The following is a 57,671-nucleotide window of genomic DNA, read 5'->3' as shown; positions in this document are numbered from 1 at the left end:
AAGAACCTGGCGCTCGGATCGATTCAATGTTGTGGCTCAGTACCGTGCCTTCTGTTGGCGCTGTGTAACGCTGAATCTCATCACCAAAGCTGTCGTATTGAATTGCAACCAATTGACCTTGTTCTACCTTATCCATCATCTTCACTTGTGGTAGTACAAAACCACCTAATTCAGCGCGAATGCTGATGATGTCTTTGCCTTCTAGGCAAGGCGTGATCTCTGCAACTTCACCGGTCACTACGTCATGACGAGCAAGGATATTGAAGATGCCAGTCACGGTACGGTCGATCAGCTCTTGTTCTGTGTAACGACCCATGCCCACCTCGATGGTGATGCTTGGAATGCCGCTGTTGTTCCAGACGGTTTCAAGTACTCCAGCGTCACCCGGATCGTTAAGAATCGCATCTGGGTTAATGAGGCGAGCCATTTCCAGAGATTGCTCAATACGGAAATCGGCAAACACGTACAGCGGGTAAGCAGCACCAGTGGTTTGAGTGTGCAAATCAATCGCCAGTTCTGCGTTCGGTTTAAGAAGGTTATTCCACAAAGCAAATAGGAAGCGGTTTGCTTCGTTGCCGTTTGCATCACCAGGGAAGAAACGGTTTAAGTTTGCAGGAGATGCATCTGGATCCGCAGAGAAGAAGTCACGGCTGTGGTTCAGCATACCAGTTAGGTTGATGGTCGGAACAACAGTTACAGTACCTGCGATGTCTTTACCAATCAGTTCACGAGCGGTCTTTTGAGCCGCTAAAACACCGTTGTATTCGTCACCATGAACACCTGCTGTGATCATGATTTTCTTACCCGGTTTTTCGCCTTTGAAAACCAACACAGGTAAATGTTGCCACTGAGATAGGGCGTTGGTTGCGATACGGAACCAAAACTTATGCTCGCCTGCAGGCAAGTCTGTTACGTCAAGAGATTGAATGACTTGATGACCTTGAATTACGTCATCCAGAAATTGTGTTGCCATTAAAGTTGTCACTCCAAAACATCTTACTTCGATGCTTGTTTGCCATACGGCTTGAATTAAAAAAGGCGAGAACTTGTCTCGCCTTATTCTTTATACCCAAACTCCGCTTTCGCGTTTAAGTTGCTTGGGGATATTGGTAATCAGTTTACGCAAAACCCATCACGTGAGCTGCGACGACGACAATGCTCGATAGGGTAAAGAGTAATAGCATAAAGCGCCAGCAGAATTTCGCCCAGTCACCCCAGTCGATACGACATACACCCAGTGTTGCCATTAGAGACGCTGAAGTTGGAACGATAACGTTAGTGAAACCGTCACCAAGTTGGAATGCTAGAACCGCAACCTGACGAGTAACACCAGCGATGTCTGCAAGAGGAGACAATAGAGGCATTGTCAGCGCTGCTTGGCCAGAACCTGAAGTCACGAAGAAGTTGAAGATAGATTGGAAAACATACATCAACCAAGCCGCAGCAACGTCAGGAAGACCGCTGATTACGCCACCAGCGCTGTTCAGGATCGAGTTCAGTACGCTCGCTTCATCAGTAGTACCGCCACCTAGGATAAGCAATACACCTTTCGCACAACCAACCAATAGAGCAGGGGCAAGCATGATTGCTGCACCTTCTTTAAATGCGTCAGCCGCACAGTTTAGCGTCATGCCGTTCAGACGGAAGATCGTACCGATAATCGCAACGACAAAGCCCATAGTGAAGAATTGTGACGCGATTTCTGGAATGTACCATGCGTTAGCTACTACGCCCCAAACAACCCATACTGTCGTTGCGATAACCGTAAGGATAACTAGGGTGTCACCTAGGTTCCAACGAGAATCGTGGTCACCTAGCTCTTGCTGACGGAAGTATTTGTCAGTACGACGGCTGTAAGAAAGCTCAGGGTTTGCTTTGATACGCGCTGCGTAAATCATAGTGAAAGCAATACCGATAAGTGTAAAGCCAGCCCACAGACCCATACGTACAGTCATACCAGACAGAACCGGAATACCAGCAATACCTTGCGCGATCGCTACCGAGAATGGGTTCATCCAAGACGTTGCAAAACCAATCTGAGTCGCAACGTAGGTCACCATTACTGTAGTGATGCCATCGTAGCCAAGACGAACCATTAGTGGTGCGATAATAATCGCAAATGCAACGGCTTCTTCACCCATACCAAATACTGCGCCGCCCAAAGAGAACAGCAAAAACAGAACTGGAATGAATAGTGCTTCGTTACCTTTGGTCTTATCGATAAGGCGAAGGATACCGTTGTCGATTGTGCCTGTGCGCATTACCACACCAAATGCACCACCGATAACAAGCATGAACATAATAACGCCAATTGCGCTGCCCCATTTAGAGCCTGAAACCAGACCTTCGAATGGGAAGTTCATTAGACCAATACCACCGCCTGACGCGAACAGTCCAACCTTGTTGTAAACCAATTCACCGTTTTCGTCGGTTGCATAAGAGAAAGAAGATGGATCGATAACTGTGCGAGTTTTTTCTGCACCGTCGACCATGTAGGTCACCTGTTGGCTATCGAAATGACCAGCAGGAATTAAGTAGGTAAGAATCGCAGCAAGAATACCAACAATGAAGATCAAAATGAGGGTATCAGGCATCTGCCATGATTTAGGGGTTGCCGCCGATTCCGATGGCTGAGCGTGTGTGTGAGACATAACCTATTTCACGTCGAATTATAGAAAGCATGAAATATCGATAAAATAGAATAAAAAGTCAATATTAACTGAGTTGATGAACTATAAATTCATCAATAATTTGATCTGAAGAGGGTTGAGTTGCTTATCAATGATTTAATGGTTAATTGTTTTGGTTAGATGTTGTGCGAATGAAAACGGAGTTAGGACTTGTGGTGATTCACAAGTCCCATAATTATTCACTTTTCTGCATGAGGTGTTTGTTCTGAATAAAACGCGGCAACATCGCGCAAATCTTCATCATTCAGCATGCGTAACTGGGCTGCCATCATTTCTGCCAAAGGACCTAAGCGAAGCCCATCTTGATAGGCTTTCATAGAATCATACAGGTACTGAGCATTCTGACCGGCTAGGTTAGGGTAAGCGTCGTTTGTCGTCATGCCGTTCGAACCATGACAGTAAACACAGCTAGGCGATTTAAGTTTGCCTTTATCAACGTCACCAAAAGGTTTCGCCACAACAGAGGAAGAGAGAAGAAGAGGCGTTAGAAGCACGTATCTAAGCATGAAATGCACTCATTGTAGTTCTTGAAAGCGCATAGAATAAAGCTTCCCCTTAGGGGAAGCTCAATGATCAAAATCAAGTTAAAGCAGAGATTTAAGGCTAGATAGGAAGGTATCGATGTCTTGTGCCGAAATATCTTTGTGCGTCACGAAGCGGATTGGGTTTCCTGGCGTAATCGTGATGCCTTGCTCCTTCATCTTTTCTGCGATACCAGCGATATCCACTTGTGGATCAAGCTTGGCAAAGACGATGTTGGTTTGAACAAATTCTGGATTAACAGAGAAACCAGGCAATTGCGCTAAACCTTCCGCTAAGGTTTTTGCATTGATGTGGTCTTGTTTTAGCTGTTCTACTTGCTCGGTAAGGGCTAGTTTACCGGCTGCAGCAAGAATACCCGCTTGGCGCATGCCACCACCGACCATTTTTCTTAGACGGCGTGCTTTTGCGATGTACTCTTTGCTACCAAGCAGTAGCGAACCAACAGGGGCAGCCAAACCTTTAGATAAACAGATAGTCATTGAATCAAAGTACTGACCAATCTCTTTCACTGGAACATCAAGCGCAACAGCTGCGTTGAATACGCGAGCGCCATCTAGGTGCATCTGTAAGTTATGTTTGTTCACAAACTCACGAGCCTCTGCAAGGTAGGAAAGAGGAATCACTTTACCGTTGATGGTGTTCTCTAAACTAAGTAGGCGAGTACGTGCAAAGTGCGCGTCATCTGGCTTGATAGCAGCTTCTAGCTTATCGAATGGCAAAGTACCGTCTGGGTTGTTTTCAATCGGTTGAGGTTGAATAGACCCCAGTACCGCAGCGCCACCAGCTTCGTACTTGTAGTTATGCGCTTGCTGACCACATAGGTATTCGTCACCGCGCTCACAGTGTGCCATTAAGCCAAGTAAGTTTGCTTGTGTACCAGAGGTCGTGAACATTGCCGCTTCAAAGCCCGCAAGCTCAGCAGCAAATTGCTCTAACTCGTTAACGGTTGGGTCATCACCGTACACATCATCGCCGACAGGAGCGGTAAACATTGCTTCACGCATTGCTTGGGTAGGTTGCGTAACGGTATCTGATCGAAAGTCCATAATTCTCTCCTCGGTCGAAAAGACCTAAATATAACCGCAAAGACGAGCTTTGCTTAGGCAAGCGATAGTTTTGGCATCCGTAATAATGCCTTGAATAATTTGTTGTTCGAGTTCTTCTCGTGACAATGTCACTACTTCAATCACTTCGTCATCGTCACACTCGTATCGATTGGTTTTGTTCAGTTGTTCGGCAACAAACAAGTACTGGATTTCATCACAGAAACCAGCAAGAGGGGTAACTTGACCAAGCGATGTAAACTTTTCGGCGCTGTATCCTGTTTCTTCTTCCAACTCTCTTTGAGCACAATGCAATGGATCTTCATCGCCTTCACGTGTGCCAGCAGGCAATTCAAGCAGCCATTTGTTAAGAGAGGGACGGAATTGATTAACAAGAACGATGTTGCCATCTGAAGTAATAGGTAAGATAACGGCAGCACCGGGGTGTTGGATAGTGGTATGTGTGATCATCCGACCAGTTGGTAGTTTAACTTCCTCTTCGACCAGAGAAATCTGCTTCCATTTATGAATTGTAGTGCTCATGCAGTTGTGGATCCTAGCTGTAACCGCGCATTGACGTGTTTTGCACATTAACCACAAACCACCGGAAACAAAAGAAGAAAATGGTTTCATACTCTTGCGAAACCAGCACATTCAGTGAGTTATGTCTCATAAATGAAAACTATGGTTTCTCGCGCACGCGCGCGAAGAGCATCTGGTATAAACGAGGTTCACTAAAAAATACACTTGTAACAAAGTGATAACAAATGTATAAAATTATATATACAGCCTCAGTTCAACAGCCGGAGCTTCTATGATTCAACCATCTTTCGCATCTAATGCAGAAAAGGCGCTTCTTTCAGAGCGTATCAACAAGCTAGCGAAAGCGTTAACTGATGGCGTTTACGAACGCGAACACACCATCAAACTTTGCCTTCTTGCCGCTCTTGCCGGCGAAAGCGTCTTCCTTCTTGGTCCTCCAGGGATCGCAAAAAGCTTAATCGCAAAACGACTTATCCAAGCTTTTGATAATAGCAGTTATTTTGAATACCTCATGACGCGCTTCTCAACACCTGAAGAAGTGTTTGGTCCATTGAGCATTCAAGAGCTAAAAGACAACGGTCGTTATGTCCGTCTTACTCAAGGGTACTTACCAACGGCGCAAGTGGTTTTCCTTGATGAGATTTGGAAGGCGGGTCCTGCGATTCTGAACACGCTATTGACCGTTGTGAACGAAAAGACATTTAAAAACGGCAGCGAAATCGAACGTGTACCGATGCGCCTTTTGGTTTCTGCATCAAATGAACTGCCAGATGAAGACAGCGGCTTAGACGCACTTTACGACCGTATGTTGGTACGCGTGTTTGTAAACCGCATTCAGGACAAACAAAACTTCAAATCCATGCTGACAGTGGGTACGTCTCAAGAAGCGCAAGTTCCAGAGGGCTTGGCGATCACAGACGAAGAATACCACCGCTGGCAGCAGCAGCTCGACAAACTCACTCTGACCGACAACGCATTCGAAAAGCTTTTCCAACTAAAAACGATGTTGGAAACCAAAGTCGAGTCTGAGTTTGGCGACGCATCATTAACAGACATGTACGTGTCTGACCGCCGTTGGAAGAAAGCGGTCAAGCTGCTTAAAGCAAGTGCGTTCTTTAATGGGCGTGACGAGATCAATCCACTTGATCTTCTGCTACTTCAAGATTGTTTATGGAACAGCCCTGAGTCACGCGATGTCGTTCGCGGTGTGATTCAAGAGTTCGCTCTTAAGCATGCCTTCGACCAGCAAGAAGCAGAACAAGAGATCGAATACTGTCGTGAATCTTTGGTTGATGTACAGCATGAGCTTGAAGACAAATATCGCATGACGCTAAACGCAGAAGCGGCAACGGGTCTGCTTCGCAAAGAAACCATGAGCTTCGATACATCCAAAGCGAAAACTTACAAAGTAGGCGCGGCGGTGAATCTGGTTAAGCTGGTTATTCTGCAAAGTAACATGTCGGTTTCTGAATCAGAGAAGGGTGACAGCCGCTGGGTATACGTTCCAAAAGACGAACTTGACCGAGTGATCAAAGAAGGTCATGGCGATGTGTATGGCTACGTGAACCAAAACACCAATATGTGTCGTCTGCGTTTTGATGTCGATGCCGCCAACAACCTAGTGATCCGTGACATTGCTAACCGAGGCGTGTTGGTGAGCTTGGTCACCCAACAAGGTTTAGACGTTGAGCTTTACCAAAAATGGTTGGCAGAAAGCGAAAAAGCAGTCAGCCAAATGAGTGAAGCTGAACATCATATGCGCAAGGTTAAAGCCAACTTCCATGGCGCATTACCACACAGTTTCGTGGATCCAGAGTTACCACGTCTAATGGAGTCGAGTCTGCAACAGGTGAGCCAGAGACTTGAGTCTATCCAAGGTGAAAGCGAGAAGATCATTCAACGCTTTAAAAACTTACATCAGTTTTTCTCTTAAGGAGACGACATGTTAGGTGCAGACGGACTCAACTTAGCGCTCATGGTGGCGGACTCTGGCATCATTGATAGTGCGGTTAACGATTTAATGGCACGTTCACAAGTCATGATGATGGCAGAGAATCGAGGTATGAAATCTTCTGTTAAAAGTCATCTACTAAAGTGGCGTGGCAATGTAAAAAAGCGCATGACGAAAGTCTGTGAGACAGAACGTTTCCAACAAGAACTCGCGCTCTACCAAGAAGTTATTTATTGGGATGAAGAAGAGTTCTTTGAACGCATTGATGACGTAATCAAGAAGCTTGAATGGCATTCGGCGTTTTACATGCAAGCACGTCGCATGATGGAGAAGAACAAGGGCGTGAATAACCCAATGTTCCCTCATTACTTCTGTGACCAGTGGTATCAAAGCCTTGTTGAGGCCATTAAGCAAGCGCAAGTCTCTGAGCTTGAAGAGAACAAAGAAAAAGTCCTTAACGATCTTTACCAGCGTATGGAAACCATGCGTAGCATGGATAAAGTGACGGAGTCTGGTGACGAAGAAAGCGTAGGGCGCTTGTGGGATATGGCGTCAGCCAAGTTGAGTAAAACTGACTTAACCGTGATGAAGCGTCACGCAGAGTTCCTTAAAAAGCACAAAGGCTTACAAGAAATCGCTGAACAACTTGGTCGCATGGCGGGGCAAGTGAATGATCCAGACCTCAACCGTGCTCCAGCAGAAGAGCTGCAAATGGTCGAGGAAAAGAGTGACGAAGCGACCGACGACATCGTCGGTATTCACGAAAGTGACGATCTCAACAAATTGCTACCGAATGAAACCATGTTCTTGGCGTATCCAGAACTGGAAGTGGTGTTCTACAAGCATTTGGTTGATAAACGTTTAATGAACTACCGCACGCAAGGTAAGTCTCGCACATTGCGTAAAGTCAAAGCGCACAAACCAGATCACAAAGCGGTGGACGTTGAAAAAGGGCCGTTTATCGTTTGTGTTGATGCGTCCGGCTCGATGAGTGGCTTCCCTGAGCAATGTGCTAAAGCCATGGCTTACGCACTCATGCAAATCGCTTTGGCGGAGCAACGTGATTGCTACGTGATCATCTTCTCCACAGAGCACATAACCTACGAGCTAACTCGTCAGGATGGCTTACGTGAAGCTGCCGACTTTTTAACTTACAGCTTCCATGGTGGTACGGATTTGGAGCCAACGTTGATTAAATCCATCGATTTGATGAACAGCGACAAATACAAAAACGCCGACATGGTCGTTATCTCAGACTTCATTGCGCCAAAGCAGCAAGATGAATTGCTTGCGAAAGTGGATGCGTTAAAAGCGAAGAAGAATCGCTTCCATGCCATTAGCTTATCGAAGTATGGCAACCCAGCGTTGATGTCGATGTTTGACCACACTTGGTCTTACCATCCAAACGTAGTAGGACGCTTGTTCAAACGCGTTGCTAACGGTTAATCGCGAGAATACATATAGAAAAGCGGCATCAATTGCCGCTTTTCTTTTACCTGTTCGTTTCGGTTTGTTCTAACCAAAATGAGGAAATTTGGACAGTTTAGCTCGAATTAACATCGGATTGGTTTAAAACAAAGCAAACAGACAGGAAAGTACAGTTTTTTGTTTGACTATATTTTCTGAATCCGTAAAGTAGCAACCAACGCAACGGGGCAAGGCTCTGAAGCGTTGAAAATAAAGGCGCCTTGGCAGAGTGGCTATGCAGCGGATTGCAAATCCGTGGACCTCGGTTCGATTCCGGGAGGCGCCTCCATTTTGCGACACTAGCTCAGTTGGTAGAGCGCAACCTTGCCAAGGTTGAGGTCACGAGTTCGAACCTCGTGTGTCGCTCCAAATTATGGATATGGCAATGGCGGTATCCAGATGCGAAGAGCATCAACATCAAACCAGCGAAAGCTGGTTTTTTTGTATCTGTTGTGTGGTTCCTCCTCTATTTCTGTCAGTCCATGATCGGATGTAATCACACAAGTGTGACTTTCCGATCTGCATTTGGCTTCAAAGCGACTTACAATATGTTCTTCAACAAGGAAGCAATGAAGACACATGAGAAATACCGACGATTACATCATTTTCTATCATTTAGTGGAACAGGGTTCGTTCAGCGCAGCTGCAAGACAAATGGAGCTTACTAAGTCGGTCGTCAGTAAGCGTATTGCCAAGTTGGAGCAGGAGATTGGCGTTCAGCTTCTGTATCGCACAACGCGCACGCTCAAGCTCACAGAAGCAGGGCAATCCTTCTTCGAACATGCACGTAGTGTCTATCAAGCCGTCGTTACCGCAGAAGAGTCGATTGTTGGCTTAGGTAAGAGTTTATCTGGCAATATCAAGATTACGGTGCCTACCATCTCTGGTGAGCTTATCCTTCCTACGGTTATTTCTGAGTTCAACCAAGCGTACCCAGATATCAATATTGATATGGAGCTGGACAACCGGTTTGCAGATATCGTCAATGAGGGTTTTGACCTTGCAATTCGTACAGGGGTTTTGCCTGATTCAAGCCTTATAGCGCGTAAGCTTGTTGATGCAAACTGGATTGTCTGTGCATCGCCCAAGTACGTCGCCAAACATGGCAAACCCAAAACGCCGAACGAGCTCACCAAGCACAACTGTTTGGTTTACGCCTATCAAGAGACGGGGGCGCGTGAGTGGGCTTTCAAACGTAATAATGAAGCTTATCAGGTTAAGGTGGATGGAAATCTATGTACCAACAACTCGTCTGCGTTACGTAATGTCGCTTTGCTAGGGCAAGGCATTATTTATGTACCTCGTGTGCTGGTTTATGAAGACTTGCAGCAAGGTAAGCTCATTCAGTTGTTTAAAGACGAAACTGCCAAGTGCTTAGGCATCTATGCGGTGTATCCATACACACGTCAGCAGCCAGAAAAGATCAAGATCTTTATAGAGCATCTTTATCAGTGCTTTCAAAATCGTAGCCATCAATTTTAGCTGGCCGCTTTACTCAAAAGGCATGAACCACCCTTTGGATAGGGCTCATCGCTGAATCCAAAACTCTACCATTCGCCTATTTTCTTTATTGATCTACAATGTCACAGCTATATAACGCTGCCATAACGTATCGGCACTCACATGTTGTGCTTTTGGTTTGACTCAGCATTCTGTCAAGGTGAGGAATATAAAGCCTTGCCAGCCTTTTTGATTTTCTTGTTCTTCGATATTGTGCACATTTGTTAACAATGTACTTTGCTATTGTTTCTTTTTGGAAACGATAAGTTTCTTTGTTGAATTTGTGGTTTTGGAAAGTGTAACTAACTGAATTTATGAGTGATTATTGTGGTTTGCTTTACTTGGGCGTAGTTATCTGACTTTAGTGGAATGGACGTTCAGATTCGGACTACTTATATTGGTTGGGCATAATAACTAGAGATACGGATATGAAACAGAAGCAGCTCATCGACGCATTTGTCACCATTGTCGGGGAAGAAAACGTCCTTACCGATGAAATCAAAACCAAGTATTACCGCAGCGGTTTTCGCTCTGGAAGCGGTACGGCATTGGCGGTGGTTTTCCCTAATACTCTGCTAGAGCAGTGGAAGGTGATTCAACAATGTGTGGAGAACAATTGCATCATCATTATGCAGGCGGCTAAGACCGGCCTTACTGAAGGCTCTGCGCCAAGTGGTAGTGATTATGACCGCGATGTCGTAGTGATCAATATTACCAAGATGAAGCAAATCTATCTGTTAGACGGTGGCAAGCAAGCGGTTTGCCTTCCGGGAGCAAGTTTACATTCGCTAGAAAAAGAGCTGCGAGCAGTAAATCGAGCACCACATTCTGTGATTGGTTCTTCTTCTCTTGGCGCTACTGTGGTGGGCGGCATTGCAAACAACTCTGGCGGGGCTCTGGTTAAACGTGGTCCTGCATACACTGAGTTAGCCATATTCGCTCAGGTCGATAAAGACGGTAAGCTCAATCTTGTTAATCACCTTGGTATTGAAGGATTAGGCTCGACACCTGAAGAGATCTTGCAGAACATCCAAGATGGAAACTTCGACCCAGATAAAGTGATTCATGATGAGCGCATGGCATCGGATAAAGAGTATGACGAACGTGTCCGCGACGTTAGCTCTGATATCCCATCGCGCTTCAATGCCGACGAACGTCGTCTGTACGAGGCGAGTGGTTGTGCGGGTAAACTGGGCGTGTTCGCTGTTCGAGTCGACAGCTATCCGATCCCAGAGAAAGAGCAGGTGTTCTATTTAGGTACTAATGATCCAGATAAGCTCACCAAGCTCAGAAAAGATATCCTTACGCAGTTTGAAAACTTGCCAGAAATGGGCGAGTACCTTCACCGTGACATCTTCAACATGGCCGAGAAATACGGTAAAGATGTCTTCCTATCTATCGATTTATTAGGTACGGATAATCTACCTAAGATGTTCTCGCTCAAAGCTAAGGTTGAAAACTTCTTAGAGCGTGTACCTTTAGTCAGTAAATACCTGCCAGATACTATTCTCTACTACGCAAGCAAGTTATTCCCACAGCACCTTCCTAAGCGCATGTTGGAATACCGTGATAAGTACGAACACCATCTTGTACTCAAAATGAGCGATGGCGGCATTGCAGAAGCGCAGAAATACCTCAAAGAAGTTTGGGCGGCTGAGCACGATAGTGATTTCTTCGAATGTACGCCAGAAGAGGGCAAGAAAGCGTATCTACATCGCTTTGCAGCAGCAGGTGCAGCAATTCGTTACGAAACCATTCACCGTGACGAAGTTGAAGATATTGTTGCTCTAGATATCGCGTTGCGACGCAACGATGAGGATTGGTTAGAGACGCTACCAGAAGAGGTAACTAAGAATCTGGTTAAGTCTCTCTATTATGGCCACTTTATGTGCTATGTCTTCCATCAAGACTATATCTTTAAGAAAGGCACTGACACTAAGTTGATGAAGAAGCTGATGTTGGAGCACTTAAACAGTCGTGGTGCGAAATACCCAGCCGAGCACAACGTAGGGCATCTATATGAAGCAGAAAACTCGTTGCAAAAGTTCTACCACCAACTTGATCCGACCAATACCTTTAACCCGGGTATAGGTAAAATGGACCGCTACAAGCGCAACTGTAACTGCTGTGCTTAGAAGGTAAGAGTTTTGATTCCAAGAGCCGCAGACATACGCGGCTCTTTTTATTTGTTCCTTTACAACCCAACAGAGGACGTCTGTTTAGAGGTAGATCACATGAAATCCAGTCTATCGAATTAATAAGACAGTATTGTGTTGCTTTCTATCATTATGATTTAAAAATGCATTTTAAAAACTATCAGGTTGAGTTATGAATTGTTTGGTTTTTAATCGTTCTGTTTGGTAATATTTCCTTCGCTAGATATTTAAAGGAAGTAATAATTATGAAATTGAATTAATAAATATAAGGATTTTATATCCGCATCGTTGCATTAGTTACTTACAGCGTCCTCCAACATTAAAGTTCAGTTTAAATATAACTCGGCTCAACCTTGGGTCACTTGCGCTTTAAATTAAATACCAAATACAGCTCTATTTCTTTGCATGTGCTTAGATACGCCATGAGAACTTATAGTAGCGTACGTCACTCTAGCTAGATTTACATTCTGTAAAAATAGGTGAGGGTTTTATTTCTCATTGGTTTTAGCAATGTCGTACTTGGTTGGACTGCTTTCTGTAGTGGAGATGCAGCAAATCAGTAACCCGTTTTGACTTGAATCATAAGTCATAAGACGTTGTTGTTATTCTATCCATAATAAGATATAAATCTAAAATATAATTATGTTTAATTTTAATAATTACTTACCAGTTAATGGTGTTAATTTAAATAAAAGATTCGTTCTAAAACTTGCTGTTGTATCCCTTGCTATATTTTCGTCAAACACCTGGGCGGAATATATAAATGATGTAAAGAACCAAAATACTCATCAACACCACCATACACATTCTGATGTACATGAATCAAAAGAGAAATTTTCTGCTGATAAGAAAAATCTAAAACGAAAAATACAGCAGAATAAATCAGACCTATTGGTAGCGATAGATAATTACCAAAATAGCGATGGCGAAGCCAAATTACGTTATTTTTCAGAAGCATTAATGTTGCTCAAGTCGAGACAGGTAACTATTACCCAATTGGCTGATATCGACCCGGTCCTTGCAACAAAAGTCGCTTTTAACAACAAGCAGCGCAAGCTTATTCCATCAGAGCTTCAAGGCTTTGTTGAGCAAGAGCAGCAGTTAGAAGGCGCTTTGGAAGTGTTTTATGAAGATGATGATAAAACGCACTCTAGTCGTCTTCGTTACATCTTGAATTCTGGAAACTCGCGAATCGAAGTCAAATTTCCTAGTCACGCTGTCGCTAAGGGGGTGCGTGATGGCGACAAAGTACGTGTTGGCGGGATCAACATCAAGCAAACCGGAAAGAAATTAGATGTGTTGGCATTGAATCAGGACCCATCTAATTTATTGGTTTTGGCCGATGGTAGTAACACGATTTCTACGGACGGGATTGACTCGACACAAGTGACCGCGAGCTCTTTTGGTGAGCAGCGTACTTTGGTGATGCTATTGAACTTTCTGGATAACACGCAGACACCATGGTCAGTCGAAGAAGTGCGAGAGTTAGTATTTGGGCAGGTTAATGACTTTTATAAAGAAAACTCTGATAACCAAGTATGGCTAACGGGAGACGTGGTTGGTTACTATACCTTGCCCATGAATGCTACGTGCGACACTTGGGCAATTCACACTACCGCTGAAGATGTGGCTTTAGACAATGGCGTGAGTTTTGGTGATTATGCGCGAATTTTATATGTGTTCCCTGAAAACTCATCATGCGGATGGACTGGAAAAGGAACGGTTGGCGGCAATCCATCAAAAGCTTATGTGAATGGCTCTTTAACTCTGCGCACTGTTGGGCATGAACTTGGACACAACTTTGGCTTACATCATGCCAAAGATCTCGATTGTGGCTCTGACATTATTGGTGATCGATGTGCATCGGCAGAATATGGTGATGCGCTTGATATCATGGGTATGTCAGGCATTACTGGCCATTTTAATGCCTTTAGCAAGGAGCTCTTAGGCTGGATTAGTACAAACTCAGGAAACGTCGTTTCTGTTGAGACTGACGGCAGCTATTTACTTGAACCTGTTGAAACACCGCATAGTGGTGGTGCAAAAGGCTTGAAAATTAGACGTGGCACAGATGAAGTAACAGGTAAACCATCGTGGTATTACCTTGAGTATCGCCAAGCGATTGGGTTTGATAGCTTTGTTGAAGGCAAATCGGGCATTACGGATGGGGTAATTTTTCACCTAGCGACAGAAGATGATCCACAAAGTAACTTGATGCTAGATATGATTCCAAATAGTGGTCTGAGAGATCTTGATGAATCTGCTCTGCTTGTCGGCCAAACGTATACTGATGTTCAAGCAGGCATTACCATTACAGCAGAGTGGGCAAATGCCAATGCAGCTAGCGTACATGTGACCTTTGATAATGAACAGTGTGTGCAAGCAAGCCCTTCAATTGATCTTGCATCCAGTCAAGTTGTGAGTGGCGTTGCTGGTTCTTCTGCCTCTTATAAGTTGAACGTGACGAACAACGATACGAATGCCTGCTCGTTAATGTCATTTAATGTGAGTGCGAATGTGCCATCTGGTTGGTCATCGACGCGTGAATCTTTGACACTGGCTTCGGGTGAGACTAAAGCGATAGAAATTCACGTAACGTCGAGTGATTCTGCGCAAGAAGGCAGTTATGACATGGTGCTGAAGGCGGAAAACAGCACTGATTTAGCATTGGCAACCAGTATTCCAGCGGTTTATCAAATTGAACCAAGTGTTCAGACGTGTGAGATGGCCAATCCAACGTTAACGCTAGTTGCAAACTCCGCGGCGGAGTTCGAGCCGGGAGAGACTGTTCACTACACTGCAACCATTACCAACAATGATAACCAAGCGTGTGAGTCAGCGAATTTTCAAATCAGTGCGAATGTGCCTGAAGGGTGGGTTACGACTAGTAGCGTTGCTTCACTTACGTCGGGTGAAACGACATCTATTAGCTTAAGTGTTACTTCTGACGTTTCGGCTGAAGCAGGAAGCTACGGTATTGATGCGATAGCAACCAACATGCTAGACGCTAGTTATAATGCACGAGCGAGCAGTGTTTATAAAGTAGCTGACTTGGCGCCTGTATGTGAGCTAAACCCTGCATTGATGACGTTTTCTTCTTCGATTCAAGAGGGTAACGCCAGTGACACCTTGGTGTATTCCGCGACGTTGACGAGCCAAAATGGCTCTGAATGCGACCCTGTGTCGTACACTGTATCTGCAGATGTACCAAGCGGATGGAATAGTTCGACTCACCAACTTTCACTTGAATCTGGACAGAAGGCGAGTGTTGAGTTGATGGTTACTTCTGCAGAGAATGCAACCGAGGGTGAGTATTCGATTCAAGTTCATGCGCTATCAACGGAAAGCGGTGAAGGCGCGGCTAATGGCGTTGTCGAATATCGCATCCTAGCGATCTCAAACTTATCTCCCATCGCTAACGATGACTCAGTCGTGTTGACGGCAAAAGAGGTGACCGAGATTGATGTGCTTGCGAATGATAGCGATCCAGAAGGAGACATACTGCAAGTCGTTGGCTTTACGCAAGGCTCGAAGGGATCTGTCAGTTTAAACAGTTCTGGGCGCTTAGTTTATTCACCGGCGAAGAAGTTTAAAGGGAGTGATAGCTTTAGCTACACCATATCTGATGGTCAAAATACAGCGACAGCAGTGGTTTCTATCCAGTTAAGCAGCACGAGTGAGGGCGGCGGTAATAAGGGAAAAGGAAACAGTAAATAGAATCTGTAGATCTGCGCGATAGAGGAGGCAATAGCGAAAGTTATTGCCTCTTTTGGTTTATATTAGTGCTAATTGAAACGGCTATTTAGGCTCTTTAAGAAGATCTTCAAACAGCGCGGAGAACACTCGATAATCTTGTGCACCAACAACCAGTTGTGCGCCGACTAATTGACCATCTTCTATACGCCCGACAACAAAACTTGGCGTACCCCGAATACCAAGAGTTGATGCAAGGGCAATGTCGTTTTCTACATCTTTTGCCATTTGAGGATCTTCAAGGCACGCAGAGAACTTTTCGATATCCAGCTTTAAGTCGCTTGCGGTTTTTTGGTACAAAGTGGTGTTTAAGTTGCGCATATTTGAAAACAAAGCGTGTCGCATTGGCCAATACTGACCTTGCTTAAAGCTACAATTGGCAGCAATTGCGGCACCTTTAGCTTGTGGATGAAACCCAAGTGGAAAGTCTCTTGTTAAGTACTTAACCTTTCCTGAGTCGACATAGTTTTCTTTGATCATTGTGAATGTGTTGTCGGTGAAGCGTTTGCAGTAAGGGCATTGGAAGTCAGAAAACTCGATGATCGCGATTGTCGCGTTGTTATCGCCCATTGACGGAATGGTTCCATTGCCATCAAAGTCTTTTTGATCGGGTAAAGTTCTGAATTTTGGTTTAGCCGCTTTGGCTGCATTTTCTTTAGCTAACTCAATGTCTGATTGAATACTTTCAACCTGCGCTTTCAAGTCTTTTACTTCTTGCCTCAATGCGGCTAACTCAGATTCAACACTTTCATCATTTGTTGGTTGGCATCCGACGACCAGAGGAATAGAAAGCAATAAAGTGTAAATTTGGTTTCCATACTTCGACATAGTGCTCCCCCTTGTATGGATTGAAAAAAGGGGCAACGGCATTGCCCCTTTTAGATTTAAATGGAGAGTGGAATCTATTCAACTGTATTTACTTCGATAGAAATAAAGTTGGTTAGATCATCACCTTCATCATCGGTTACGGTTGCTACGATTCCGTCTAGAGCACCTTGAGCTAGGAACGTTACAGGGTCGGTATTTTCTAGGCCTGGTCTTAGTTCAACGGTAAATGCACAGTTGTAAACGTTGTTACCAGAACCGCTGTACTCGAGTACTTGGCCAATGTTACAAGCAGGGTAGAACACACCGTCATAGGTGCCACCAAGTGTATTGAGAATGGTGAAGCCGCCTGAGCTTGCACCGTCAACAACATCGACGCCCAATAGAGTGAGTGAGGTTAATGTTACATTGTCGACTTCGGACGCATTGGTTAGCTCAACCACAACTAGGCCACTAACTGCAAACGCGAGGTCAGTATCAGGCGCGAGTGGGTCGAAGGTAACGGTTGCATCATCCATAGCCATGACTGCGAGGCCGTCCTCATCAGTACCGCTAATAGTCGCGACGTTAACGTGACTGTCACCAGCATTACCTTGAACTTGTAGTGTGATCGTACAGCTCGCAGATTCGCCTGGTTCCAGTGAGAATCCAAGCAATGGGGTAGGAGCGATGTCACCGCCATTTTTCGTATCGACCATACAGTCATTCGTGAGGACGCCAAATGGGTTATCAGTCAGGCTGGAGAAGACCACGGTGTCGGATGTTGAAACGCCATCAATGGTGTCTTTCACAGTGAATAAGAATGTGTAGTCAACATCTCGGAACAAGGTTGGGTTGTCACCCGTTTCAAACACTGATGTTGGATTGGCTGTTTTTTCTAGCGTGATCATAGAAGGTACATCCAATACCAAAATAGTGTGAGAATCCATGCCTGTCGCAGTGTCATTCTCGTTATCTCTCGCAGTTGCTGTAACTGTATTTGTGAAACTATCACCTGCATCGCCAGCAACATAGACACTTAGGGTACAGCTGTATGTTGCACCAAATGCTATCGTTACAGGGGTATCAAGACAGTCACTTTCAGCCCCAATTGCGCTTAGATCACCATAGATGGTGTCGACTAAGCTCACGAGTTCGATAGGAGAATCAAATGTGCCAGAGTCGTTAGTCACGTCGAACGTAAATGTGACATCTTCTCCAGGCTCAAGGACTTCAGTTTTGTCAGCTGATTTCACGACGGTAATCGCAGGTGGGACGTTGGTAATCTGAGTTTGTCGTTCAGCGCTACAACGATCGCCAAGGGAGCTGTCACCAACGCCTGAAGGACAAGTTTCACCATTAACAACTGGGTCGCCATTCTTATCTAGTAGTGTCACCTTGATCAGATCTTTATAAAGCTCAGGAGTCGGTACATTAGGTAAGTCACTATCAACCACGTGAACACTAAATTGGCAGCTGTAAGTCGCGTTTGGCGCTACTTCATACAATGGGTCGCCGACTGAACAGTTAGTTGAAGTTAGATAAACACCGTCTTCCACCCCAGGTACTGAGGTTGCACCCCAAAGATTGAGTGTTGCGTCATAGCTACCGTCACCATTGATATCAATTTCATCGGTTAATGCACTAATGAATAACGATGTTTGGGCGTTAGGGTTAGTGAAGCTTAGATTAAAGGTAAACTCGCCGCCTGCTTCTGGGTGAGAGTTAGGCGCCCCTTCAGATTTTACGATATCTGGTGGTGTTGGTTTGATGAACACATCAATGTTAAACGTGTCACAGTTACACTTGGACTTGGTGTTAGGGATCTGGCCCGCATATGGATTTTCATCAATTGTACAGTTATCACGCTCCTGATTGTCCCACGCCGCACAGTAGGTAAAGTCGGCACGGTTGTCGCCATCGTCATCGGTACAAAGCATCGTGATGGTTTCATCAACCAGTGTATATTCATCTGGTCCCAACGCTTTAGTGATATCACCACAAGCGTCCCCATCGAGTTGAGCATCAGCAGTTTCACCGCTACCTCCTGGTACAGGGAGGAGCATACTACAGTTTCTAAATTCACCTTGAACAACCTGAGGACTGGCTTCAGTTAAAGGAAGATAAAAAGTGGTGTCATATCGTTCATTCGCGTTCGTACGCACGGTGACATCGGCTTGAAATGAGAATGTTTCTCCGAGGCTACATTCTGCATTTGGATCCGTTGGAATGACTCTAGTAATTTCAACATCATTAGCGGTACAGTTCAAAGCATCTCGTGGTAACGAGTTTCCCGGCTCTTGCAAATATGCATCCGCCATACAGAGTTTTTCCGTTGGCGAGAGGTTATATGCCTCTGCTTGAGCTGGTGAATGAGTCGTTACACCATACAATGCTGCCGAGCCAACAAGGATGATACTCATCACCCTGTTGAGTCTGCTATGTATTAATCGTTCCATCATTGACCTTCTTTTTCTTCGAAAGTTTGAACAAGAGGGCTACATCAACGCGGATTACACCATTGTGTTTTGCTATAACTTGCGGCTTATCAGCGGCTTAATAACAGAGCCCTCATTCCTTGACCAAACAACCCGCGAGGTGACGCTAGTAAAGCTCACCTGAGAGGCTGCATATTGGTTGCACTTTTAAGGGCAAGAAATGAACCAAACCTTAAGTGATTGAAATTTAGAACCAAATTAATAGCTTGTATCCAAAAAACTGTTAAGAGGTGTACACATTGTTCACCGATATGATGTGATTATAAAAGAGAAGGAAAAAACTGATATTTATCTGTTACATAGCAGCGTTAAACACAGTGGTCTTGTGGAGGAGAGGTTAACACGTAGGTTTACACAGTAAAGTACTGCGATTGAGTGATCTTAACGGTTGATATTTATGCGTTTAGAGCGTAAGTTGCCCGATAAGAGTGATTAATGTTCATTTGATTGATAAATATAAGATTTATTGTTGACCTAAAAATTTATTCCGTTAAAGTACGCCTCGTTCTCACGGCGAAGGTCGTTAGAGCAGGTGGTGTTGCCATCGCATTGATTGCGTTGCCCTGGTGGTGGAATTGGTAGACACAAGGGATTTAAAATCCCTCGACGTTCGCGTTGTGCCGGTTCAAGTCCGGCCCGGGGCACCATCCAAAAATTGAGTGGGTGAATTTAATATCCCGCCGTCGAGTTGACCGGCCGAGTGTCGGACCATCAATTCCGGCCCGGGGCACCATCTCTCATTATTTTGAGAACAATAAAATTCGGTAAGGCGCCTTGGCAGAGTGGCTATGCAGCGGATTGCAAATCCGTGGACCTCGGTTCGATTCCGGGAGGCGCCTCCATTATTTCGAAAGCTCGTCACTATGACGGGCTTTCTTCGTTTTAGCGCAATGGAATTGACGCGCTTTAACACCTCTTTCTGCTGTTTACTTATTGTCTCCTCCCTTATTATTTGATCGGGATTCAACATTTGCACTCAATTAGTTATTGATTTTGTAAATGTTACACGTCTCAATAATTGTAGAGGGTGATTGGTGATAATTTCTCCACGAATGTAGTCCGAACTTTTTGTTGTACAACAGACGGTTAGTAGGATTTCTACTACCTGTCTTGCTGCTCTTTAAGTCCGGGCTTCGTCCTAAAACGTGAGAGAAAAATAATGAAAAAATTCAACCTTAATCCCACACTTTTACCTTTAACTTTGCTGCTCAGTTCGCCGGTAATGGCGGCTCAAAATGGAACTATGATGCAGTATTTCCATTGGTATGTACCCAATGACGGAGCTCTGTGGACGCAAGTAGAAAACAATGCGCCAGCACTAGCTGACAACGGCTTTACCGCGTTATGGCTACCACCTGCGTATAAAGGTGCTGGTGGCAGCAACGATGTAGGGTATGGTGTTTACGACATGTATGACTTAGGGGAGTTTGATCAACAAAGATCGGTTCGAACCAAGTACGGTACTAAAGATCAATATCTAGATGCCATCAAAGCTGCACATAAAAACAATATCCAAATTTATGGTGACGTGGTGTTTAACCACCGTGGTGGTGCAGATGGCAAGTCCTGGGTAGATACAAAACGTGTAGACTGGAACAGCCGTAATATCGAACTGGGTGATAAATGGATCGAAGCTTGGGTCGAGTTTACTTTTCCTGGTCGTAACGACAAATATTCAGACTTCCATTGGACTTGGTACCACTTTGATGGTGTCGATTGGGATGATGCAGGCCAAGAAAAGGCGATCTTCAAATTTAAAGGGGATGGTAAAGCATGGGATTGGGAAGTCAGCTCTGAAAAGGGCAACTATGACTACCTAATGTACGCAGATTTAGATATGGATCACCCAGAGGTTAAGCAAGAGCTTAAAGATTGGGGTGAATGGTACCTAAACATGACTGGTGTTGATGGCTTCCGAATGGACGCAGTCAAACACATCAAATACCAATACCTGCAAGAGTGGATCGAGTACTTACGTTGGAAAACGGGTAAAGAGCTATTTACGGTCGGTGAATACTGGAACTACGACGTCAACAATCTACACAATTTTATTACCAAGACTTCTGGTAGCATGTCACTGTTTGATGCTCCGTTACATATGAACTTCTATAACGCTTCACGCTCTGGTGGCAACTTCGATATGCGCCGAATCATGGATGGTACCTTAATGAAGGACAATCCGGTGAAAGCGGTAACATTGGTTGAGAACCACGATACACAACCTCTACAAGCATTAGAGTCTCCAGTCGATTGGTGGTTCAAACCGCTCGCTTATGCGTTCATCTTATTACGTGAAGAAGGTTACCCATCCGTTTTCTACGCCGATTACTATGGCGCGCAATACAGTGACAAAGGGCACGACATCAATATGGCTAAGGTGCCTTACATTGAAGAGCTAGTTAAAGCTCGTAAAGATTACGCCTATGGTAAACAACACTCTTACCTAGATCATTGGGATGTGATTGGTTGGACGCGCGAAGGAGACGCAGAACATCCGAACTCAATGGCTGTCATTATGAGTGATGGCCCTGGTGGAACGAAATGGATGTACACGGGCTCACCAAGTACTCGCTATGTTGATAAGCTTGGAATTCGTACGGAAGAAGTTTGGACTGACGCAAATGGTTGGGCTGAGTTCCCGGTAAACGGTGGCTCGGTTTCTGTGTGGGTGAGCGTTAAATAACGCTTGAGACTGAATTACAGTTGTGACCAATTTCGAAAATAGTTCGCATTTAATCAATGTCTTGTTTGATATTCATAAAACAAATGCGTAACTTTATACCTGAGCATTATCGATAGGCAGATTAAGGAAAGGAATCTATGGCTGACGTTTTGATTGTTGCGATTGTATTTGGTGCAATATTTGGTGGTGGTATCGTTAAGCTGATTCTCAATCATCGTAAAGAAGTAAGAGCGCTTGAGATTTCCGAGCGCAACCAGATGAGTCAAGAAGAGCGAGATGGTTTGAACAAGCAAGTTGCTGAGCTCAAACAGCGTGTTGAAGTATTAGAGCGCATCGTTACCGACAACAAGTACCAACTTGATAAAGAAATTGCTTCCTTGTAATTCTTACTAAGACAAAAAGAGCCAGCTCAATGCTGGCTCTTTTCGTTTCTGCTCCTCGTGCCAATGAAGTGTCATACTGGACTACCGCTCATCAAAAAAGTCTTTGTTACGAATATACTTGCTCATTAGGTGATAGGAGAAAGGGCGAATCAACCAACTCACCAACGAGCGCCCTAAACGTATTAATGTTGGTGTGTTCTCGTAAATTCTCCCGTTATAGAGCCAAAGCAATTTACCCACATGCCAATAGAGGAACGGTATTGGTGGCATAAAAGTAACAATATCGATGTCGCAGCAGATCCGATAGGTTTTGTGCCCCAAACGATAGTGATTTTTGAACATCCAATCGCCAATAGCGGGCTGTCCAAATGTCACCACTCGTTTAATGCTTTTTGGATACTTACGTTCGATGTAATCGGCAAACACACTTCCAATCGCCCCTCCTGAAGAGTGCCCAGTAATGGTTATTCGCTTGCCTTGAAGTATTAGTGGAACAACAGTGGCTTCTAGTCGTTCAATGACGCTTAAACCGAGACGGTCTTCATTTCGTGATGGTTGGCTTTCTTGAAATAACAAATGGTAAAAACCTGCATGAATGCGATAGGGAAGTCCCAAGCGTTTGCAACTACGAGTCCACATGGCAAAGTTCAATAACCAATCAGTAATGCTGTGCGACCCTTTTATTACTACAACTACTTCTGTGTTCTTTTTACTCCACAATACTCGGATCATGGTTTTGCCAAACTGGTTTTTAATGATTCGCTGTCCATTAGGATCAAACCCATAGCGAGTCTGCTTAAACACTCTAGGGTAAGCGAGATTGCACAGTACAGCGTAGCGTTCGTATTGGTATCGTTTTAAAGGTTTCACTTAAGACTTCTTTGTTTGTGTCAATGACAAACTCTAAGACTGAAATATTAAAAAGACATGACTGTGAGTGAATTTTAACCACTTTAAGGTGTTGGCTAATACATGATTAAACAGGCTGGTATGTTCATAAGCGATTGTAATTGAATGCAAATCACAAACCAGTGAACTATATGTAATTGATTGAATTGATATGGGGTTTATATCGCTGAAAACCAGTTGCATAGATGAGAGGATTATCTTTTGTCAGTGGTTTTATAAGAGGTTCTATTTATGCAATTAAGTCTAAAGAGAAAAATGGTTTTCTCTGTGGTTTTGGCAATTGCAATCACATCTGCGATTCTTCTTTTCATTGGTTATAAGACTTTTCAAGGTAATAGTTGGCAAGCGATAGAAAGTGAGAGTCGCAATATCTTGCAAGCGAATGCGAAAGGTATTGGCGATTGGTTCTATGACAAAAAGCAGGCTGTCCATGGTTTGAAGCAACAGATCCAACTTGATCCATCATTGGACATTGTTCCTCATTTACGTCAGACCCTAGTCTCTGGCGGATTTGGCCTTAGTTATTACGGAAACAAGCAAGGGGAGATGTTTCGCCATGACCCATCATTAAATAAAGCGGGATACGATCCAAGAGCTCGTGGTTGGTACAAACAAACATTGGCGGAGAACAAAGCAATTACAACGAAGCCATATGTTAGTGTCACCATGCAAACCTTGGTCGTAACGCTTACTGACCCTGTTATGGAAGGTGGTCAAATCATTGGTGTTGCAGCGTCCAATTTAGCGTTGGATAAGCTTATTCAGGACGTATTGGCGATTGAAGTCCCAGGTGATGGTCACGCTATTCTGATAGATCGTCAAGGTACGGTCGTAGCCCACAAAAACAAAGACTTTATTTTGAAACAAGTCTCTGAGATTGCACCTGAGCTAAATATTGATAGCCTAAATCAAGCGTCACAAAATCTTGGTACAATCTTCACTACCGTTGATGGTAAAGACAAAGTTGTGATGGCAGAGCCAATCAAAAATACGGATTGGTTACTCGTGATTGAAATGGACAAAAGCGTGTTAGAGCAACCTTTGTTTGACATGCTGAGTAGCCAAATTACAACAGGGCTGATTGTACTAATCGTCATGGCGATTGCGACATCTTGGTTCGTTGCGCGTCAGTTAGTAGAGCTTGGTCGTGTAAGTGAGGCTCTGGCTGATATTGCTGAAGGCGAGGGAGATTTAACTCGTCGATTGGAGGTCACTAGCCAAGATGAAGTTGGTCAATTAGCTGAGAAGTTTAACGTATTTGTGGATCGCTTACGTCAAATGATGAAAAACGTAAGCGAGGTTTCGACGGCGATGACACAAGGCGCCGATCGTGCCAACGTAAGTGCAACGAAGCGTAATGAAAGCGTAAGTAGGCAGCAAGATGAGATCACAATGGTCGCCACGGCGGTGACAGAAATGGCGACGGCCACGGCTGAAATTGCATCCAATGCGGATAATACGGCGAAGAGTGCAAGCCATTCAGTAGAGTTGAGTGATCAGGGCTTCAAACAAATGGAGAAAAGCCAAGCATCAATCAACGAACTGGCGAATGAACTGACTAGTGCGGTCTCAATTATTAGCGAGCTTGAAGAGCACGGTAATCAGATTGCAACCATTCTGGCGACAATCCGAGAAATTGCTGAGCAAACCAATTTACTGGCATTAAATGCTGCTATCGAAGCCGCTCGCGCGGGTGAGCAGGGACGAGGCTTTGCTGTGGTGGCAGATGAAGTTCGTGTGTTGTCTCAACGTACACATGCTTCAACAGAAGAGATTGAAGATAAGATCAAACGTTTGCAACAAGCGACAGACGGTGCTGTGAAGGTGATGACACAAAGTCATGATATGGCGAAAACCAGTGTTCACGATGTTGATTTAGCTGGTGAGAGTTTGTCACAAATCCGTGATGCTATTCAGATGATCAGCGATATGGCGACGCAGATAGCGTCTGCGGCAGAAGAACAATCGTTGGTGACTGCGGAAATTAACGCCAATACGGAGTCAGTTCGTGAAGTAAGCGAGGTGATGGCAAGTGATGCGACAGAGGCCGTTGGACAAGCGCAACAGCTAAACAACTTAGCTAATAACTTAAAGTCAGAGCTATCGCGTTTTAAGTTGTAATTTCAGTTGTTCACGATAAGCCGAGATCGGTTGATCTCGGCTTATTTGTTTTTATAAATGGACAAGAAGTCGACTGATTCCACCCGTTTTCTAAACTGTTTTAGTACATCCAAAGCGCTCGCTCTTTGTTTAGAACGAAGCACTTTCTTTTGTTTTATCAGGGAACGTATTGTTTGTGTGCCTTCTTTGCCGAGATCATATTTGGATTTGAGGCTAGATAGAAACGCAATTTGGGTTACGCTGTCGTTAAAGTCGCCCAAGCGATTCTGCATAAGCTTCAATTGATGAATGTTCTGGTTGTGTGCTTTCTTTGGATACAGATTGGTGAAAAAGTCTAGTAAGTAACGCAGCTTTTTACATTCGATGCGTAGTTTATGAATGTCGTCGTCAGAGCTCTGTGCTCCTAGTTTACGGCTTAGCTTATAGACTTTGTCCGCATGTAGTGAAATCTTCTGATTGGCATATTCTAAAGTCCCCATTTCTGTCTCAAGACTTTCATGAGAGCTTGCTCTTTGCAGGCTATTTTCAATGATTACACAGGTTTTTTTGTAGCAATCTGTCTCGAGCCAATCTGAGACTTGTTTTTGCTCTATCTCCCGAGAGTGCTGTATATGATCGAATATAGATGTTAGTGCGCCTTGATACTCGAGTTGTTTGTCTAAGTAAGACGATTTTTCGGCAACAAAGACATCTAAATCACGTAAGTAATTGGTTTGCTTCATCAGTTTTCTGAGGTTGTGGGCTAATAAGCGACGTTCAAAAGAAGGCAGTACATCTTTTAAGAGTTGGCTAAGAGAGCGGATTCGACGCAATGTTACCCTGTATTGATGATTAAACTCTACATTTTCACCAGCTTTAACCCCTTGCTCGAGCTGCCGGGCGTAACTGAATTCATGAGCGAAAAAGCGGGTAAGGGTAAAAGTTAAATCCGATTCTGTGTGCAAAATCAATTCAAAAGCTGGCTTTTGACTAACGCTCATGTTCAGTTCTCCCTGTGTATACTCGGGCATCTCGAGGTTACTTGGGTATAGATGTAATTAATTTTAGAATATTGCTCTCACTATCCCCATTGCTGCTGATAAAAATATAAATTTTAAACGCTAACATAATGTTTTTATGGGCTTATATTTAGGTGATATTAAATCTGTGCCATAATAATCTTGTTTATATTATTACAATTTCATAACGAGTTAAGTAAAGTAAATTTATTTTTAGGCATAGGCATGATTTGCAAAGCGTTATTTAAAAACTATCAAAATTGATAACTAGGTTGGTTGAAATTTAATCTATTAGTTTGCTAGTATCGCATTCACAACGAATTACAGTCATTCTAATAAATGGATATAAAGTGGTGGAATAAGTCAGTTTTTCTAGGCGATTCGAACTAGAAACCTACCTTTGTGATTACAGGCGTATTCCCAAGTCGAGCGGGGCTTGGTGTGTATCAGTGCATCCCGTAGTATCGGAATGTCCGGTCTTTTTGCGTGTTGAATACCTTAAATCACCCAAGCACAGTCTATTTTGGGGCTAATGAAACCTCGCGTCTGTTACGCGATGAATTCTGTACTCGTATATTTATTTGACGACTTAAATTTATCGTGGGTGGGCGAAATCTAATAGATGTAATTATATAAACTCTACAACAATCATTATTCTAATTAGAATGGTGTTCTAAATTATATTGACGTTAAAAATCAAAGCGTCATTTTTAATTGTGATTATTGATCTTCATTACTTTCTTTTCTTGAAAGGAGATGAATGCTGTCGGTAATTTAAAGTTGCATTCTGTCTTTATATATTTAAAAGGCTAAATTTGAGGTTAATAAATTGAATTTATTCAACTTTACCAATGTCTTAAGTTTTGTTTCAGGCTTAGCGCTGAGAGCAAAAGGAAAAGTTGCAGTTTCTGTTGCTGCACTAATTAGTATCTCTACATTTTCGGCGTTCGCAGGTGATATGCTGCCTACGAAAGGTGAACAAAAAACATTGGTTCTACTGGTTAACTTCCAAGAAAACCCAAACGAGCAACCTATTAGCATCGCTCAAGCCGAGAGTCTTGTATTCGGTGAAATAAACAATTTCTACCGTGAAGCATCTTTTGAACAAACTTGGTTATCTGGTGAGGTGGCAGGTTGGTTCACTTTACCGCTTTCAAATCAGGTTTGTGACTTTACAGCTGTGCAAAATGCTGCTGATGATAAAGCGGTGGCGGCTGGCGTTCCTTTGGCGAACTACGACCGCATTATTTACCTCATGACAAAAACAGCATGTGGTGTCGCTGGCTCTGCAACCCTACAAGGTATACCTTCAAGAGCTCACATTAACGGAGATTTTTCCGCAACCAACATTACGCATGAGCTTGGACACAACTTTGGCTTGCATCACTCTCGCGCTTTAGATTGTGGTGATGAAACCTTGGGTAGCCAATGTGAAATTCGTGAATATGGTGACACCTATGATGTCATGGGTGGCCCTGATATCGGGTACTTCAACACATTCCAACGAGAGCAGTTAGGATGGTTAGATGGTGAGCATTCAAGCAAGACAGTTGAAGTAACACAAGACGGTAACTATTCAATCGCAAATTATGAGGTGCAAAGTGATCAGCCGATTACACTAAAAGTGCCTCGTGGTTTAGATTCAACGACAGGAATGATGCGTTGGTTCTACATTGAATATCGCCAGTCTGTAGGTTTTGATGATTTTCTTGATGATCGCTCGTACTCTTTCTACCGTGGTGATGTGACGGATGGCATCATTATCCGCAGTGCGACTGATGGTGATGCACGTAGCAGCAACCTTCTTCATTTTAAAACAGATTCTGAGTACAAGGCTGTATTTGGTCGAAATGATTGGTTTGATCCAGCAATGCCTGTAGGTGGAACATACACTGACCCGGATTCAGGTGTCACCATGACTTTGAATAGTGCTGCAAATGGCATGGCTGAAGTGAACATTCATTTCGGAAATCCAGGCAATGGTGGTGATGACAAGGTTTGTACTACCCATATGCCAATACTCAAAGCAACAGCAACAACAGACAGTTCTGTTTATGCTGGAGAAAGTGTGCAGTATCAAGTCGCTGTCACTAACCAAGATAGTGCAGATTGTGCGAATACGACGTTTTCCGTGAACGCGACTGTACCAAGTGGGTGGCAAGCTACAAATGGACAATTAACCTTAGCTCCGGGGGAGTCTGGCCAATTGCAATTGACTGTGACTTCAGCGAGTAACGCAGCTACAAAAGACTATTCGATCGGCATGACCGCTTTGCATAGCCAAGACTCTAGTGCTAGTGCGACAGGAACAGTGACTTACACTGTGATTGAAGAGGTTGGAACAATTCCCGAGTTAAGCGCCGTTAACGATAGCGTTGTGCTAACACAAAAGCAGCCAGTAACCATTGATGTACTTGGCAACGATGTGATTGATGAGGAAACGAAGGCTTCTATTGTTTCATACACTAGCCCAAGTAAGGGTCGAGTTGAATTATTGTCTGATGGAACCTTCCGTTACACGCCAGAAAAGCGATTTAAAAATACGGACAGCTTCAGCTACACCATAAGCGACGGTCAAAGTAGCTCCACCGCATGGGTTAGTATCACTTTGCAAGAGTCATCAGATGGTGGTGGCAACGGATCTAAGCCAGGTAAAGGCAACAATAAGTAACTCAGTTAAAATGCCCGGCATATGATATGTCGGGCATTTATTCTTTTGGCTTACCAGCCTCAGTCTTTATTCAGGACATTGAACAGGTTCTGGGCAAGTTGGGCATAGAGTACATTCAGCATAGGCAGTCATTGCTTGTACTGTTGCACCAAAGACGGTTTCACCAATAGCATCCACCGTGTCAGCAAATGGCGGAACATCTCCACCCGCAAGAGGCAGTCCATCAGCTTCTCCCGGTACGGGTTCATAGTTGCCTGAGAAGTCTTCACAGTCTCCCGGTGCCAGTGTACCGATAAGGATAGGATCAGAGTCTTTGTTATCAATTACAACAACGTCATTTATGGTAATTTCCGATGTATTACAAACACTACCATTGTAATTGACTTCTAGACCGTACTCATGAATACCTGTGTTTGCAAAGCGGTTCACGACAATTACGTTACACTCTTTTTGAAGTGTTAACGCGCCAGGAATGTTTTGATTTGGACATTCCCAATCGGCATTGTCTGAAACTGCAACCTCTCCACCACCAGCAAGTGCTGCCGTTACTTCAGCGTAGTTGGTTATACCATTCTGAGCGACTCTAAAGGTGCCGTTAAATGTTTGATAGTCGCCAACGGCAAGCGTCGCAAGTTCAAACATATGAACACCGTTATCAAGGTCTTCTTCAACGGCAGTGGTGTCGGTTGCTTTAATATCGTAAAGAGGCAACTGACCAGTATTTTCGACTTTCAGCTCGTAGTCATATTGTAAGGAGTCGCCGTTAACAATGTTGTTAAACGTACAGACTTTAGTGATTTTGATTTCAGGTTTACCAGGGGTGTAACAAAACGAGATGTGGCTTAAACCATAATAATTATCACCTCGACGCACAGGGGAATGCAATCCGGTATCGCTATTAACTAAAATGCCATCTGAGAAATACTCATACAAGTTACCGGTTGGGCCACCTTTCACAAAGATGCCTTGAATGATGACTGGACTTGAACCTTGATCCCAAGAAAACGTTTTGGCCCCTTCTTGTACCGATATTGCAACTTCTAGTTCACCGTCAGAATAGACACCATCTGCAACAGGTTCTATTTTGAATTCTTCGAGGTCTGGTATTCCATAGAAGTCAGCACAGGTAGGATTACCGTTGTATTGAACTGGTTGAACGCCTTGACCTGAAGGAGGACCGGCTTCGGCTCGGACGTTATGCGATGCTAAAAACGCACAACAGACCAAAAGCGAAGTGAGTAACTTGATCAGTTTTGTGTTCAGAGAACTGGTACAACTGAAGTCCATATTGTACCAGCGCGTATTGTTTGTTTCTTTCATAAAACCTCCGGCGGGTATAGAGCGAGCTATACAACCGCATCGTTGTTCTTTCAGAAATAAGTTCGATACTGCACCGGAGTCATAGCATAGAGTGTTCCATGTATAAGTGGTTGTTTTTGTGGGGCTAATTATTTGGGGTGTGTTTGCCTTTGCACAGTTTGTCTACCCAAGGCTGAAGGGATCTATTTGACAGGAGTACTAAGTACTTGAATAAAAACAATTAAATCGAGGGCTTGTGCGGGTGTTCACTGAGTGAACAAAGTGTAACTGACTCTGGACAGAGCGTGTGTTACGGCTTCACACAGTACCAAACAGAAGTAGATGGATAAATGTTATACCGATTGTATGAATAGCGATCATGCTGGGTTGCTTTTTAAGCATATGAATAAAAAAGATAAAATAAACGGTTGACCTAAAAATTCATTGCGTTAAAGTACGCCTCGTTCTCGCGGCAAAGGTCGTTAGAGCAGATGGTGTTACCATCGCATTGATTGCGTTGCCCTGGTGGTGGAATTGGTAGACACAAGGGATTTAAAATCCCTCGACGTTCGCGTTGTGCCGGTTCAAGTCCGGCCCGGGGCACCATCAGCTATTTTAGTGTTTGGATTGAAAATCCTTCCGTCTAGTTGACCGGCCGAGTGTCGGACCATCAATTCCGGTCGGGGCACCATTCCTCATTATATGAGAACAATAAAATTCGGTAAGGCGCCTTGGCAGAGTGGCTATGCAGCGGATTGCAAATCCGTGGACCTCGGTTCGATTCCGGGAGGCGCCTCCATTCGAATATATAGAATTATTAAGCCTCGTCAGTGATGACGGGGCTTTTTTCGTCTAAGCGACTTAAAAGTATATTGCAGTACTGAGCCTCATAGCACATAGGTTAGCAGAGTAGTCTTTACCTACTGAATGGTGAAACTATACATAGATGTATTGGTTTGTAGTGTCATTATTACAAAACGATACATTAATTTTGTTGCATATAATGTATAATGCTGTTTTGACATACATTATCTGTAATTATTAGTAGTAAAAATGAACATCATTGACTTTTCAGCGAGACTGAGAATCTTAAAATATCGATCCTTAGATTTAATCACTTCAAAAAACACCATCCGACGAAATACTAAGCTAGCGAGTTTGTATAGCAGATTAGGAGACTATACAAACTCAGTTAAGCATGCTGAAGCAGTGTATAAGTCAGGTTCAAGAGCTGATTACTACTACATTTTAAAAAATTTACACATCTTAAGTAATGCCACTCGGCCTGTCGATATCGCTGATGACCCAACCCCGATTCCTGATGATATAGTCTCCCTAATTGGTGCATTAGACTCTAACATTTGTGATTTTGATAAAATAAAATTCATTCAGGATTATGTGTTAAGTAAAGGAGCGATTCCTTGCCTTATTGGTATTTCAGGAAAGGGTAAACGGCTAAAAAACAAAACTATAGAAGAAAAAGAGCTAATATCCAATCCTGATCTATATACTAAAGGTAGATATAAGTGGGGGGAAAGTGATAGAGTCCCTAGCTACATTAAATACGTGTATAGAAATTACAATGATATAAAAATATCCGATCTATTTAACTCATTTTCCCCCGTCGTAAAATCGACCAAAGTTGTATTGCGAGATTTTGAAAACCCATGCGTTTCAGTGCAAGGCGGTAGTAGAGTGACGACTTCTCAGCCAAGATCTTTCAATCGCCGTGTATTGGTGTTTGGTACTTCAACGACATTTTCTATTGGCTCTAGAGATGAAGATTCGATAACCAGTATAATTCAAAGAGAACTGAATAAAAGTTATAGCGATATCAAGGTTGAGAACTATGGAGTTCAGGGAATGCGGTTGATTCTTGCAATTAATAACTTAGTGCAAACAGACATAAAAGAAAACGATATTGTTGTGTTTTTTGACTATGACGAGTTTAATAGGGCTAAAAATGAATATATTTTTAATATTGATCTAAATAAATTAGATAGAGGTCGAGATTTTTTTATTGATTTGACAAAACACCAATGTCATTTTTCTCCAAGTGGAAACTCAATACTAGCTAAGTCTATTGTCAATGAAATTATACCGAGTATGATAAACCGAGATGTAGCTAATTATCGAGAGCCTTGTCATAAGATGCTTCAAGTTCTAGATAACTTAAAATACTGCTTATATAGACACACAGCTCAGTCGTTAGAGTCATGCGAAATGAAGAGTTATCTTTCATTATTAGAAAAGCATGTACCAAAAGAAGGCACAAAGGTAGGTAGTGTTGCGGTCAATTGTAACCCGATAACGCTAGGACATTTACACCTATTAGAGTATGCGGCGGGAGATGTTGATGAGTTATTCGTATTTGTAATTGAAGAAGATAAATCCTTTTTCAAATTTGAAGATCGCTTGAAGTTAGTCTGCGAAGCTACAAATCATCTTGAGAATGTGACTGTTCTTAGGGGAGGCCGGTTCATTTGTACAGAGTTGACGTATCCAGATTACTTTGAAAAAGATACTAAAGAAGCTAAAGCAGATGCGTCAATGGAAGCTTGGTTCTTTTGTGAGTATATTGCAAAGAAACTTAATATTGGCAAAATATTTCTAGGCGATGAACCCAATTGTATGATTACAAAGCAGTACAATGACAAGATGCAAGAATTACTACCAGGCTATGGTATAGAAGTTGAAATAATCGATCGTATATCCACAGGTGGGCAGGTGATAAGTGCTTCGAAAGTAAGGGCTTATTTGAAGGAGCAAGATTTTCAATCGATTAAACCAATTGTTCCTGAGGCTACATATCGCTTCTTAAAGGCAAACTTTTAAATGTAATTGGGCCCGATTTGATAGAGCTCTTAGTGCTTGAGAACAATAAAATTCGGTAAGGCGCCTCCATTCGAATATATAGAATTATTAGGCCCCGTCAGTGATGACGGGGCTTTTTGCATTTGTTAGTTTGTTTTTCACACGACAGCACGGCAGATTTTTAGTGGTCGTAATCGTTATTGGCGGGAGAGTTGAAGCTTAGTGGTTTGACAAAGTGCTAAAGGCATACGGAGCTTGTATGCAAAGTCGCCATCTTGATGGTCTTTTTAGCTAACGTTCTTTTTTAACAAATTAATCTTTGACTAAACGAAATAAATCATTAAAGTACACGCCTGTTCTAGGGGGAAGTCCCGAGACAACTTTTCAAATGTTTCTCTACGAAACTCAAAGATGGCGCCTTGGCAGAGTGGCTATGCAGCGGATTGCAAATCCGTGGACCTCGGTTCGATTCCGGGAGGCGCCTCCATCTAAATTTTCCATTTTATTCACCAACTGATCTGTCGCTACGTATCAAGCAATAACTTTGTTTCACCCTTAACTTTGTTGCATCGATGGCCCCAAAACAACAGCGTTCAAAACCGAGCAGTTCTTTGCTTTTGCGTTATTACTATGTCTCTAGCTAGGCAATAGATATAGGAATGTTTTCTGAAGGCAAAAAAGAGGGGCCTTATATGATTCAGGCCCTTCGTTTCATTAGCGGTTGAATTGAGTCATTAAGCGCTGCATTGCTTCGATACTGTCGACAAGCTGACTGGTTCGCTCAATTGAAGTGTTTGACGTCTCTGATGTGTCGTCTGCTAACTGCTTGATGTTGATGACGTTTCGGTTGATCTCTTGTGTCACACAAGCTTGCTGTTCTACTGCGGTAGCAATTTGATGACTACTATCAGTTACAGAGTCAAGCTTAGCCGAAATCATTCGAAGAACTTCACCCGTTTGGTCAGCTCGTTCCTTGCAGTTATTCGACAGTTCATTACCTTTTTGCATTGCTTCGACCGCAAGGTTGGCAGTGTCTTGCAGTTGCTTAATCATAGAGTGAATTTCACTAGCAGAAGAGCCAGTCTTCGACGCAAGATTTCTCACTTCATCTGCAACGACTGCAAAACCTCGACCAGCTTCACCGGCTCTTGCTGCTTCAATTGCAGCATTGAGGGCCAGTAGATTAGTTTGCTCGGAAATTGCAGTAATGACTTCCAAAATGCTGTCTATTTTTTGGCTGTCATTGGAAAGCTGATTAATGATAGATTGCGAACGAGTAAGCTCCTCATCTAAGGCGTCCACTTCAGATATTGTCTGTTCTATGCTCGTTAAACCTTTCTGTGATTCAGCATTTGCTTGTTCGGTTAGTTGAGAGGCGTCAGTAGCTGCCGTTGAAACTTCATTGATGGAGTTAGTCAGCTCTTCAACTGCGGCTGCGACTTGTTCAGTTTCGCTACATTGTTGCTGAAGGCTTTGACCAATACTCTGTATGGTGCCGAATTCATCTTCTGCTGATGCCAATATTTTCCCTGAAGTTTCACTCGCTCGACCTGAAACTGCTCTTAGCTCAGCTTTGCGCATCATTAAAGCCAACTCAATGCGTGAGTAGTCATCTTTATGATTCGTGTATGGGTACTCCATTAACTCATTTTCATACGCTTGCTTTGTTAGCTCAGACAGATCGTCAAAGCGTTTCTTTTGCATGAGAGCATTCCCGCAAAGTAGTAACGCAAGTAGAGCTGGTATTAGCAGTAACCAGTTTGCTGACATCACGCTTAAAGCGAGTAAGGAAGCCAGAAGGGCAGGTAAGCCAATAGCATTTATAAGGTGATACTTGAAGCGAGGTCTTACTTTCGCTTTATTGTGTGAGATTTGTTTGTAAAGGCTTTCTGCGCGTAGGATTTGTTCTTGGGAAGGCTTAGACCGAACCGATTGGTATTCAATCACGTTACCTTGAGGATCTCGAATTGGCGTTACAAATGCGGAAACCCAATAGTGGTGCTCGTTGTCACTGCATTGGTTCTTTACCAGCCCCATCCAGCTCTTACCAGCTTTGAGATATTCCCACATTTGTTTAAATGCGGCTTTCGGCATGTCTTTATGACGAACCATATTGTGTGGGTTGCCAATGAGTTCATGATCTTCATACCCAGCTATGTCACAAAAGTCACTATTTGCATAGGTGATATGACTGCTAGGATCGGTTGTGGAGATCAAGTTGGCAGCTTCGCTAAATTCCTTGTTGAGCATATTAGTCGTTCTATTTTTACTGTTGGTTAGAAGAGTTGTGCTAAAAGCAAGAACTCAGACTGTTGATTTTCAAGCAATAGTTTAGATTTGGAATGAAGATCAACATATGACACAAGTCAATTTGAGCGGATTATTTATAAACAAAAGTGAAAACTATGAAATCGATTCTTATTATTTGCCAAATCAATTTAATTAATATTATCAATTTCATTTTTGCCTGATTGGTGTCTCGAAAACGGCCTAGTTTGACGACTTTTACTTGATTTATTAAAAATTATTAACAGCCTAGTGAGGTGGTGACGGTTTACTACATAAATATGTGGCAAATTTACTCTTAAACCCTCTTGTAGCTAAGGTTTTTTATCATCTACCCCTTTAGGGTAGTTTGATTCCGTAATTGATTTACATCATGTATTAATTTTCTTTCACATTTAACAATGCGCTCAGTTATAAGAACCTAACCCTTAGGAAGTATTATGAGCAAGTTGAAGCTGGTCGTTATCGGTAACGGTATGGTAGGGCACCGTTACATTGAAGACTTAGTCGAAAAAACGGATGCATCTCAATATGAGATCACAGTTTTCTGTGAAGAACCACGTGTCGCTTATGACCGTGTCCACCTTTCTTCTTACTTTTCTCACCATACAGCGGACGAGTTATCTTTGGTTAAAGAAGGTTTCTACGAGAAGCATGGTGTGAATATGTTAATTGGCGAGCGTGCCATTAACGTAAACCGTGAGAAGCGTATCGTTCATTCAAGCACTGGTCGTGAAATTCAATACGACAAGCTGATTATGGCAACTGGCTCATTCCCGTTCGTTCCACCTATCAAGGGCCGTGAAAGTAAAGACTGTTTTGTTTACCGCACTATCGAAGATCTAAAAGCGATCGAAGCGTGCGCGAAGAAGAGTAAAGTCGGCGTGGTTATCGGTGGCGGCCTACTTGGTCTTGAAGCGGCGGGTGCATTGAAAGCGCTTGGCGTTGAAACTCACGTTGTCGAGTTCGCTCCGAAGTTGATGGCTGAACAGCTAGATCAAGCGGGTGGTAATCAACTTCGCCAAAAAATCGAGAGCATGGGTGTTAAGGTTCATACGAGCAAAAACACACTTGAAATCGCTCCTGAGGGTAAAGATGCGCGTAATGTTATGCGTTTTGCCGATGGTACTGAACTAGAGACAGATTTCATCGTATTCTCTGCAGGTATTCGTCCACAAGATAAGCTGGCTCGTGACATGCAGTTGGATGTTGCACCACGTGGTGGTATTGCCATTAACGACTTCTGTCAGACATCTGATGAGAACATTTACGCGATTGGCGAGTGTGCTTCTTGGAATGAAACCTTCTACGGGTTAGTTGCTCCTGGTTACAAGATGGCAACGGTAGCGGTTGACCACATTGTGGGTAACGACAGCAAGTTCGAAGGTGCTGACATGTCAGCGAAGCTTAAATTACTTGGTGTGAAAGTTGGTTCTATCGGTGACGCTAACGGTCGTACTCCTGGTTGTAAGAGTTATGTTTACCAGAACGAAGAGCAAGAAGTTTACAAACGCTTAATCGTATCAGAAGACAACAAGAAGCTTCTTGGTGCGGTGATGGTCGGTGATACTTCTGACTACGGTGATCTTCTACAGCTAATGTTGAATGAAATCGACCTACCAGAACACCCAGACGCATTGATTCTGCCAGCTCATGCAGGCGCAGAAAAACCAACACTAGGCGCAGATGCTCTGCCTGATTCCGCGGTTATCTGTTCTTGCTTCGACGTGACTAAAGGCAAAATCGCTGAAGCTGTTGCACAAGGGCACCACACTATTGGTGACATCAAAGCGGTAACGGGTGCAGGCACAGGTTGTGGTGGCTGTATCCCACTTGTAACGTCAGTGCTGAACGCTGAGCTTGAAAAAGCGGGCGTTGAAGTAAAAGCAGACGTTTGTGAGCACTTTGCTTACTCTCGCCAAGAGCTTTTCCACCTAGTGCGTATCGGTGAAATTAAATCGTTTGAAGAGTTGCTAGAGAAACACGGTAAAGGCTACGGCTGTGAAGTGTGTAAACCACTAGCAGGCTCTATCCTTGCTTCTTGCTGGGGTGACCACATCCTGAAGCCATCTCTGGTTAAGCTGCACGATACCAACGATAACTTCCTAGGTAACATGCAAAAAGATGGTACTTACTCTGTTATTCCACGTATGGCTGGTGGTGAAGTAACGCCACAAGCACTTGCAGCACTTGCAGATGTTGCCGCTGAATACAACCTGTACACCAAGATCACAGGCGCTCAACGTATCGGTCTATTTGGTGCGCAGAAAGATGACCTTCCTGCAATCTGGAAAAAGCTAATCGAAGCAGGTTACGAAACAGGCCAAGCTTATGCGAAAGCACTGCGTATGGCTAAGACGTGTGTCGGCTCTACGTGGTGTCGTTACGGCGTTCAAGATTCAGTTGGCCTTGGCGTAATGATCGAGAACCGTTACAAAGGCATCCGTACACCTCATAAGATGAAGTTTGGTGTGTCTGGTTGTACTCGTGAGTGTGCAGAAGCGCAAGGCAAAGACTTGGGCATCATCGCAACTGACGCAGGTTGGAACATGTACGTTTGTGGTAACGGTGGTATGAAGCCTCGTCATGCAACGTTACTAGCCAGTGACCTAGACCAAGAAACGCTGATCAAGTACATCGACCGATTCATGATGTTCTACATCCGTACAGCAGCACCACTACAGCGCACATCGGTATGGTTCGAAAACTTAGAAGGCGGTATTGATTACCTACGTGAAGTAATCATGGAAGACAAACTGGGTATCAACGAGCAGCTTGAAGCAGACGTAGCGAAGTTGGTTGAAGAGTACCGCTGTGAGTGGACTGACACTATCAACGATGAAACTCAGCTGAAGCGTTTTGCACACTTCGTGAACTCTGATGAACGTGACGACAACGTTATGTTCGTGACAGATGGCCGTGAGCAACATCGCCCGGCTACATTCACTGAAAAACATCCTGAAGCGAAAGGTGACATCCTTCACGTAGAAGTGGTTTAAGGGGAGAAGAGATCATGGCATTTACAAAAGTTTGCAACATCGAAGACATCATCCCAGGAACTGGTGTAGTGGCACTGTTTGAGGGTGAACAAGTCGCCATCTTCCGTCCACGAGCGACTGAAGAAGTCTTTGCAATCAACAATATGGACCCGTTTTTTCAGTCAAATGTACTGTCACGAGGCCTGATTGTTGAACACGATGAGCAATTATGGGTCGCAAGCCCACTTAAGAAGCAACGCTTTAACCTAGCAACAGGTGCATGTATGGAAGATGAGCGCATGAGCGTGAAATCGTACAAAGCACGTGTCGCAAAGGGCAAAGTAGAGATCGCCGCGTAAATATTCAGCATAGCCCAAATAGTTGTTGCAGCAGCTAGGTGACAAATAAGAAGGCTATGGAGATTTAATAGCTTAAAGATTCGTTGTTTCTCAGTTGGGGAACAGAGGAACAGCGAGTCTTTCACTATTCAATTTCAACTTTTAACTTTCAATTTTGAATAAGGACACATTCATGTCTACAGACTTTAAACCTGCTGAATTCGTACAAACCGTGATCAACGTGGGTGAGGCGAAAACCAATACCAGTACTCGTGACCTTCTGCTTCGCGGTACTATGGCGGGTATCATCCTATCGCTTGCGGTTGTTGTTGCGATTACCACAATCGTACAAACAGGTGTTGGTGTTGTAGGGGCACTTGTCTTCCCAGTCGGTTTCGTGATTCTTAGTGTTATGGGCTACGATCTAGTAACGGGTGTTTTCGGTCTAGCGCCTCTCGCTAAATTCGCAAACCGTCCTGGTATCACTTGGGGTCGTATCTTCCGTTGTTGGGGTCTTGTAGGTTTGGGTAACCTAATCGGTTCTCTAATCGTAGCTTACCTAGTGGCAATCTCTTTAACAGGTAACTTCTCTCTAGAATTAAACGCAGTAGCGAAGAAATTTATCGCAGTTTCTACTGCACGTAGCCTTGGTTTTGAAAACATGGGCATGGACGGATGGATCACGTGTTTCGTACGCGGCATCTTCTGTAACCTGATGGTGTGTCTAGGCGTTATCGGCAACATGACTGCACGTTCAGTGTCTGGCCGTGTAGCAATGATGTGGTTCCCAATCTTCATCTTCTTCGCACTAGTATTTGAGCACACAGTGGTAAACATGTTCCTATTCCCACTAGGTATGATTCTAGGTGCTGATTTCGGTATTGCGACTTGGTTGAACTTCAACCTTATCCCAACCATCCTAGGTAACATCGTTGGTGGTCTAGTAATGACTTGTATCCCACTGTACCTAACTCACGCTAAAACTGCGCCTTCTATCAATGCTGAAGAAGAAGTAAAAGCAGAGCCTGTAATGGCTAAGTAATCGAGGTTTATTACCAATATTAGGTAATGAACGAGTCGGGACTCTCTTGGGACTTGAACTGAGAGATTCCCGACTACGCACCTTCGTCGCTTTCGGGAATGACTCAAATAGGAGCAATTCAACAAATACTGCTCATCTAATGCGATAACAAGCAAAGCGAAAAGCCTGTCATTCCTTAGATGAAGGAACTTCAGAGCAGGGAACCTCGTTCCCATCTACAAATAAGCTATTTGGCTATAAAAAGCGCTTCTTTGCCAAGAGTCTCTCTTTATATCTAAATTTTTCGATAGGCGTTGATATGACTACTGTTAACTCATCTTTAAACAGCGGCTTTGTTTCTCTTGTTGGCGCAGGCCCAGGTGACCCAGACTTACTTACTGTAAAAGGGTTAAAAGCAATTCAAGCGGCTGAAGTTGTGGTGTACGACCGATTGGTGTCCAAAGACATTCTTGAATTGGCTCACGCATCAGCAGAGATGATTTATGTAGGCAAGAAATTAGACTTTCACTGTGTGCCTCAAGATCAAATCAACCAAATCTTGGTGCAAAAAGCGCAAGAAGGTAAGCGTGTAGTGCGTCTGAAGGGCGGTGATTCATTTATCTTTGGCCGAGGTGGTGAAGAGCTCGAAGAATTAGCTGAATTCGGTATCAAATATGAAGTGGTTCCGGGTATTACTGCGGCAGCAGGAGCAACAGCTTACGCGGGGATCCCATTAACGCACCGCGATCATGCTCAAAGTGTTCAGTTTATTACAGGCCATGTACAAAAAGATGGTCGCGAGATTGAATGGCATTCGCTAGCGCAATCTAACAACACACTTGTGTTCTACATGGGATTGAAGCAAAGCGGTCATATCATGGATAAACTGATTACACATGGTTTGGACCCTGAAATGTCATGCGCAATCATTGAAAACGGCACGCGCCCAGAGCAACGTGTTTTCCAAGGTAAGTTAAATGAGCTATCGAGCATGGCGGAACAGGCTGTAAGTCCTGCGTTAATTGAGGTTGGCAGCGTAACGCAGCTGCACAACAAATTGGACTGGTTCGGCAAATAACGAAAGCCCTAACCGCTAAGTATTAAATGGCGCAAGGACTGCGTTTCTGTTGCATCTCTCTTTTCCGCATTGGCATTTGATCGATAAGACTATTGATGAATTGCCAATCGGTCTTTGCCCCCCAGCGGTGTTTCTCTTCGCCATCTTTACCTAGCAGAATTGCAGTGTGTTGACCTGCTTTGACGTCGTAGAGTGCGGCCAGCATTTTCAAATCGAACTCTTCTTTTAGCCAAGAAGGTTCAGTAAAGCCGTCTTCCGCTATGACCAAGGTGATGACGTCTCTATCTTCCAATTCGCATTCATTCATCAATGCTTCTAGCAAAAATTGCTTAACGTGATTGTCGTTTGCGGGGGCAAAATAGAGCACGCTACGATGTGGCCAGTATTGGGCATGTGCTGGATATCCAAATGCTGGACTTGATAAGAGGCATGAAAGCAACAGGGTAATGATCGTCTTACTCATGGCTTCACTCCTTGAAACGCGGATACCAAGTTATACGGTAAGTTTAGTGGAATTAGCTCATTGTGCTTTGGTTCAAAGTGGCATAGGGTATGCGACAAACAAATAAAGTGTATTAAGAAGATGAATTCGGATAGCAAACAAAAGATCGCAATCTTAGTCGACGTACAAAACGTCTATTACACCTGTCGTGAAGCGTACCGCAGCAATTTTGATTACAACCAGTTTTGGTATGTTGCAACACAAGGGAAAGAAGTGGTAAGCGCGCGAGCTTATGCTATTGCGAGTAACGACCCTAAGCAGCGCCAGTTCCACCATATTCTGCGTGGCGTTGGCTTCGAAGTGATGCTTAAACCGTTTATTCAACGCCGTGATGGCAGTGCTAAAGGGGATTGGGATGTGGGTATCACGCTTGATGCGATTGAAGTAGCGCCGGAAGTAGACGAGATCGTTCTTGTTTCTGGCGATGGGGATTTTAGTATGCTGGTGGAACGTATTCAGCAACGATTCAATAAAAAAGTTACTGTGTATGGTGTACCAAAGTTAACGTCTCAAACACTGATTGATTGTGCCGATCACTTCGTTGCAGTCGATGATGATTTTCTTCTTTAGACTCAACTAGCCATGTGGCTTCGAGAATAAAGAAAGGGCGAGTCACTTCAGGCTGTACGCAAACGTACAATGACTCGCCCCAAACTTTCTTACCTATGTTCGGTTTATGATGGGATAATCATTTGTCCTAACACGTAACCTAGGCAGCAAGCACCAATAACCCCAATCAAGCCCACAGACATGAATGAGTGGTTGAAGTACCACTTACCAATCTTAGTCGTACCCGACGTATCAAAGTTTACTGTCGCGATATCTGAAGGGTAGTTCGGGATAAAGAAGTAGCCGTAAACTGCTGGCATTAGGCCGATAAGCAGCGCTGGCTCCAAACCAAGACCCAGACCAACTGGTAGCATCATACGCGCTGTCGCAGCTTGAGAGTTCACCACAACAGACACAATGAATAGTGCTAGTGCAAATGTCCAAGGGTAGTTGGTTACCATCTCTACGATGCCTGACTTAAACTGAGGCATTGCGTATTGGAAGTAAGTATCTGACATCCAAGCAATACCGAAGATAGCAATCGCTGCCACCATACCTGATTTAAAGACAACGCCATTTGGTACATCACGTGGATCGGTTTTAGTCGCAAGTAAAATGATACCGCCAAAGCAGAGCATCATCATCTGAATAACCACTGCCATGCTGATTGGTTTTGCTCCGTCAACGATGGTACGTACTTCCGGCCACATCGCGATAACGACGATCACAAGAATTGAAAGAATGAACAGCAATACCGAGTTACGTGCGCTAGTTGGTAACACTTCGTCCAAAGACGTTGCGGTTGTATTCAAGATCTTCTCGCGCCAAACCGGATCTTTCAGACGCTCTTGGTATTCTTCATCGTCTTCAAGTTCTTTACCGCGTTTTAAGCTGTATAGCGACATCAACAAAGTACCGAACAAGGTTGCAGGTACCGTCACAAGTAGAATCGACAATAGTGTGATTTCGTGTTGAATGTCAGACAGTTGCGCTAGGTAATAAACCACGGCTGCTGAAATTGGTGACGCAGTGATAGCAATTTGCGATGCAACCGATGCCGCTGCCATTGGGCGTTCAGGGCGAATACCGTTTTTCAAAGCAACGTCGCCAATGATCGGCATGATGGAATAAACCGCGTGACCAGTACCAAGTAAGAAGGTCATAGAATAGGTTACAAAAGGAGCAATGAGAGTCACACGTTTTGGGTTTTTACGTAAGACACGTTCAGCGACTTGCAGCATGTATTTTAAGCCACCAGCGGCTTCAAGAATGGATGCACAAGTGACTACCGCAAGGATGATAAGCATAACGGTGACGGGTGGAGAGGTTGGCGGCATTTTGAAAATGAAAACTTCAATCACCAAACCAATGCCAGATACGACGCCAAGACCAATGCCGCCATACCGAGAACCGATATACAGCATCACGAGCAAAAAGAGAAACTCAAGATACAACATGTTTAATTTCCTTATTAGAAACAGGGACATCTATTGTTTCTATATTCAAGAAAAAAATACTTTGCCTTGTTCACATTCCATTTTATAAGAAACGGTAATGTTCAGTTATTTGGGACAGTTCACGCTCAGAACGAAAAGTGTTATCAGGATGATATCTAAGGTTTGCGTAAGCTTATTTTGCTTCAACATCATTTGTTAACATTCGCGCAAAATGTGACCGCGGGGTGCTGTTCGATAAAGTTAATAGAATGTTTTGTTGTCTTTTATCTAAGACATAAATTTATCAATAAGTGACTGTTTGGTAATATATATTCCAGTTTCTAATAACTGTATGTTATATGGGTGTGAGCTATTAGAGTATTTAGATACTTCGCGGTAACAATTTTCTTAAAGATTGATATGCATCAGGAATTTATGCGTTCAATTTAATAGATTCGGTCTACGTCAGTAAAAAATATAAACAAAAGGCTAGTCTATGAAATTGAGTAACCTCTCCATCAAATATAAGCTCTTATCACTCGTCGTCTTTTCTGCTCTTCTTCTTATCGCTTCATGTGCGTATAACCTGAATGAACAGAGAAAGTCTTCGTTACAAGAACGAGAGAATAAACTGAGTGCACAAGTAGAAGTTGTGGTTAATTTACTTAGCTACTACTACGAGCAAAGACAAACCATGGGTGAAGAAGCTGCGAAGCAAGCAGCGATCGGCGCGATCACTCAAATGCGATACGACACTAGCAACTACTTTTGGGTCGTCACACCCACTCTAGAAGTTGTGTTGCATCCGACAAAAACAGAATTAAATGGTGTCGATGCGAGTAGCTTTAGAGATGGTGCAGGCAAGTACCACTGGCGTGAAATGGCACAAATCGCCAAAACGACGCAATCAGGGTTCTTAGATTACCAGTGGAAAAGCCCTAAAGGAGACTTAAAAGACAAGATCTCTTATGTGAAACTTTTCCCAGAATGGCAATGGATTGTTGGCTCAGGAATTTTAGTCGCCGACATTCAAGAGGTGTTTTACGCCAATGCGATAAAAGAGGCGGTAGTTGCATTCGTGCTTATCATCGCGTTGACCGCTTTGGGCTATGTTATTTCGAGCAATATTGTTGAGCCTCTACAACGCCTAATTAAAAACACTCATAAGATCGCAGATGGTGATTTGACAGTACGCCTAAATGCGAGTCGTAAAGATGAGCTAGGTGAAATGAGTAATGAAATTGACCGTATGCTAGAGCAGCTACAAGGTACATTACTTGCCGCCCATGAATCGGCGCTGCAATCATCAAATATGGCACAAAGTATTGCTCAAGCGAGTGAAGAAGCCGCAACAAGTGTAAATAGCCAACATGCGCAGTTAGAGCTTCTTTCTACCGCCATGACTGAAATGAGTACCACTATTGCTGATGTCGCCAATAACGCAGAAAACACTGCCCATAGCACTTCACTTGTAACCACACATGCTGAGCAGAGTGGTAAGGCGATGGAGCAGACCGCGACGACGATTTCTGATGTTTCAAGAGAGATCGCATCAGCCGATCAGTTGGTAAGTGAACTGCAAGCTGGGGTTAATGATATCCGCGCGGTAGTTAGTGTGATCCGTGAAGTCTCGGAGCAGACCAATTTACTTGCCCTGAATGCTGCGATAGAGGCGGCACGAGCTGGAGAGCAAGGTCGAGGATTTGCAGTCGTTGCCGACGAAGTGCGCAATTTAGCAAGTCGTACTCAGCAATCGACAGATGAAGTTCAACAAACGATAGACTCGCTCATTGAACGTACAGATCGCACTGTAAAAGCAATGGAACGCAGCAACGCTAAAGTGGAGGAGAGTGTTGGTATCTCACAATCTACTCAACACCAGTTGGGAGACATGGTAGAAGAGCTTGTTCGCTCAAACGACATGGTCTCGCAAATTGCCGCAGCTTCAGAGCAACAAGGGTTAGTTGCCAATGAAATGACGGAAAATGTCAGTACGATTCATTTAGCTGCCAATGAAGTTAAGCATGCTTCTCAAATGCTCGCTGAAGAAAGCCAACATTTAGCGGCCGCTTCAGAGGTACTGCACGATCAACTGAAGTATTTTAAAGTATAGAAAACAGCTGGTTAAGCCCCAGTTAAACTGGGGCTCTTAGTACTTTCGGTAGTTTGCTAGGCCACTAAAGTGATAAAACACAAGTAATATTGATAATTATTTGCATTGCTAACTTTGCATGCGTATAACTCTGTTCAAATCTAAATACGTTTAAGAACATTGATGTCTACTCAGTTTTTCCCACAACTCTTCCATTACTCAAAAGAAGTCACCCCTTTTTTACATGGCAGCATCGGCGAGATTGATGCCAGTGCCATTCATATCGATAACAATATCAACCCAATTGTTCAGTCTCTGTATGAGTCGCTTTCTCACGCCCACCCAGAGGCGGGCAAAGCTTATTGGCTTACCAGAACTTGGGATCTACTATGTTGGCAACCTATGTTTGTTGCTTTCATTTCTATCTATGGATTTCATACACTGCCACGCTTAAGGGGGATGGGGCAATATGTGCAGCATGGGTTTGTCACTGGCTATCGTTTTGAAGATGAGCAGCATATTCATGGTGATATCGAAGAATTGATTGTCGAGGCGGGTAAGCAAATACGTGAACTTTATGACTTTTACCAACTTCAAATGAGTGAATGGATACGTATTCGACCGGGTTTTACTCATCAATTGATGTCAGATGGCGTGATGGCATGCTTAATACGCCTCCAACAGCACTTCCCTCAGTTTAGTAATGACATCATCCATGCCCACGGAATCCTTTGGCTACAAGCTTTAGGGTTGGATGAAGGTAATGTTTCATCTTTGCATAAGCTTAGCGAAGATCAGCCCCTGAAGCTCGTTCGCAAGAGTTGTTGTCTCGTGTATAAATGTGAGGGAAGGGAGCTCTGTAAAAACTGCCCAAGGACAGAAGAAAATAAGCGGCTAGTGAAATCAAAAAGCCTTTCTTGTTAACAATTATTAAACATATGTAACAGTGCTAGATCTGCTGTTGAGAATGAGTATTATTGTCGCTTCTTTTAATTTATAAAAAGATAAAGACAATGATAAAAAGGAAGTTCTCTCTAAATCTCATCGTGCTCGCGATGAGCAGTGGCTATGCATTTCACGCACTCGCTGACCAACCGAACCCAAACAAACAAAGCAACACCGACGAACAGGTGGTTGTGGTTGGCAGTATTATGCCTAAGTCAATTTCTGACATTCCAGGCACGGTATGGTTTGTTGACCAAGAACAGATCGCTCAACAATACCGAGCAGGTAAAAGCCTTGGTGACATCTTATCAGCGACCATCCCTTCATTAGACGTTGGTACTGGTGGTCGCACTAACTACGCGCAAAATCTTCGCGGTCGCACGATGTTGGTGATGATCGATGGGGTGTCGTTACAGTCTTCACGTCCCATTAGTCGCCAATTAGATGCCATCGACCCATTTAATATTGAACGCATAGAGGTGCTTTCTGGTGCAACTTCTATTTATGGTGCTGGTGCAACAGGCGGTGTCATTAACATTGTTACCAAGAAAGCGACGTCGGATGAACTTTCTTTTGAAACCTATGTAAGTGGTACAACTGGCTTTAATAACAGCGATGATTTCGATTACAAAGTCGCGCAATCTGTATCTGGCGGTAATGAACAAATTACTGCTCGCGGCTCAGTAGTCTATGGTGAAACTCAGGGTTTCTATGACGGGAATGGTGACATTGTCACTCCAGATATTTCTCAAGGCTCTTTACAATACAACTCAACGCTCGATGTAATGGGCTCTGCGGAGATTCAAACGTCAGATGAAAGCCAACTAAGCCTTATTGCACAATACTACGACAGTCAGCAGGACTCTCCTTACGGTTTGTATATTGTGGGACGAGACTTCGTTGATGTACGTAAGGGATTTGAATCTGACCGTGAACAAGGCACAGAGCGTATTTTGCTGAGTACCAATTACAGCCATGATTCTGTATTTGGACACCAATTGATTGGCGAACTTTCTTACCGAAGCGAGAATCAAACTTTCACGCCGTACTTTCAGAGTGCCTCTCAACAAGAAACCGAAGTATTAGCAGGGCGTTTAGCACTTGCTAAAGGCTGGGATGCACTCAATTTAGTTTATGGTGTTGATGCGTACCTTGACCGTTTTGATAGCAACCAAGCGCTGTTTGACTCAACTATCGCGAATGACTCAGGTAACTTGGTTAACAAGACTTATGCGCAAGTAGGGCGCTACCCAGGCGTCGATGTTTCATCATATGCTCTGTTTATTCAAGGTGATTACGAGATAAATGCCGACTGGTCTATTCAGGCGGGTTACCGTTATCAGTACATGAATAACAAGATCGATGATTTTGTCGCTTACAGCGTACAGAAGAAGATCGCTGCAGGAACAGGTACATCTGCAGATGCCGTCCCAGGTGGCAGCACAGATTACTCGGTAAGTCTTTTTAATCTAGGCACTATCTATGAGCTGAATGATGACTCACAAATCTGGGCGAACTTTTCTCAAGGCTTCCAACTGGCTGACCCAGCGAAATACTATGGACAAGGCAGCTACGATGCACCGGATGCAAACGGCCATTACGCTCTGAAAGACAGTATCAACGTATCTGATTCGAAACTCTCCGGTATTAAAACGGACAGTTATGAGCTTGGTTACCGCTTGGATACAGATTCATTATCACTGCAAGCGGCAGGTTACTATTCGCAGTCCGATAACTCGATCAAATACGACCGTAAAACCTTGTTGATCACCAGTGTGGATGATGAGCAACGCGTATATGGTGCGGAAGCGAACATCAACTATTGGGTGACGAGTGATATTTTGCTAGGTGCTTCGGGCCACTATGTTGTGTCTGAACTTAAGACCGATGGCAAGTGGGAAGATTTAAGTGCTGGTAAGGCGAGTACGTCAAAGGCAAATGCGTGGGCGGCTTGGTATCAAAACGACTATTCTTTGCGCCTACAAAGTCAAACCATGTTTGATTACAAAGATGAAGCCGACAACAAGCTAGATGGCTACACTACGTTCGACTTACTGGGTAACGTAATGCTGCCAGTTGGCCAACTTGGGTTCGGAATCCAAAACTTATTTAACGAGGATTACACCACGGTGTGGGGACAACGTGCACAAATCCTATATGCGAGTCACTATGACTCAGCTGCTTATGACTACAAAGGAAGAGGTCGTACGTTCACGCTTAACTACAGCTTTAACTACTAAAAGTCTGTATCTGAGATACAAATAAGCACGTTAAATTTGGATAAATAAAAGCCGCGTTGTGCGGCTTTTTTTATGCTTCGTCAGCAGGCTGGGTTACTTCAGTTCCTTCTGAAGCTTGCGCAGCCGCTTGCTCTTCTGCTTCCATTTTCGCACGCTCAGCTTTAGAGATGTAACGTGGCTTGTTGCTCTTATGAAGCTTTGCGTTTTGCTTTTTCAACTTCGCTTTTAAGATCGAATTGATTTTCTTCTTGCGGTTCATGGTGTTGGTCCTTTAATTTAGCGGGGCAGGATAGTGATTTTTCCGCCAAGTTACAACCCTAATGGATTCCCTATGAAAACACTTACAACCGAGCGACTCACACTGCGTCTTGTCAGTGTAGAAGATGCACCGTTTATTTTAGAACTCTACAACCAACCCGATTTTTATCGTTTCGTCGGTGATAAGCAAATTCGCACCTTAGACGAAGCCAAGCGCTATATCCAAGAAAACATGCTTCGCATGCAAGAGCTTAAAGGGGTTAGCTTGCTGGTGGTCGAAACCAAGCATGACCAACAGCCAATTGGTATCTGTGGCTTGGTCAAGCGCGATACATTAACCGCGTTTGATATTGGTTATGGCTATTTACCAAGCGCGTATGGCAAAGGTTACGCGAGTGAAGCAGCGAGTGTTGTCGTGGATTTTGCCCGTGAGGATATGAAAATAGAAAACTTGGTTGCCATCACTAATAATGACAATATACGTAGTATAAGTTTGCTAGAAAAATTGGGATTTCAGTTTGAGCGCATCGAGCAGACCTACGATAATGGTCGGAATTTACAGCTTTATACCATGAAGTTGTAACTCGATAAGCCGTAACTAAAGCAGTTGCAGCTAAAGGCGATTTAGCTAGAGGAAAAGAATGAGCGACATTTTATTGGGGAAGCTCGCCACAGAGTTTAAAACCGTCAAGGCGATGGTAGAGATCTATTGCAAAGATAACCATGGCACGAATGGTGAGTTGTGCTCAGAATGTCGCGGATTATTAGAGTATGCGGAAGTTCGGCTTGATCGTTGTCCTTACGGAGAAGAAAAGCCGACTTGTAATAAATGCCCAATTCACTGCTACAAACCGGAACCTAAAGAGCAAATGCGACTTATTATGCGTTACTCTGGGCCTAGAATGTTGCTTAAGCACCCAATTCTAGCAATTCGGCATTTAGTACACGAGAAACGTGATGTTCCGGAAAAGCCTGCTGCTAATGCTTCGAATCGCCATAAGCGGATGGAAAACAAAAAACGAGGGTGCTAGACCCTCGTTTTTGTATTTTGCTTCGCAGATATTACAGCCCTGCAGCCATTTGGTGCTTTGATTTGGTTGCTGCGATTAGCATGTAGATACAAGTCGCAAGCAGAGCGGCGAACAAGTAACCCAACAAGCCGTGCATCTGACCCATGAATTTATCGGCAACCACTGGGCCAGCTACTGAACCGACGCTGTAACTGAACAACATAACTTGCGTTGCAGATACGATGAAACGCTCGTCTAATCCTTCGCAACCTAAGTTAATTGCGATTGGGTATAGTGCAAAAGTTGCCATGCCCAACAGGAACAGTGCCGCTGCAAGTACTACCGCTGATGAAGATACAAAAGTCAGGCCGATAGAGAAAATACCTAAGATACAGAAAAACGCCATCAACACAGTACGTGCCATGTACTTGTTTAATGCTGTAACCATAGGTTGAACAAGCATGCCCCCTAGGATCACGAGCGCCATCAATGTACCGATGTCCTGGTGGCTGATCTTACGGTTTGCGAGTTCTACTGGCATCAGGCCATAAATCGCACCCAAAGTTAGGCCTGAAACAATACAACCAATGATTGCAGCGTGACTTAGTTTAGAAATCTGTTTGAACGATAATGCTGTTGATTCATGGCTGTTTGGTTGTTCGCAATCAATGAACAGCAAAACCAGTATCGCCATTAGGATCAGTGTAGTGATCGCGACAAAAGGAACACCGCCGCTTACTCCTAGGATACCAATACCAAACTGACCAAGAGCAGAGCCACCGTATAAAGACAGCATGTAAAGGCTCAAGCGTTTTGCTCTAGAAGATTCATCACCGGACATTAGCCATGATTCCACAATCACAAACACGCCTGCAACTGCCATACCCGCAATGAAGCGCGCAACAAGCCATACGATACCATTTGGAACTAATGGTAGTGCGACGATGGTGAATGAGAAAGTCGCTAGGCAGCCGACAAATGCTTTACGGTGGCCCACGCTACGAACAATACGTTCAAAGAAAATAGCACCAACTAATAGACCGCCATAGAACACACTCGCCAACCAACTCGCGTAATCAGCAGAGATGTTGTATTCACCAAGCATAAGAGGGATCAAGCTCATCAAATAGCCTGATGCCACTGCATAAAGAGACAGTGCTACGACAGGAACTGTGACTCGTGGTGATGCTGCAGGAATGGCTGTGTTTTCCAATGTTTTGCGCCTATAAGTTAAGTAAAAATCAGGGGTTATTTGGCGCGAATATGAGGCTAATTAATAGGCAAGTAAAACGATATATTTAAGTCGTTTCGACAAAAGATATTTATCGATATTCTATGAGGGAATGCTGCATAAAAACACCAGCCTAAGAGTTAGGCTGGCGAAGGGGTTTATTTGCTAAGTGCTTGATTTAGCCACTGATCAAATTGAGTTTTTGGTAGGGCACCATTGATCATGTCAACACGCTGACCATTCTTAAAAACCATAATCGTTGGAATACTGCGAATACCGAACTGTGCCGCTAATTGTTGTTGCGCTTCGGTATCAATCTTGACAAAACGAGCGTTTCCAGCCTGTTCTTGCGCGACATCCGAAAAAACAGGAGCAAACCCCACACATGGATTGCACCATGGTGCCCAGAAATCGGCCACGACTGGCGTGTTGCTTTCTAGCAACGCTGAGAAATTATCGACAGTACCTTCTATTGGGGCACCATCAAATAGAGCATTCTTGCATTTACCGCAGCTTGCAGCTTCCGCAACTCGCTCATTAGGGACGCGATTTAAACCGCCACAAGACGGACAACGAGTTTTAAACGATGACATGACTTCTTCCTTTATGACAACTTCATGAAAACATGACTTACCAGTCAGCCTCATAATTTGTATACTTATTTTTTAGCCTGCCGAAATATAAGACGGCAAGTCTGTATTTGGACCCGAACAGGTTCTAAGAAATTTCATTAAAATACAACAATAAATAGGTCTGCGATGACAAATTACTACGCTGAAATAACCGGTTGGGGAAAATGTCTTCCACCAGCCACGCTCTCTAACGACGACCTTAGCACTTTCCTTGAAACTTCAGATGAATGGATTCGCACCCGTACTGGTATCGAAAACCGTCGCATTAGCCACGTAAACACGTCGGACATGGCAACGGTAGCCGCGCAACATGCAATGGCACGTGCAGGTGTAGAAGCGAGTGATATCGACCTTATCATTGTTGCTACATGCTCTCCTGACTCTCTTATTCCAAACATTGCATCTAAGGTTCAGCAAAACCTTGGTATTCGCTCTGCAGCGGCTTTCGACTTAAACGCGGCATGTACTGGCTTTGTATACGGCCTTGAAACAGGTACACGTTTGATTCAATCAGGCAACTACCGTAATGCAATCATTATTGGTGCTGAACGTCTCTCTTTCTACATTGACTGGGCAATGCGTGATACTGCGGTATTGTTCGGCGATGGTGCAGGGGCCGTAGTTCTGACTCGTACAGAACAAGAAACAGGCCTACTGCAATCGCAAATTGGTTGTGATGCAAAAGGGCGTGACATCCTTTCTGTGCCTAAGTTTGGCACATGCATGGATCGTTTTGCGGAAGACAACGGTTACTGGGATTTCAACTTTGTTGGTCAAGAGATCTTCAAACGTGCCGTAAAAGGCATGGGTCTAGCGGCGAAAACGGTTTTGAAAGCTTCAGAGCTAACCACAGATCAAATCGACGTGGTAATCCCGCACCAAGCGAATATCCGTATCATCCAAACGCTGTGTGACCTTTCAGGTATTCCACAAGAAAAAGCCTTTGTGAACATCCAAAATTACGGTAACACTTCGGCAGCAACAGTGCCAATTGCGCTGTGTGAAGCGTTAGAGCAAGGACGTGTTAAGCCAGGCGACAACATGCTATTAGCGGCATTCGGTGCGGGTTTGACATGGGGTGCTGCAGTATTGAAATGGGGGGACCGTGTAACGCCTGTTGCTGAAAGCGACGCGGTGCTACCAGAAAGCGATAAGACAGCGTTGGAGCTTTTAGAGCGCGCAATCAAGTTGTGTAACGAACGCCCTCGCGGTGAAGACGCGTAAACGAAGCAATACATGCGATAAACAAAAGGGAGCATTTTGCTCCCTTTTTTATCTTTTGCGTTTTGGTAAATTAAGCCATAAAGCCTAAGTTCGATGTCGAGAAATTTCGAATGTTAGGGAATACGTAATCTAGTGCCGCGCCATCACTGATCCCCATCCACTGAGCCAAAGTTGCACCGACTTGGTCTGCGGCAATCTTAGGAATTAACCGACCTTTGGAATAGTCGTCTTCACCACCTAGTACTAGTTCAGGCCAAGTACCAATTGGTTGAGCGCTTTTTACTGCCCCTCCAATGACGAGCTGATGCCCACCCCAACCATGGTCAGTACCGTTACCATTGCTGGTCATTCTTCTGCCAAAATCAGACATGGTAAAGGCAGTTACACTGTCATTAAGTCCTTGTTCATCAAGGGCTTGATATAGTGCACTGAGGTTCTCCGAAAGATCTTTTAGAAGCGAAGGATGTTTTGTTAACTGAGCATCATGCACGTCATAGCCAGTATGTTTAACAAAGAAGATTTGTCGTTGTTGTGACAGAGAGCTCTGGCGTGAGATTAGCTTAAATACCATATTAAGCTGTTTCCCTAAGCTTGATTTACTAAACCCTGCAACTGGCTCGACGGATTTAAGCTCACTCGCTAAAAGTTGGCTCATCAACATAGACTGCTCTGTCATCGTATTGAAATGGTTACCGAAAAGACTTGCAGGTTTAATGGCCTGTATTTTTGTATATGCCTCGTTGAAATCACTTTTATTAATTGCTGTTAGTTGAAGTACCCTGTCTTGCCTTAAAACCGTCTGTGTATGGTCGACAGATCTGAGCCATAGAGAATCTCCATGGATACTATATAACGGTGTTACATCAGCCTGTGAACTCAATACATCCAACATTCTTCCGGCCCAGCCTAAATTTGAATCAACGGGCATTCCACCGGATAACCAGCTATTCCTTTGAGAGTTATGAGAAAATAAGTGAGTAGGGAGTACATCCTTGTCTTGTTCTATTTCAGACTTGCTCAGAGGGCGTTCAAGAATACCACTGTTTAAAACGACGTTAGCATCACCGCGTTCGAACAGGGGCTGAAGTGCTGAAAGGCTTGGATGTAAGCCCAGAGGGACTTCATTTCCATAATTATCGGTGGCAGTTAAGTGAGTTGAGAGAATCGTATCTCGCTCTACAGCCAAATTACTTCTCACCGCTTTATACGCTTGATAATGGGAATCAGACAGAGGTAGTACGGTGTTAATTGCATCGTTTCCGCCGGACAAATATACACAAATCAGCGCTCTGTAATCATTACTTGGTGAGGCAAGCGTCAGACTCGGCAAGCCCATGGATGCTAGGACGCTAAGGGAGGCAGTGCTTTTCAATAGGTTTCTTCGAGATATATCCATGTTGAGCTCCTAATCTTGAACAAAGAATTCTTGGCTAGATAACACGGTAAAAAAGGCCAACGACAATTTGGTTTTGGCAACGTAATTGGATTTGTAGGCATCTAAAACGTTGAGCAGAGTCTCTTTGAGTTCAGTTGATGCATCACCACCTAGCAGTCGTTGGTCGATTAATGTAACGAGTGCAGGATGATCATCAAGCAGTTGGTAGTACTCATTAAGTGCCAGAGCATGAGTCCTTCCGCCATTTTGGCGTATTTCGTTGTACATTGTGTTCACCACATCGGTGTAAACAGACCAATCAAGCAGTTCAAACTCAGGGGCCACTAAACCCGCATTGCTAAATGATGTAGAAGGCACATAATCCGGAGAATAGAAATTGAAAACGCTTCGCGAGCGCAATGCGCCTTGGTTAGCTGAGTTCATTAGGCCGACAGCACCGTAATAGCGATTATCGATTGGCTCAAACCCTAGAGCACGGTGAAAGTTCATAAAAACTATAATGGGCTCTTTTAATTTAATAGGTTGTACCGTGCTTAAGCCTAAGGCTTCGGGATCAGTCAATATTGCACTAACAACCGCGCCTAAATCGCCTTTTGTCCCGCTACCGTTGTCATTAAATATCGACGCAACTCGCTCGACATAGTCAGGTGTTGGATTCGATGTTACTAAGCGTTGTATTAGTTGTTTTGACACGAAAGGTGCAATATTGTCATGGGCCATTAAAATATCCATGACTAGATTTAGTTCATCATCGGCGTTCAAACCGGAAGGAATCGTGCTCCCAAGAAAAGCTTTTGAGCCATCGTCATGGCGCCAGTCAACAACACGCATGGGTTTTGTAAAAGCGCTATCTGATTTCAACCATCCCGTTAGTGAACGAGCTAACTCTTGCACATCTGACTGGCTATAGGTAGGAATGGCGTTTCCAGCGGAGTCTCGTTTCTTTGTACCATCCAGATTCAACTCATATAAGCCAATAGTAAATAACTGCATAAGCTCCCTGGCATAGTTTTCATCGGGTAGGGAGCCAGTCGTATTATCTGCTTTTTTACTTCCCATCATCGAGAGGTAGCTGCCCATAACTGGATGTGTGGCCGTTTTATAAAGTAGATCCCGATAATTACCGAATGCGTTTTCAACTAAAAGATCGTAGTAGGTCACGAGTCCTAGTGCTTTGCCTGAAAGGCTGTTCCCATACCTAGATACTACGAGTATTTGACTTAGTGCGAACGCAGTTCGTTGTCTTAATTGATCTTGAGACGTTACTGAAATTTGATACCAAGAATTTTCTCTATTTGCTTGGGCTCCTCGAGTAAATGGGGTTTGATACAAGTTTATGTGGAGAGTGGGTGGATAATTGAGTTGATTCTCTAGCCAAAGGCTTAAGCCTTGCGACTCAAGCTGAGCTCTACTCTGAGGAGTAGGCCCAAAAGTCGCTTGATATAGTGTGCGCGTAATTTGTTGCTGTGTTAATTCAGCCATAACGGGTTGCATGGAACCAACTGAAAGCACGAAGAAGAAAAATAGGGTTAAGTGATATAGTTTCTGACGTTTCATATAAACTCTCTTACCTACGTATAGCCGTATGGGAGTGAGTGACAATGAAAGAGCAAAATCGTTTGAGCTAATTAAGAAAAAGCTAACATACTGTTTCAAAGCGAGTATAGACAAACTAAAGCGGAGATTTAGCGGGTGCGTGAGACAAATACTAAAATCAAGGCTTTCGTTAGTTCAAAAAAACGAGGTAAAAGATTGAAACAGCCGTATAAAAACGTGATCTAAGCATCAATTAATTTTATGTAAACAATAAGTATTGGCGGGCTATTTAACGGCGTGTTGGGGGCAAAAACCATCATGCAAAAGCATGAATTACTTTATCTGATAGCTCATTTTTCAGGCTGAGGGATAAGATAGGCAACACTTCGCGTGCCACCTATACAACAAAGTAATCAGTTACTTTTTCTGGCGAGCTTATGATGTGCTCTAGAAAAATGATCGGCACAGAATGCGCCAACAATTGAAAGCTCACCCGCCAAGCATAGACCGGCAGCAACTTCTGCCAAGGCTTTCGCTTTGCCATTCCCATGCAAGCCAAGAATATCCAAACACGCTTTCTGTGTTGGCAAGCCAGTACCTCCACCAACCGTACCGACCATGATGTTTGGAAGAGTCACAGAAGCGTACAGGTTACCGTCTGTGTCAACGTCCATTCTTGTAATACCAACGGCTGATTCGGCAACACATGCCGCGTCTTGCCCACACGCGATGTAAAGTGCGGTAAGAGCATTTGCATAGTGTGCATTGATACCAATCGACCCACTGAGTAAACCACCAACCATGGTCATTTTGCCAAATTTAACCATGGCTTCTGGGGTGGTATGGAGGTATTTCTCAACAAGTGCTTTTGGAATGGTCACTTCCGCTGATACTTTTTTTCCGCGCACAGAACGTAAAGTATGCGCATTTGCCTTCTTATCACCGGACAGATTGCCATCTAAGAAAGCATCAGTTGGTTGGATAGGACTGTGTTCAAGAATGTAGTGGAACACTTTATGTGTTGCGATGGTCACCATATTCTGACCTGAAGCGTCCCCCGTTACGTATTCAAACACCAAGTAAACATGATTACCTTCAATGTTGACGTTGATGTCTTTTAGCTTTCCGTGCGTCGTAGTTGACTCCGCTTCTTTACGGAAGATGTCATATTGGGTAACCACCCAACTAACAAACTGTGCGGCTTCTGCGAGAGATTGGAATCCAAATACGGGTGTACGGCTGACGCCTTCGCTGATCAAAAGCGTGCTTGCGCCACCAGAGGCCGTAATTAAGTTCGCACCGCGACTATAAGAGGCGACTAGGGCTGCTTCTGTTGTAGCAAGTGGAACTAAGTAGTCGTCATTAGCAAACAAGCCGTTAATGCGAAGTGGGCCAGCAATGCCTACAGGGAGGTTCACCGTGCCGATAAAGTGCTCAATGTTGTTGGCGTATTGGTCGTAATGCAATTGAGTGAAAGGATCCAGAAGAAGATCTTTGTCCGTCATGGATTCTAGAACTTTCCAACGACGTGCAATGTGCTTTTCCGTCAGACCTGCACTAAGGCAGAGTTTCTTTTCTGGCTTGTGGTATTTCGGTTCTAATGCCGATTGTACTTTTTCGCAGGTTTCATTCTCGGAGAGTGCAGAGCTATTCCTTGCGCTGTCTAAATTTAATTTCGGCATACAAACGTTTCTTTATTCATTTGGTTTGGAATTGTAGTGATACAAAACGTGATTACAATCCCGCGTATACGTTTTGCAACAAAAGGTTGCTCAGCTTCAAACAGATGAATATTCGGATTAAGCCGAAGATCGCGTGCTAACGGCTGTATGAAAGACGAGATATGAGATTTTATTGAGACTTAACCTATTGAAAATAATTAATTAAAAATCGCAATGGCGCGTGAGATAGATGAACAAGATGCGAAAAGAACGCTGAATTCTTATCATTGTTAAAATTGCGCAAAGTGGGTGAATTACTCTAATTTTGAACACCAAAATGATGAAATAGAAATATGCTAGCGTGGCGTGAAATGGTAAATAACTCGAGTAGCGCTGCGGCATAATAGCCCCACGTTTTCAATTGAGGGTAAC

At 43.8% G+C, this 57,671-nt stretch carries 40 protein-coding genes and 7 tRNA genes (1 of these 47 only partly in view); 28 read left to right on the top strand and 19 right to left on the bottom strand.

The features are described from left to right. The 5 genes from KIV41_RS05015 to KIV41_RS04995 form a co-directional block, all read right to left on the bottom strand. Positions 1–973 carry the 5' portion of a succinylglutamate desuccinylase/aspartoacylase family protein gene (locus KIV41_RS05015; RefSeq protein WP_038867648.1) on the bottom strand. Its footprint begins 23 nt before the window's first position, so the window shows 973 of its 996 coding nt (coding positions 1–973); the start codon lies at positions 971–973; its stop codon lies off the left edge, out of view. A gap of 145 nt (positions 974–1,118) precedes the next feature. Next, positions 1,119–2,651 carry a putative basic amino acid antiporter YfcC gene (gene yfcC, locus KIV41_RS05010; protein WP_005443800.1) on the bottom strand — a complete coding sequence of 511 codons (1,533 nt, stop codon included), beginning with the start codon at positions 2,649–2,651 and terminating at the stop codon, positions 1,119–1,121. 218 nt (positions 2,652–2,869) lie between these two features. After that, positions 2,870–3,196, bottom strand: coding sequence for a cytochrome c (locus KIV41_RS05005; RefSeq protein WP_285335813.1), 327 nt, complete (start codon positions 3,194–3,196; stop codon positions 2,870–2,872). Positions 3,197–3,274: 78 nt separating this feature from the next. Then, a complete protein-coding gene (gene ltaE / locus KIV41_RS05000; protein WP_069687588.1) occupies positions 3,275–4,279 on the bottom strand; it encodes a low-specificity L-threonine aldolase in 1,005 nt (334 codons plus the stop codon). 24 nt (positions 4,280–4,303) lie between these two features. Continuing rightward, positions 4,304–4,819 carry an NUDIX hydrolase gene (locus KIV41_RS04995; protein ID WP_285335812.1) on the bottom strand — a complete coding sequence of 172 codons (516 nt, stop codon included), beginning with the start codon at positions 4,817–4,819 and terminating at the stop codon, positions 4,304–4,306. Positions 4,820–5,090: 271 nt separating this feature from the next. Here KIV41_RS04995 and KIV41_RS04990 point away from each other — a divergent pair, with 271 nt between their 5' ends. The 7 genes from KIV41_RS04990 (at position 5,091) to KIV41_RS04960 (ending at position 15,610) form a co-directional block, all read left to right on the top strand. Beyond that, a complete protein-coding gene (locus KIV41_RS04990; RefSeq protein ID WP_285335811.1) occupies positions 5,091–6,752 on the top strand; it encodes an ATPase RavA domain-containing protein in 1,662 nt (553 codons plus the stop codon). A 9-nt stretch (positions 6,753–6,761) separates the two neighbouring features. Then, on the top strand, positions 6,762–8,216 hold the full coding sequence (gene viaA, locus KIV41_RS04985) for an ATPase RavA stimulator ViaA (protein ID WP_010451648.1): 1,455 nt from the start codon (positions 6,762–6,764) through the stop codon (positions 8,214–8,216). A gap of 236 nt (positions 8,217–8,452) precedes the next feature. Then, a tRNA-Cys gene (locus KIV41_RS04980) sits at positions 8,453–8,526 on the top strand. Between the two features lie 4 nt (positions 8,527–8,530). Further along, positions 8,531–8,606, top strand: a tRNA-Gly gene (locus KIV41_RS04975). Positions 8,607–8,816: 210 nt separating this feature from the next. Then, complete coding sequence (locus KIV41_RS04970; protein WP_285335809.1) at positions 8,817–9,719, top strand: LysR family transcriptional regulator; 903 nt, start codon at positions 8,817–8,819, stop codon at positions 9,717–9,719. A 446-nt stretch (positions 9,720–10,165) separates the two neighbouring features. Continuing rightward, positions 10,166–11,872 carry a D-lactate dehydrogenase gene (gene dld / locus KIV41_RS04965; protein ID WP_285335808.1) on the top strand — a complete coding sequence of 569 codons (1,707 nt, stop codon included), beginning with the start codon at positions 10,166–10,168 and terminating at the stop codon, positions 11,870–11,872. A 912-nt stretch (positions 11,873–12,784) separates the two neighbouring features. After that, positions 12,785–15,610, top strand: coding sequence for an NEW3 domain-containing protein (locus tag KIV41_RS04960; protein WP_373417594.1), 2,826 nt, complete (start codon positions 12,785–12,787; stop codon positions 15,608–15,610). Positions 15,611–15,691: 81 nt separating this feature from the next. On the opposite strand, the gene KIV41_RS04955 is transcribed toward KIV41_RS04960, so the two are convergent. Together KIV41_RS04955 and KIV41_RS04950 are read right to left on the bottom strand one after the other, a co-directional pair. Then, positions 15,692–16,474 (bottom strand): thioredoxin domain-containing protein, encoded by a 783-nt coding sequence (locus KIV41_RS04955; protein ID WP_285335806.1) that lies wholly within the window; start codon positions 16,472–16,474, stop codon positions 15,692–15,694. A 74-nt stretch (positions 16,475–16,548) separates the two neighbouring features. Continuing rightward, the gene (locus tag KIV41_RS04950) at positions 16,549–18,912 is read right to left on the bottom strand and encodes a hypothetical protein (protein ID WP_285335805.1); all 2,364 of its coding nucleotides are present in this window, start codon (positions 18,910–18,912) and stop codon (positions 16,549–16,551) included. A gap of 596 nt (positions 18,913–19,508) precedes the next feature. On the opposite strand from KIV41_RS04950, the gene KIV41_RS04945 reads away from it, so the two are divergent. The 4 genes from KIV41_RS04945 to KIV41_RS04930 all read left to right on the top strand — a co-directional run bounded on the left by KIV41_RS04945 (position 19,509) and on the right by KIV41_RS04930 (position 22,014). Further along, positions 19,509–19,595: transfer RNA gene (locus KIV41_RS04945), tRNA-Leu, on the top strand. Between the two features lie 121 nt (positions 19,596–19,716). Beyond that, positions 19,717–19,790: transfer RNA gene (locus KIV41_RS04940), tRNA-Cys, on the top strand. Positions 19,791–20,107: 317 nt separating this feature from the next. Beyond that, a complete protein-coding gene (gene amyS, locus KIV41_RS04935) occupies positions 20,108–21,631 on the top strand; it encodes an alpha-amylase (RefSeq protein ID WP_252042685.1) in 1,524 nt (507 codons plus the stop codon). A 137-nt stretch (positions 21,632–21,768) separates the two neighbouring features. After that, entirely contained in the window at positions 21,769–22,014 is a 246-nt protein-coding gene (locus KIV41_RS04930; RefSeq protein WP_010451657.1) for a hypothetical protein, read from the top strand. Positions 22,015–22,095: 81 nt separating this feature from the next. Here the strand turns inward: KIV41_RS04930 and KIV41_RS04925 are convergent, their stop codons facing one another. Beyond that, entirely contained in the window at positions 22,096–22,884 is a 789-nt protein-coding gene (locus tag KIV41_RS04925; protein ID WP_138940970.1) for a lipase, read from the bottom strand. A 294-nt stretch (positions 22,885–23,178) separates the two neighbouring features. Here KIV41_RS04925 and KIV41_RS04920 point away from each other — a divergent pair, with 294 nt between their 5' ends. Continuing rightward, positions 23,179–25,044, top strand: coding sequence for a methyl-accepting chemotaxis protein (locus tag KIV41_RS04920; RefSeq protein ID WP_285335870.1), 1,866 nt, complete (start codon positions 23,179–23,181; stop codon positions 25,042–25,044). Positions 25,045–25,085: 41 nt separating this feature from the next. On the opposite strand, the gene KIV41_RS04915 is transcribed toward KIV41_RS04920, so the two are convergent. Then, a complete protein-coding gene (locus KIV41_RS04915; protein WP_285335804.1) occupies positions 25,086–26,024 on the bottom strand; it encodes a CHAD domain-containing protein in 939 nt (312 codons plus the stop codon). An 847-nt stretch (positions 26,025–26,871) separates the two neighbouring features. On the opposite strand from KIV41_RS04915, the gene KIV41_RS04910 reads away from it, so the two are divergent. Continuing rightward, positions 26,872–28,713, top strand: a complete 1,842-nt coding sequence (locus KIV41_RS04910) for an Ig-like domain-containing protein (protein ID WP_252042689.1) — start codon at positions 26,872–26,874, stop codon at positions 28,711–28,713. Positions 28,714–28,779: 66 nt separating this feature from the next. On the opposite strand, the gene KIV41_RS04905 is transcribed toward KIV41_RS04910, so the two are convergent. Beyond that, entirely contained in the window at positions 28,780–30,033 is a 1,254-nt protein-coding gene (locus tag KIV41_RS04905; protein WP_252042690.1) for a hypothetical protein, read from the bottom strand. Between the two features lie 498 nt (positions 30,034–30,531). Here KIV41_RS04905 and KIV41_RS04900 point away from each other — a divergent pair. From KIV41_RS04900 to KIV41_RS04885, 4 genes are all read left to right on the top strand, one after another. Further along, positions 30,532–30,618 (top strand) — tRNA-Leu (locus KIV41_RS04900). A gap of 119 nt (positions 30,619–30,737) precedes the next feature. Then, positions 30,738–30,811: transfer RNA gene (locus tag KIV41_RS04895), tRNA-Cys, on the top strand. A gap of 254 nt (positions 30,812–31,065) precedes the next feature. Continuing rightward, positions 31,066–32,847: a citrate lyase ligase gene (locus KIV41_RS04890; protein ID WP_252042691.1), complete on the top strand. Its 1,782-nt coding sequence runs from the start codon at positions 31,066–31,068 to the stop codon at positions 32,845–32,847. Positions 32,848–33,239: 392 nt separating this feature from the next. Next, positions 33,240–33,313, top strand: a tRNA-Cys gene (locus KIV41_RS04885). 227 nt (positions 33,314–33,540) lie between these two features. On the opposite strand, the gene KIV41_RS04880 is transcribed toward KIV41_RS04885, so the two are convergent. Next, entirely contained in the window at positions 33,541–35,076 is a 1,536-nt protein-coding gene (locus tag KIV41_RS04880) for a PAS domain-containing methyl-accepting chemotaxis protein (RefSeq protein ID WP_038882814.1), read from the bottom strand. 476 nt (positions 35,077–35,552) lie between these two features. On the opposite strand from KIV41_RS04880, the gene nirB reads away from it, so the two are divergent. The 4 genes from nirB (at position 35,553) to cobA (ending at position 40,527) form a co-directional block, all read left to right on the top strand. Then, the gene (gene nirB / locus KIV41_RS04875) at positions 35,553–38,111 is read left to right on the top strand and encodes a nitrite reductase large subunit NirB (RefSeq protein ID WP_285335802.1); all 2,559 of its coding nucleotides are present in this window, start codon (positions 35,553–35,555) and stop codon (positions 38,109–38,111) included. A gap of 14 nt (positions 38,112–38,125) precedes the next feature. After that, complete coding sequence (nirD, locus tag KIV41_RS04870) at positions 38,126–38,449, top strand: nitrite reductase small subunit NirD (protein WP_005473845.1); 324 nt, start codon at positions 38,126–38,128, stop codon at positions 38,447–38,449. A gap of 172 nt (positions 38,450–38,621) precedes the next feature. After that, complete coding sequence (locus KIV41_RS04865; protein WP_285335800.1) at positions 38,622–39,470, top strand: formate/nitrite transporter family protein; 849 nt, start codon at positions 38,622–38,624, stop codon at positions 39,468–39,470. A 298-nt stretch (positions 39,471–39,768) separates the two neighbouring features. Then, positions 39,769–40,527, top strand: a complete 759-nt coding sequence (cobA, locus tag KIV41_RS04860) for a uroporphyrinogen-III C-methyltransferase (RefSeq protein WP_285335799.1) — start codon at positions 39,769–39,771, stop codon at positions 40,525–40,527. 22 nt (positions 40,528–40,549) lie between these two features. Here the strand turns inward: cobA and KIV41_RS04855 are convergent, their stop codons facing one another. Further along, positions 40,550–40,990, bottom strand: a complete 441-nt coding sequence (locus KIV41_RS04855) for a DUF4174 domain-containing protein (protein ID WP_182025205.1) — start codon at positions 40,988–40,990, stop codon at positions 40,550–40,552. 120 nt (positions 40,991–41,110) lie between these two features. Here KIV41_RS04855 and KIV41_RS04850 point away from each other — a divergent pair, with 120 nt between their 5' ends. Beyond that, a complete protein-coding gene (locus tag KIV41_RS04850; protein WP_010451686.1) occupies positions 41,111–41,599 on the top strand; it encodes an NYN domain-containing protein in 489 nt (162 codons plus the stop codon). Positions 41,600–41,703: 104 nt separating this feature from the next. Here KIV41_RS04850 and KIV41_RS04845 read toward each other — a convergent pair whose 3' ends face one another. Further along, entirely contained in the window at positions 41,704–43,035 is a 1,332-nt protein-coding gene (locus tag KIV41_RS04845) for an anaerobic C4-dicarboxylate transporter (protein ID WP_010451687.1), read from the bottom strand. Between the two features lie 475 nt (positions 43,036–43,510). On the opposite strand from KIV41_RS04845, the gene KIV41_RS04840 reads away from it, so the two are divergent. From KIV41_RS04840 to KIV41_RS04830, 3 genes are all read left to right on the top strand, one after another. Continuing rightward, positions 43,511–45,127 (top strand): methyl-accepting chemotaxis protein, encoded by a 1,617-nt coding sequence (locus KIV41_RS04840; RefSeq protein ID WP_285335798.1) that lies wholly within the window; start codon positions 43,511–43,513, stop codon positions 45,125–45,127. 162 nt (positions 45,128–45,289) lie between these two features. Further along, on the top strand, positions 45,290–46,030 hold the full coding sequence (locus KIV41_RS04835; RefSeq protein WP_285335797.1) for a siderophore ferric iron reductase: 741 nt from the start codon (positions 45,290–45,292) through the stop codon (positions 46,028–46,030). Positions 46,031–46,119: 89 nt separating this feature from the next. Next, positions 46,120–48,291, top strand: a complete 2,172-nt coding sequence (locus KIV41_RS04830) for a TonB-dependent receptor (RefSeq protein WP_285335796.1) — start codon at positions 46,120–46,122, stop codon at positions 48,289–48,291. A gap of 70 nt (positions 48,292–48,361) precedes the next feature. Here KIV41_RS04830 and KIV41_RS04825 read toward each other — a convergent pair whose 3' ends face one another. Continuing rightward, complete coding sequence (locus tag KIV41_RS04825; RefSeq protein WP_010451691.1) at positions 48,362–48,550, bottom strand: DUF2986 domain-containing protein; 189 nt, start codon at positions 48,548–48,550, stop codon at positions 48,362–48,364. Between the two features lie 72 nt (positions 48,551–48,622). On the opposite strand from KIV41_RS04825, the gene KIV41_RS04820 reads away from it, so the two are divergent. After that, complete coding sequence (locus KIV41_RS04820) at positions 48,623–49,132, top strand: GNAT family N-acetyltransferase (RefSeq protein WP_038883169.1); 510 nt, start codon at positions 48,623–48,625, stop codon at positions 49,130–49,132. Between the two features lie 58 nt (positions 49,133–49,190). Continuing rightward, complete coding sequence (locus KIV41_RS04815) at positions 49,191–49,580, top strand: nitrous oxide-stimulated promoter family protein (RefSeq protein ID WP_010451695.1); 390 nt, start codon at positions 49,191–49,193, stop codon at positions 49,578–49,580. 31 nt (positions 49,581–49,611) lie between these two features. Here the strand turns inward: KIV41_RS04815 and KIV41_RS04810 are convergent, their stop codons facing one another. Further along, positions 49,612–50,772, bottom strand: coding sequence for an MFS transporter (locus KIV41_RS04810; RefSeq protein ID WP_045388834.1), 1,161 nt, complete (start codon positions 50,770–50,772; stop codon positions 49,612–49,614). A gap of 176 nt (positions 50,773–50,948) precedes the next feature. Then, positions 50,949–51,383: a thioredoxin TrxC gene (gene trxC / locus KIV41_RS04805; protein WP_285335795.1), complete on the bottom strand. Its 435-nt coding sequence runs from the start codon at positions 51,381–51,383 to the stop codon at positions 50,949–50,951. A gap of 165 nt (positions 51,384–51,548) precedes the next feature. On the opposite strand from trxC, the gene KIV41_RS04800 reads away from it, so the two are divergent. Further along, positions 51,549–52,646 carry a ketoacyl-ACP synthase III gene (locus KIV41_RS04800; protein WP_088880129.1) on the top strand — a complete coding sequence of 366 codons (1,098 nt, stop codon included), beginning with the start codon at positions 51,549–51,551 and terminating at the stop codon, positions 52,644–52,646. Between the two features lie 70 nt (positions 52,647–52,716). Here the strand turns inward: KIV41_RS04800 and KIV41_RS04795 are convergent, their stop codons facing one another. From KIV41_RS04795 to KIV41_RS04785, 3 genes are all read right to left on the bottom strand, one after another. Then, positions 52,717–54,042, bottom strand: a complete 1,326-nt coding sequence (locus tag KIV41_RS04795) for a DUF1501 domain-containing protein (RefSeq protein ID WP_285335794.1) — start codon at positions 54,040–54,042, stop codon at positions 52,717–52,719. 9 nt (positions 54,043–54,051) lie between these two features. Then, positions 54,052–55,599, bottom strand: a complete 1,548-nt coding sequence (locus tag KIV41_RS04790; RefSeq protein WP_285335793.1) for a DUF1800 family protein — start codon at positions 55,597–55,599, stop codon at positions 54,052–54,054. A gap of 392 nt (positions 55,600–55,991) precedes the next feature. Further along, the gene (locus KIV41_RS04785; RefSeq protein ID WP_285335791.1) at positions 55,992–57,260 is read right to left on the bottom strand and encodes a hydroxymethylglutaryl-CoA reductase; all 1,269 of its coding nucleotides are present in this window, start codon (positions 57,258–57,260) and stop codon (positions 55,992–55,994) included. Between the last annotated feature and the right edge of the window lie 411 nt (positions 57,261–57,671).

Origin of the sequence: Vibrio sp. D401a (genome assembly GCF_030248515.1) — a bacterium.
GTDB classification, from domain to species: domain Bacteria; phylum Pseudomonadota; class Gammaproteobacteria; order Enterobacterales; family Vibrionaceae; genus Vibrio; species Vibrio rotiferianus.
The sequence above is the reverse complement of the archived record's forward strand: the minus strand, read 5'-3'. Positions and strand labels throughout refer to the sequence as shown.

What these genes read in the sequence shown, in the direction of transcription:
- KIV41_RS04890 (WP_252042691.1), top strand. Translation starts at nt 31,066, where the DNA reads ATGAACATCATTGACTTTTCAGCGAGACTGAGAATCTTAAAATATCGA.
- nirB (WP_285335802.1), top strand. Translation starts at nt 35,553, where the DNA reads ATGAGCAAGTTGAAGCTGGTCGTTATCGGTAACGGTATGGTAGGGCAC.
- KIV41_RS04905 (WP_252042690.1), bottom strand. Translation starts at nt 30,033, where the DNA reads ATGAAAGAAACAAACAATACGCGCTGGTACAATATGGACTTCAGTTGT.
- viaA (WP_010451648.1), top strand. Translation starts at nt 6,762, where the DNA reads ATGTTAGGTGCAGACGGACTCAACTTAGCGCTCATGGTGGCGGACTCT.
- yfcC (WP_005443800.1), bottom strand. Translation starts at nt 2,651, where the DNA reads ATGTCTCACACACACGCTCAGCCATCGGAATCGGCGGCAACCCCTAAA.
- KIV41_RS04830 (WP_285335796.1), top strand. Translation starts at nt 46,120, where the DNA reads ATGATAAAAAGGAAGTTCTCTCTAAATCTCATCGTGCTCGCGATGAGC.
- KIV41_RS04855 (WP_182025205.1), bottom strand. Translation starts at nt 40,990, where the DNA reads ATGAGTAAGACGATCATTACCCTGTTGCTTTCATGCCTCTTATCAAGT.
- KIV41_RS04785 (WP_285335791.1), bottom strand. Translation starts at nt 57,260, where the DNA reads ATGCCGAAATTAAATTTAGACAGCGCAAGGAATAGCTCTGCACTCTCC.
- ltaE (WP_069687588.1), bottom strand. Translation starts at nt 4,279, where the DNA reads ATGGACTTTCGATCAGATACCGTTACGCAACCTACCCAAGCAATGCGT.
- KIV41_RS04840 (WP_285335798.1), top strand. Translation starts at nt 43,511, where the DNA reads ATGAAATTGAGTAACCTCTCCATCAAATATAAGCTCTTATCACTCGTC.
- amyS (WP_252042685.1), top strand. Translation starts at nt 20,108, where the DNA reads ATGAAAAAATTCAACCTTAATCCCACACTTTTACCTTTAACTTTGCTG.
- KIV41_RS04820 (WP_038883169.1), top strand. Translation starts at nt 48,623, where the DNA reads ATGAAAACACTTACAACCGAGCGACTCACACTGCGTCTTGTCAGTGTA.
- KIV41_RS04790 (WP_285335793.1), bottom strand. Translation starts at nt 55,599, where the DNA reads ATGAAACGTCAGAAACTATATCACTTAACCCTATTTTTCTTCTTCGTG.
- KIV41_RS04800 (WP_088880129.1), top strand. Translation starts at nt 51,549, where the DNA reads ATGACAAATTACTACGCTGAAATAACCGGTTGGGGAAAATGTCTTCCA.
- KIV41_RS04815 (WP_010451695.1), top strand. Translation starts at nt 49,191, where the DNA reads ATGAGCGACATTTTATTGGGGAAGCTCGCCACAGAGTTTAAAACCGTC.
- KIV41_RS04825 (WP_010451691.1), bottom strand. Translation starts at nt 48,550, where the DNA reads ATGAACCGCAAGAAGAAAATCAATTCGATCTTAAAAGCGAAGTTGAAA.
- KIV41_RS05005 (WP_285335813.1), bottom strand. Translation starts at nt 3,196, where the DNA reads ATGCTTAGATACGTGCTTCTAACGCCTCTTCTTCTCTCTTCCTCTGTT.
- KIV41_RS04880 (WP_038882814.1), bottom strand. Translation starts at nt 35,076, where the DNA reads ATGCTCAACAAGGAATTTAGCGAAGCTGCCAACTTGATCTCCACAACC.
- trxC (WP_285335795.1), bottom strand. Translation starts at nt 51,383, where the DNA reads ATGTCATCGTTTAAAACTCGTTGTCCGTCTTGTGGCGGTTTAAATCGC.
- dld (WP_285335808.1), top strand. Translation starts at nt 10,166, where the DNA reads ATGAAACAGAAGCAGCTCATCGACGCATTTGTCACCATTGTCGGGGAA.
- KIV41_RS04930 (WP_010451657.1), top strand. Translation starts at nt 21,769, where the DNA reads ATGGCTGACGTTTTGATTGTTGCGATTGTATTTGGTGCAATATTTGGT.
- nirD (WP_005473845.1), top strand. Translation starts at nt 38,126, where the DNA reads ATGGCATTTACAAAAGTTTGCAACATCGAAGACATCATCCCAGGAACT.
- KIV41_RS04955 (WP_285335806.1), bottom strand. Translation starts at nt 16,474, where the DNA reads ATGTCGAAGTATGGAAACCAAATTTACACTTTATTGCTTTCTATTCCT.
- cobA (WP_285335799.1), top strand. Translation starts at nt 39,769, where the DNA reads ATGACTACTGTTAACTCATCTTTAAACAGCGGCTTTGTTTCTCTTGTT.
- KIV41_RS04995 (WP_285335812.1), bottom strand. Translation starts at nt 4,819, where the DNA reads ATGAGCACTACAATTCATAAATGGAAGCAGATTTCTCTGGTCGAAGAG.
- KIV41_RS04920 (WP_285335870.1), top strand. Translation starts at nt 23,179, where the DNA reads ATGGTTTTCTCTGTGGTTTTGGCAATTGCAATCACATCTGCGATTCTT.
- KIV41_RS04850 (WP_010451686.1), top strand. Translation starts at nt 41,111, where the DNA reads ATGAATTCGGATAGCAAACAAAAGATCGCAATCTTAGTCGACGTACAA.
- KIV41_RS04845 (WP_010451687.1), bottom strand. Translation starts at nt 43,035, where the DNA reads ATGTTGTATCTTGAGTTTCTCTTTTTGCTCGTGATGCTGTATATCGGT.
- KIV41_RS04950 (WP_285335805.1), bottom strand. Translation starts at nt 18,912, where the DNA reads ATGATGGAACGATTAATACATAGCAGACTCAACAGGGTGATGAGTATC.
- KIV41_RS04795 (WP_285335794.1), bottom strand. Translation starts at nt 54,042, where the DNA reads ATGGATATATCTCGAAGAAACCTATTGAAAAGCACTGCCTCCCTTAGC.
- KIV41_RS04970 (WP_285335809.1), top strand. Translation starts at nt 8,817, where the DNA reads ATGAGAAATACCGACGATTACATCATTTTCTATCATTTAGTGGAACAG.
- KIV41_RS04990 (WP_285335811.1), top strand. Translation starts at nt 5,091, where the DNA reads ATGATTCAACCATCTTTCGCATCTAATGCAGAAAAGGCGCTTCTTTCA.
- KIV41_RS04835 (WP_285335797.1), top strand. Translation starts at nt 45,290, where the DNA reads ATGTCTACTCAGTTTTTCCCACAACTCTTCCATTACTCAAAAGAAGTC.
- KIV41_RS04915 (WP_285335804.1), bottom strand. Translation starts at nt 26,024, where the DNA reads ATGAGCGTTAGTCAAAAGCCAGCTTTTGAATTGATTTTGCACACAGAA.
- KIV41_RS04865 (WP_285335800.1), top strand. Translation starts at nt 38,622, where the DNA reads ATGTCTACAGACTTTAAACCTGCTGAATTCGTACAAACCGTGATCAAC.